General features: G+C 70.5%; 49 protein-coding genes (1 of these 49 running past the window's edge). 22 read left to right on the forward strand and 27 right to left on the reverse strand.

Features of this window, described 5'->3' with window-relative positions; genetic code table 11:
- Positions 1-171: 171 nt before the first annotated feature.
- The gene (gene dcd / locus IM770_RS12070; RefSeq protein WP_203581403.1) at positions 172-777 is read left to right on the forward strand and encodes a dCTP deaminase; all 606 of its coding nucleotides are present in this window, start codon (positions 172-174) and stop codon (positions 775-777) included.
- 48 nt (positions 778-825) lie between these two features.
- Here the strand turns inward: dcd and IM770_RS12075 are convergent, their stop codons facing one another.
- The 3 genes from IM770_RS12075 to IM770_RS12085 all read right to left on the reverse strand — a co-directional run bounded on the left by IM770_RS12075 (position 826) and on the right by IM770_RS12085 (position 4,138).
- A complete protein-coding gene (locus tag IM770_RS12075) occupies positions 826-1,725 on the reverse strand; it encodes a fructosamine kinase family protein (protein WP_203581404.1) in 900 nt (299 codons plus the stop codon).
- Between the two features lie 107 nt (positions 1,726-1,832).
- Positions 1,833-3,002 (reverse strand): M14 family zinc carboxypeptidase, encoded by a 1,170-nt coding sequence (locus tag IM770_RS12080; protein WP_203581405.1) that lies wholly within the window; start codon positions 3,000-3,002, stop codon positions 1,833-1,835.
- A gap of 170 nt (positions 3,003-3,172) precedes the next feature.
- Positions 3,173-4,138, reverse strand: a complete 966-nt coding sequence (locus tag IM770_RS12085; protein WP_203581406.1) for a hypothetical protein — start codon at positions 4,136-4,138, stop codon at positions 3,173-3,175.
- 273 nt (positions 4,139-4,411) lie between these two features.
- Here IM770_RS12085 and IM770_RS12090 point away from each other — a divergent pair, with 273 nt between their 5' ends.
- The gene (locus IM770_RS12090; protein ID WP_203581407.1) at positions 4,412-5,062 is read left to right on the forward strand and encodes a PadR family transcriptional regulator; all 651 of its coding nucleotides are present in this window, start codon (positions 4,412-4,414) and stop codon (positions 5,060-5,062) included.
- A gap of 42 nt (positions 5,063-5,104) precedes the next feature.
- On the opposite strand, the gene IM770_RS12095 is transcribed toward IM770_RS12090, so the two are convergent.
- From IM770_RS12095 to IM770_RS12155, 13 genes are all read right to left on the reverse strand, one after another.
- A complete protein-coding gene (locus tag IM770_RS12095) occupies positions 5,105-6,070 on the reverse strand; it encodes an NAD(P)/FAD-dependent oxidoreductase (RefSeq protein ID WP_203581408.1) in 966 nt (321 codons plus the stop codon).
- Positions 6,063-6,392: a ferredoxin gene (fdxA, locus tag IM770_RS12100; RefSeq protein ID WP_203581409.1), complete on the reverse strand. Its 330-nt coding sequence runs from the start codon at positions 6,390-6,392 to the stop codon at positions 6,063-6,065. The genes IM770_RS12095 and fdxA overlap by 8 nt, the downstream gene beginning before the upstream one ends.
- Complete coding sequence (locus IM770_RS12105; RefSeq protein WP_203581635.1) at positions 6,389-7,768, reverse strand: FAD-dependent oxidoreductase; 1,380 nt, start codon at positions 7,766-7,768, stop codon at positions 6,389-6,391. The genes fdxA and IM770_RS12105 overlap by 4 nt, the downstream gene beginning before the upstream one ends.
- 77 nt (positions 7,769-7,845) lie before the next feature.
- Positions 7,846-8,673, reverse strand: coding sequence for a uroporphyrinogen-III C-methyltransferase (gene cobA, locus IM770_RS12110; protein ID WP_203581410.1), 828 nt, complete (start codon positions 8,671-8,673; stop codon positions 7,846-7,848).
- The gene (locus tag IM770_RS12115) at positions 8,670-9,653 is read right to left on the reverse strand and encodes an ABC transporter permease (protein WP_203581411.1); all 984 of its coding nucleotides are present in this window, start codon (positions 9,651-9,653) and stop codon (positions 8,670-8,672) included. The genes cobA and IM770_RS12115 overlap by 4 nt, the downstream gene beginning before the upstream one ends.
- Positions 9,643-10,542, reverse strand: coding sequence for an ABC transporter ATP-binding protein (locus tag IM770_RS12120; RefSeq protein WP_239066148.1), 900 nt, complete (start codon positions 10,540-10,542; stop codon positions 9,643-9,645). Before IM770_RS12120 ends, IM770_RS12115 begins: the two co-directional genes overlap by 11 nt.
- Before the next feature lies 1 nt (position 10,543).
- Positions 10,544-11,623 carry an ABC transporter substrate-binding protein gene (locus tag IM770_RS12125; protein ID WP_203581413.1) on the reverse strand — a complete coding sequence of 360 codons (1,080 nt, stop codon included), beginning with the start codon at positions 11,621-11,623 and terminating at the stop codon, positions 10,544-10,546.
- A gap of 56 nt (positions 11,624-11,679) precedes the next feature.
- Complete coding sequence (locus tag IM770_RS12130; RefSeq protein WP_203581414.1) at positions 11,680-12,990, reverse strand: sulfate adenylyltransferase subunit 1; 1,311 nt, start codon at positions 12,988-12,990, stop codon at positions 11,680-11,682.
- A complete protein-coding gene (gene cysD / locus IM770_RS12135; RefSeq protein ID WP_239066149.1) occupies positions 12,990-14,003 on the reverse strand; it encodes a sulfate adenylyltransferase subunit CysD in 1,014 nt (337 codons plus the stop codon). The genes IM770_RS12130 and cysD overlap by 1 nt, the downstream gene beginning before the upstream one ends.
- A complete protein-coding gene (locus IM770_RS12140; protein ID WP_203581415.1) occupies positions 14,000-14,743 on the reverse strand; it encodes a phosphoadenylyl-sulfate reductase in 744 nt (247 codons plus the stop codon). Before IM770_RS12140 ends, cysD begins: the two co-directional genes overlap by 4 nt.
- Positions 14,740-16,473 (reverse strand): nitrite/sulfite reductase, encoded by a 1,734-nt coding sequence (locus IM770_RS12145; RefSeq protein WP_203581416.1) that lies wholly within the window; start codon positions 16,471-16,473, stop codon positions 14,740-14,742. The genes IM770_RS12140 and IM770_RS12145 overlap by 4 nt, the downstream gene beginning before the upstream one ends.
- A 161-nt stretch (positions 16,474-16,634) precedes the next feature.
- The gene (locus IM770_RS12150) at positions 16,635-17,339 is read right to left on the reverse strand and encodes a sirohydrochlorin chelatase (protein WP_307785447.1); all 705 of its coding nucleotides are present in this window, start codon (positions 17,337-17,339) and stop codon (positions 16,635-16,637) included.
- A 227-nt stretch (positions 17,340-17,566) separates the two neighbouring features.
- On the reverse strand, positions 17,567-18,499 hold the full coding sequence (locus IM770_RS12155; RefSeq protein WP_203581418.1) for a winged helix DNA-binding protein: 933 nt from the start codon (positions 18,497-18,499) through the stop codon (positions 17,567-17,569).
- A gap of 114 nt (positions 18,500-18,613) precedes the next feature.
- Between IM770_RS12155 and IM770_RS17940 the strand changes: the two genes are divergently transcribed.
- Positions 18,614-19,264 (forward strand): MarR family winged helix-turn-helix transcriptional regulator, encoded by a 651-nt coding sequence (locus IM770_RS17940; protein ID WP_239066150.1) that lies wholly within the window; start codon positions 18,614-18,616, stop codon positions 19,262-19,264.
- 23 nt (positions 19,265-19,287) lie between these two features.
- Here IM770_RS17940 and IM770_RS12165 read toward each other — a convergent pair whose 3' ends face one another.
- The 3 genes from IM770_RS12165 to IM770_RS12175 form a co-directional block, all read right to left on the reverse strand.
- A complete protein-coding gene (locus IM770_RS12165; protein WP_203581419.1) occupies positions 19,288-21,399 on the reverse strand; it encodes a vWA domain-containing protein in 2,112 nt (703 codons plus the stop codon).
- 120 nt (positions 21,400-21,519) lie between these two features.
- Positions 21,520-22,101: a hypothetical protein gene (locus IM770_RS12170; protein WP_203581420.1), complete on the reverse strand. Its 582-nt coding sequence runs from the start codon at positions 22,099-22,101 to the stop codon at positions 21,520-21,522.
- A 167-nt stretch (positions 22,102-22,268) separates the two neighbouring features.
- Positions 22,269-23,639 carry an MFS transporter gene (locus IM770_RS12175; protein ID WP_372430673.1) on the reverse strand — a complete coding sequence of 457 codons (1,371 nt, stop codon included), beginning with the start codon at positions 23,637-23,639 and terminating at the stop codon, positions 22,269-22,271.
- Positions 23,640-23,723: 84 nt separating this feature from the next.
- On the opposite strand from IM770_RS12175, the gene IM770_RS12180 reads away from it, so the two are divergent.
- Together IM770_RS12180 and IM770_RS12185 are read left to right on the forward strand one after the other, a co-directional pair.
- Entirely contained in the window at positions 23,724-25,307 is a 1,584-nt protein-coding gene (locus IM770_RS12180) for an MFS transporter (protein ID WP_203581422.1), read from the forward strand.
- Complete coding sequence (locus IM770_RS12185; RefSeq protein ID WP_203581423.1) at positions 25,304-25,843, forward strand: hypothetical protein; 540 nt, start codon at positions 25,304-25,306, stop codon at positions 25,841-25,843. The genes IM770_RS12180 and IM770_RS12185 overlap by 4 nt, the downstream gene beginning before the upstream one ends.
- An 87-nt stretch (positions 25,844-25,930) precedes the next feature.
- On the opposite strand, the gene IM770_RS12190 is transcribed toward IM770_RS12185, so the two are convergent.
- Positions 25,931-26,353, reverse strand: coding sequence for a DUF1801 domain-containing protein (locus IM770_RS12190; RefSeq protein WP_203581424.1), 423 nt, complete (start codon positions 26,351-26,353; stop codon positions 25,931-25,933).
- 202 nt (positions 26,354-26,555) lie between these two features.
- On the opposite strand from IM770_RS12190, the gene dnaK reads away from it, so the two are divergent.
- From dnaK to IM770_RS12245, 11 genes are all read left to right on the forward strand, one after another.
- Entirely contained in the window at positions 26,556-28,424 is a 1,869-nt protein-coding gene (dnaK, locus tag IM770_RS12195; RefSeq protein WP_203581425.1) for a molecular chaperone DnaK, read from the forward strand.
- A 2-nt stretch (positions 28,425-28,426) separates the two neighbouring features.
- Complete coding sequence (locus tag IM770_RS12200; RefSeq protein WP_203581426.1) at positions 28,427-29,077, forward strand: nucleotide exchange factor GrpE; 651 nt, start codon at positions 28,427-28,429, stop codon at positions 29,075-29,077.
- Between the two features lie 13 nt (positions 29,078-29,090).
- Complete coding sequence (locus IM770_RS12205; protein WP_203581427.1) at positions 29,091-30,089, forward strand: DnaJ C-terminal domain-containing protein; 999 nt, start codon at positions 29,091-29,093, stop codon at positions 30,087-30,089.
- A gap of 127 nt (positions 30,090-30,216) precedes the next feature.
- Positions 30,217-30,693, forward strand: coding sequence for a heat shock protein transcriptional repressor HspR (locus tag IM770_RS12210; protein ID WP_203581428.1), 477 nt, complete (start codon positions 30,217-30,219; stop codon positions 30,691-30,693).
- 40 nt (positions 30,694-30,733) lie between these two features.
- Entirely contained in the window at positions 30,734-31,153 is a 420-nt protein-coding gene (locus IM770_RS12215) for an MmcQ/YjbR family DNA-binding protein (protein WP_203581429.1), read from the forward strand.
- Positions 31,154-31,333: 180 nt separating this feature from the next.
- Positions 31,334-32,491 carry a glycoside hydrolase family 183 protein gene (locus IM770_RS12220; RefSeq protein WP_203581430.1) on the forward strand — a complete coding sequence of 386 codons (1,158 nt, stop codon included), beginning with the start codon at positions 31,334-31,336 and terminating at the stop codon, positions 32,489-32,491.
- Between the two features lie 312 nt (positions 32,492-32,803).
- A complete protein-coding gene (locus IM770_RS12225; protein WP_203581431.1) occupies positions 32,804-34,141 on the forward strand; it encodes an ABC transporter substrate-binding protein in 1,338 nt (445 codons plus the stop codon).
- A gap of 80 nt (positions 34,142-34,221) precedes the next feature.
- A complete protein-coding gene (locus tag IM770_RS12230; protein ID WP_239066151.1) occupies positions 34,222-35,220 on the forward strand; it encodes a carbohydrate ABC transporter permease in 999 nt (332 codons plus the stop codon).
- Positions 35,221-35,238: 18 nt separating this feature from the next.
- Entirely contained in the window at positions 35,239-36,060 is an 822-nt protein-coding gene (locus IM770_RS12235) for a carbohydrate ABC transporter permease (protein ID WP_203581432.1), read from the forward strand.
- 135 nt (positions 36,061-36,195) lie between these two features.
- Positions 36,196-38,238, forward strand: a complete 2,043-nt coding sequence (locus IM770_RS12240; RefSeq protein WP_203581433.1) for a DUF5005 domain-containing protein — start codon at positions 36,196-36,198, stop codon at positions 38,236-38,238.
- A gap of 85 nt (positions 38,239-38,323) precedes the next feature.
- Positions 38,324-38,929 carry a DEAD/DEAH box helicase family protein gene (locus IM770_RS12245; protein WP_203581434.1) on the forward strand — a complete coding sequence of 202 codons (606 nt, stop codon included), beginning with the start codon at positions 38,324-38,326 and terminating at the stop codon, positions 38,927-38,929.
- A gap of 32 nt (positions 38,930-38,961) precedes the next feature.
- Here the strand turns inward: IM770_RS12245 and IM770_RS12250 are convergent, their stop codons facing one another.
- A complete protein-coding gene (locus IM770_RS12250; RefSeq protein WP_203581435.1) occupies positions 38,962-40,086 on the reverse strand; it encodes a Gfo/Idh/MocA family protein in 1,125 nt (374 codons plus the stop codon).
- Positions 40,087-40,150: 64 nt separating this feature from the next.
- Positions 40,151-41,344 (reverse strand): glycoside hydrolase family 183 protein, encoded by a 1,194-nt coding sequence (locus IM770_RS12255; protein ID WP_203581436.1) that lies wholly within the window; start codon positions 41,342-41,344, stop codon positions 40,151-40,153.
- Between the two features lie 106 nt (positions 41,345-41,450).
- Here IM770_RS12255 and IM770_RS12260 point away from each other — a divergent pair, with 106 nt between their 5' ends.
- Positions 41,451-42,353: an SMP-30/gluconolactonase/LRE family protein gene (locus IM770_RS12260; RefSeq protein WP_203581437.1), complete on the forward strand. Its 903-nt coding sequence runs from the start codon at positions 41,451-41,453 to the stop codon at positions 42,351-42,353.
- Here IM770_RS12260 and IM770_RS12265 read toward each other — a convergent pair.
- The gene (locus tag IM770_RS12265) at positions 42,350-43,534 is read right to left on the reverse strand and encodes a fumarylacetoacetate hydrolase family protein (protein WP_307785448.1); all 1,185 of its coding nucleotides are present in this window, start codon (positions 43,532-43,534) and stop codon (positions 42,350-42,352) included. The two genes, IM770_RS12260 and IM770_RS12265, sit on opposite strands and share 4 nt — an antisense overlap.
- A gap of 10 nt (positions 43,535-43,544) precedes the next feature.
- Positions 43,545-44,696, reverse strand: a complete 1,152-nt coding sequence (locus tag IM770_RS12270) for a glycoside hydrolase family 172 protein (protein ID WP_203581439.1) — start codon at positions 44,694-44,696, stop codon at positions 43,545-43,547.
- 126 nt (positions 44,697-44,822) lie between these two features.
- On the opposite strand from IM770_RS12270, the gene IM770_RS12275 reads away from it, so the two are divergent.
- From IM770_RS12275 to IM770_RS12285, 3 genes are all read left to right on the forward strand, one after another.
- Positions 44,823-45,812, forward strand: a complete 990-nt coding sequence (locus IM770_RS12275; protein WP_203581440.1) for a LacI family DNA-binding transcriptional regulator — start codon at positions 44,823-44,825, stop codon at positions 45,810-45,812.
- Positions 45,813-46,038: 226 nt separating this feature from the next.
- Complete coding sequence (locus IM770_RS12280; RefSeq protein WP_203581441.1) at positions 46,039-48,636, forward strand: GH116 family glycosyl-hydrolase; 2,598 nt, start codon at positions 46,039-46,041, stop codon at positions 48,634-48,636.
- Positions 48,633-50,270: a fucose isomerase gene (locus IM770_RS12285; protein WP_203581442.1), complete on the forward strand. Its 1,638-nt coding sequence runs from the start codon at positions 48,633-48,635 to the stop codon at positions 50,268-50,270. Before IM770_RS12280 ends, IM770_RS12285 begins: the two co-directional genes overlap by 4 nt.
- Positions 50,271-50,367: 97 nt before the next feature.
- Here the strand turns inward: IM770_RS12285 and IM770_RS12290 are convergent, their stop codons facing one another.
- Both IM770_RS12290 and IM770_RS12295 read right to left on the reverse strand, forming a co-directional pair.
- Positions 50,368-53,718, reverse strand: a complete 3,351-nt coding sequence (locus tag IM770_RS12290) for a DUF5979 domain-containing protein (protein WP_203581443.1) — start codon at positions 53,716-53,718, stop codon at positions 50,368-50,370.
- A gap of 198 nt (positions 53,719-53,916) precedes the next feature.
- Positions 53,917-55,314: a DUF2252 domain-containing protein gene (locus IM770_RS12295; RefSeq protein ID WP_203581444.1), complete on the reverse strand. Its 1,398-nt coding sequence runs from the start codon at positions 55,312-55,314 to the stop codon at positions 53,917-53,919.
- A 54-nt stretch (positions 55,315-55,368) separates the two neighbouring features.
- Here IM770_RS12295 and IM770_RS12300 point away from each other — a divergent pair, with 54 nt between their 5' ends.
- Both IM770_RS12300 and IM770_RS12305 read left to right on the forward strand, forming a co-directional pair.
- Entirely contained in the window at positions 55,369-56,463 is a 1,095-nt protein-coding gene (locus IM770_RS12300; RefSeq protein WP_307785449.1) for an AI-2E family transporter, read from the forward strand.
- A 43-nt stretch (positions 56,464-56,506) separates the two neighbouring features.
- On the forward strand, positions 56,507-57,631 hold the full coding sequence (locus IM770_RS12305; protein WP_203581446.1) for a DUF998 domain-containing protein: 1,125 nt from the start codon (positions 56,507-56,509) through the stop codon (positions 57,629-57,631).
- On the opposite strand, the gene IM770_RS12310 is transcribed toward IM770_RS12305, so the two are convergent.
- Positions 57,620-57,671 carry the 3' portion of an ion channel protein gene (locus tag IM770_RS12310; RefSeq protein ID WP_203581447.1) on the reverse strand. The gene runs 1,292 nt beyond the window's last position, so the window shows 52 of its 1,344 coding nt (coding positions 1,293-1,344); its start codon lies beyond the right edge, outside the window; it ends in the stop codon at positions 57,620-57,622. The two genes, IM770_RS12305 and IM770_RS12310, sit on opposite strands and share 12 nt — an antisense overlap.

The raw sequence follows: 57,671 nt of genomic DNA on the forward strand, positions 1-57,671 counted from the left end.
CCTCGCCACCGCCCGCCCCGAGCACCCCACCCCGAGAATCCATCCGAAGGACCAGACCACGGGCACGACCCAGCGTCTCGGCCTCCCGATGGATTCTCGCGAAAACCCCACCGGGGTCGACGCATGACGGCGCCGGCGGGCATCAGCCCACCGTCCGGATAGGCTGGCTCCGTGCTGCTGAGTGACCGCGACATCCGACTCGAGATCGACGCGGGGCGCATCGGGCTCGACCCGTGGGAGCCCGGCATGGTGCAGCCGTCGAGCGTCGACGTGCGGCTCGACCGCTACTTCCGGCTGTTCGACAACCACAAGTACCCCTTCATCGACCCCGCCGAAGATCAGCCCGAGCTCACCCGGCTCATCGAGGTCGACCCCGAGGAGCCGTTCATCCTCCACCCCGGCGAGTTCGCGCTGGGCTCGACGTTCGAGCAGATCACGCTGCCCGACGACATCGCCGCCCGCCTCGAGGGCAAGTCCTCGCTCGGCCGGCTGGGCCTGCTGACGCACTCCACCGCCGGCTTCATCGACCCGGGGTTCACGGGGCATGTCACGCTCGAGCTCTCGAACGTCGCGACGCTGCCCATCAAGCTGTGGCCGGGCATGAAGATCGGCCAGGTCTGCTACTTCCGCCTCACCTCGCCCGCCGAGAGCCCGTACGGCGCCGGTGCGTACGGCAACCGGTATCAGGGTCAGCGCGGGCCCACGGCATCCCGTTCGTTCCAGAACTTCCACCGCACCGATGTGGGGGCGACGGATGCCGGGAGCTGCGGCGCCTGACAGACCTCGGCCCTGAGGGGCGGACGTCAGGGTCGCCGCACTCTTCCGTCAGCGCGATCGTGCCGCCGGTCTTTCGGCGTGGCCCCCGGCTCCCGCGTACGTGTCGACGAGCTCGCGGATCGAGTCGACGATCGTGGGGATCGGGATGCCGGCGGCGAGCATGGCGAGGAGCTGGCGGAGGTTGAGGATGCGCGCGTGCCGCCGCCAATCCGGATGCAGCTCGCGAATCTCGCCGTACGCGGCGAAGAAGGAGTCGGGCACGCCGCCCGAGCACAGCATGTGCGCGAGGTCGACCTCGGCCCAGGTGAAGCTCACCGCGGGGTCGACGAACGCCGGTCCTCCGGCGTGATCCGCGATCACGTTGTTGCGCCAGAGGTCGCCGTGGGTGAGGCACGCACCCGTGTCGGGCACGAGGTCCGGCAGGCGGTGGCAGAGCCTCTCGATGCCGGCGCGGTCCCGCGCGCTGAGAGCGTCGTCGACGCGCGGTTCGTCGAGATAGCGGAGGAGCCGCTTCTCGGCGAAGAAGCGGTGTCCGTCGCGGTCCCAGCCGTTGCGCTGGGGGAGGAGGCCCAGCCAGCCGTCGCGGTCCCAGCCGAAGCGGTCGTGGGCGGTGCCGCTGTGCATGCGTGCGACGACGTGCCCCGCGGCCCGCCAGAACTCGTCTGTGTCGGGAAGCGTGGGGTCGAGTGCTTCCAGCACGATCGACCGCGCCCCGGCTGCCAGCACGCGGGGAGTGGTGAGGCCGCCGATGCCGGAGAGTGCGTCCAGCCCGCCCGCTTCGGCGGCGAACAGGTCGGCGCGGTCCTCATTCGACGCTTTGATGACGACGTTCTCGCCGCCGTCCAGTGTGCAATGCCAGACGGGGTGTGCGAACCCGCCCATCATTCGGCGGACCGTCTCTGCCCGGCGACCCGGGGGAAGGAGATCCGGAGACCAGTCGACCGTCATCCCGCCTCCATTTGTTGCCCCATCCTACAAACTCCCGTCGGCTCACACCAGACGCGAGACGGGTCGCCCGGGACCACCCCGGACGACCCGCCTCGTGGGGTGGTGCGTCAGTCGGCCGGCAGGTAGATCCGCTCCGGGATCTCCTCATAGGCCTCGGGGTCGAGCGCCTCGATCGAGCCGTCGGCCACCGCGGTGATCAGGCCCTTGAGTCCGATCTCCACCTGCTTCGACAGGAAGCCGTTGCGCTTCTGGCCGTCGGACTGCGTGTTGCTCGAGGTCTCGAACAGCACGGTGGCGCTGCCGCGCAGGGCGAACGACCCCAGCGCGGTGCCGGGGAGGTTGGTGTCCTGCGGGTAGAGGGTCAGGTCGCCGAACGCCGACTGGCCCTGGCCCTGGAGCGCGTCGTACACCGCGACGTTGGCGCGCCGCGACGCGTCGTAGTCGAAGTTCGGCCAGTCGCCGAACTCGCTCGGGTCGGCGATGAAGCGCGCCGAGATCGACAGCGGCGACATGTCGCCGGTGCCCTCCTGGGCGTAGCACGGCCACTGGTTGTGCAGGTCGACGAAGTAGTCGACGATGCCGAACTCGCCCTCCAGGCCCGCGTAGACGTCGCGCACGGTCTGCGCCTCCGGCGTGATGTACCAGCCGGTGTCGGCGCTGTTGCCCGGGAAGTCCGCGGGCTGAGGCACGTACGACAGGTCGGGGTTGAAGTCGCGGTTGACGTCGAAGCCCGGTACGCGGGTGTTGTAGTTCCACGCCGGCGCGACGCCCGCCAGCTGCGGGAAGTCCGCCACGACGTCGTCCCAGCTCATCTGGTTCTGGCGGGTGTCGGCCTCGCCGCCGTCGACGTTGAGACGCGGGATCGCGACGATCGTGACGTTCTCGCGGATCTCTTCGGCCTCGGCCGTGTTCCCGCCGAACTCCTTCAGCAGCGACAGCAGGGCCTCGGTGCCGTGGTTCTCATTGCCGTGGATCTGCGACTGCACCAGGATCACGGTGTCGCCGGTACCGACGCGGGCCTGGTAGATCTCGCGACCCTCGTTGCTGTACCCCGCGACCGAGACGTCGACGACGCCGCCCGTCGTGCGCTCGATCTGCTCCAGCTGCCTGGTGAGCTGGTCGTGGGTCACGAACGCCGAGCGGTTGCCCGCCGACTCCGTGCCGCAGTGGGATTCCACGGGGATGGCCTGGGCGGCGGGCGCGGCGACGATGCCCGCCGTTCCGACCAGGATGGCGCTCGTCAGCGCGGCGAGTGTGATTCTTCTTGTTTTTCGCATGTTGTCTCCGGTTGTGTATCAGCGATTCCCCCCTACATGCCGATGCATGGAGGTTGTTCACATGCCAGCGCATACGGGTCGATGAGGGAAGCGTTTACTCGCCGTTCTCACGAAAGGCTCATCTGAGTCGTGAGAAGACGGATGCCGGAGTCGCGGGCGCGTGAGGATCGTCAGGGCGTCGGCTGCACGATGCCGGGCTCGCGGGCGTACACGATCACCTGCTCGTCGTCGACCGCGAACTGCAGGGCTGTGCCCTCGGGGAAGCGCTCACGCAGCTCTTCGGGCGCCTGGTCGCCGACGATCATGTTCGCGACCGCGGGGAACGGTCCGGCGCCGCACGCTCCCGCGCCGAAGCCGTCGGTGTCGGTGAGAGCGTAGACGCAGGTCTGCGAGTCGTCCGGGCTCATCATCTGCCGAAAGACCAGCACCGTCAGGCCGTGGAACTTCTCGTAGATCCGGCCGTCGTCCGGACGCGGGCCGAAGATGTGGTCGGGCCAGGCTCCATCAGGATCCTGTTGCAGCACGGCGACCCGGCCGGCCTGGATGCTCTGCACCCCCAGGGTCGCGCCGACGCCGAGAGCGAGCGCCACCGCGACCGCGACCGCGGCCCAGAGCGCCGGGATTCTGCGGTGCCACCACCGCTTCGGCGCCGGCTCGGACGCCCCGGGCTCGACCGCCTCATCGCCCAGCCCCTCGGCCCCGGGCAGGCCGTCGCGGTCGACAGGCGGCGCCGGATCGGTATCTGCGCCGAGACTCCTCTGCGGGAACGCCGCCGGGCGCTCCGAGTCGCCGCCTGCCCGGAGATCTGCTGCGGCGGCGGACGCGGCATCCGTCGCCCGTCCATCGGCCGAGCCGAGCGGCGACGTCTCGGCGACGGACCGTCGCTGCGCGGGCGCTGCCCCGAGAACGGCCGACGGCCGTCGCGCCGTGTTCGGCGCAGCGACGCCCGACCCGGTCGGATCCTCGGCATCCTGCACCGTGGCCGTCGTGACGGCCTTCGAGGCGGCCGACAGCGCCTCGAGCTCGTTCAGCCGGGCGAGCGCCGCCGGGTCGTCGGAGATATCGGCGTCGCGCCCGTACGCGCGCTCGCGCAGCGCGCGGAGCTCATCGAGCGGAGATTCGGTCGGCGTTGACATCGATGCCATCCTGCCGCACAACGGGCCGTGCCGCCGCCCGAGTCGTCACGCGGCCGGCGCAGCGATCCGCAGAGCGCGGCGGGCGATCCCCGATCGCCCGCCGCGCGGGCGGATCCCCGTCCCCACGCGGGATCCACCACACGGTCGCGGATCGTACCCCCACAGTTCGACCCGCGCCGACGTTACTGCATTCTGCAGTATAGGGTCGGATGTACTCGGAGCGGGAGACCATTTCGTCGCGCCCGCCCTCGGCACTCAGGAGAGGAGCGCATCGTGCCCGACCGCGAACCGTCGATCACGGGATACCTCACCCTGGGCCTGCTCGCCGCCGGTGACCGGTCGGCCTACCAGCTCGCCGAGCAGCTGGGCCGGGGGGTCGGCGAACTGTGGCCGTCGGCCGACCGCGGACGCTACGCGGTGCTCGGCCGGCTGCACGAGGCGGGCTACGTGGCCACCCGTCAGGAGTACACGGGCAAGCGCGCGCGCACGATCTACTCCCTCACCGCGGCGGGGCGCGAGGCGCTCGCGGCCTGGCTCACCACGCCGGCGCGCACGCCGACCCTCGAATTCGAGGGTATGGTGCGCGTGCTCCTCTCGGACCAGGGATCGATCGACGACCTGCGCCGCACGCTCGCGCAGACCCGCGAGCAGGCGCTCGCCAACCGGGAGCTGTTCGCGCGGTACGCGGCGTACATCAGCACCACCGGCGGCACCTTCCCCGAGCGGCGCCATCTGTTCGCGCTGGCCAACACCTTCATGATCGGTCACTACGACCACATCGTCGCGTGGGCCGACTGGGCCGAACAGCAGGTCGAGTCGTGGCCCGACACCGTCACGCCGGCGACGACGCACGAGGAGCAGGTGCGCGAGATGCTCTCACCCGGCCGCGACGCGTGGCGGGCGTCGGGGCACACCGAGGACTGAGCCTGCCTGCGGCCGCTCGGCGAACGGTCGGCGGTGCCGCCGTCAGTGGGCGGTGCGCACGCCGACGAGGTCGTGGACGAGCACGGCCGCCGCGCGGGCACCTTGGCCGGCGGCGACGATCAGCTGCTGCGGACCGGGGGACGCGGCATCTCCCGCGGCGTACAGCCCCGGCGACGACGTGCGCCCCGAGCGGTCGGTGACCAGGTTGCCGAATCCGTCGCGTTCGAGATCGATCCCCGCGACGAAGTCGAGGGCGGGATGCCACTGCGGCCGCACGAATCCGCCGTCGATCTCGACGCGTGCGCCGTCCTGCAGGCGCACCGCCGACACGGTGCCGCGGTCGCCTTCGAGGTCGTCGATGACTCGCCGTTCGACGATGATCCCGGATGCCGCGAGCTCGGCCTCTTCGACCGTGTCGACGGCGTCCGAACCGTTGGTGAAGACGGTGAGGCGGTCGGTCCAGCGCGCGATCAGCCGCGCGCGGTCGGCGAGGTCGCGCGTCTCGCCGATGAGGGCGAGCGGGCGGTCCTGCAGCTCCCACGCGTCGCACGCCGCGCAGCTGAACACCGTCATGCCGTAGAAGGCGCGCAGGCTCGGGATCTCGGGGAGCGTCTCGCGCAGGCCGGTCGCGACGAGCACCGACCGCGCCGAGACCGCGGGGGGAATTCCGGCGCCGCGGCCGTTCAGCGCCGCGAGGAACCGCAGTCCCTCGCCGCAGTCGCGCTGCTGCAGGGCCGTGACGACCGTGCGGTCGAGGATGCGCACGTTCGGGTACGCCGCCAGCTCCGCCCGGGCGAGCTTGCGCAGCTCCAGCGGCGGCACGCCGTCACGCGTCAAGAAGCCGTGCGAGCGCAGCGTCGCGGCGTTGCGCGGGCGCCCCGCGTCGACCACGACGACCGACGCACGGGCGCGGCCGAGGTTGAGCGCCGCCGAGAGCCCGGCCGGGCCGCCGCCGATGATGACGACGTCGACCTCGGTCGACGGCGTGGCGGTGTCGACGTCAGTCATGGCCGTCTCCTTGGGGAGGGAGCTCCGCGACCACCGGGTGGTCCTTGTGGATGACGCCGACCTTGGCGGCGCCGCCCGGGGAGCCGATGTCGTCGAAGAACTCGACGTTGGCCTTGTAGTAGTCCTGCCACTCGTCGGGCAGGTCGTCCTCGTAGTAGATCGCCTCGACCGGGCACACCGGCTCGCAGGCGCCGCAGTCCACGCACTCGTCGGGGTGGATGTACAGCGACCGGTCACCCTCGTAGATGCAGTCCACCGGGCACTCGTCGATGCAGGCGCGGTCCTTCACATCGACGCACGGCAGGGCGATCACGTACGTCACTTGACGAGCGCTCCCCGCGAGATCGCGACCTGCTCGTCGCGGGGCACGACCTTGACGCGCTCGCGCGTGTGCAGGTGGTTCTCTCCCAGCTCGCGCTCGTGCGCGTCGAGGGCGAGCCACCCGTCCCACGTCGTGTACGCGACCTCGCGCTCGTCGAGGAGGTCGAGCACGTCGGCCTCGACGGCCGGTGCCGACAGGCGTCCGGCGCGGACGTCCGACACGAGGTGCGCGATGGTCTCCATCGCGTCGGACTTCGTGTGGCCGATGAGGCCGACGGGCCCGCGCTTGATCCAGCCCGTGGCGTAGAGCCCCGCGATCACCGGAGCGTCGACGTCGCCCGTGGTGACGGCATCCGTCACCCGTCCTTCGACGTTCGACACGACGCCGGCCCGCTCGTCGAAGGGCACGTCGATGACGGGCGTTCCGTAGTAGCCGACCGCGCGGTAGACCTGCTGCACGGCGATCTCGCGGAACTCGCCCGTGCCCTGCACGCGGCCGTCGCCGACCGGCTCGGTGCGCTCGAAGCGGATACCCTCGACGCGGTCGTCGCCGAGCACCTCGACGGGCGAGTGGTAGAAGTGCAGGTGCAGGCGGCGGCTCGCTCCCGTCGACTCGCGCGTGCGCCAGCTCTCGAGGATGCGCAGCATGACTTTGAGCTGGTTGTTGGCGGGCACGAGACCCTCGAGGTAGGCGAAGTCCTCGTCGTTCACGACGATGTCGACGTTCGGCACCTCGCCGAGCTCGCGCAGCTCGATGGGCGTGAACTTGATGTCGGCGGGACCGCGGCGGCCGAAGACGTGCACGTCGGTGACGGCCGAAGCCTCGAGGCCGGCGAGCACGTTGTCGGCGATCTCGGTCGTGCGGAGGTCGACGGCGTGCTTGGCGAGGATGCGGGCCACGTCCAGCGCGACGTTGCCGTTGCCGATGACGGCGACCTCGCGCTGGTCGAGCGTCCACTCGGTGGGCACGTCGGGGTGGCCGTCGAACCACGCCACGAAGTCGGCGGCGCCGTACGAGCCCGGCAGGTCGATGCCGGGGATGTCGAGCGCCGCGTCGCGGATCGCGCCCGTCGCGAGGATCACGGCGTCGTAGCGCTCCTGCAGCTCGTCGATGGAGATGTCGCGGCCGACCTCGACGTTGCCGACGAAGCGGGTGGTGCCGGCATCCAGCATCTCGTGCAGCGAGTTGACGATGCCCTTGATGCGCGGGTGGTCGGGCGCGACGCCGTAGCGGATCAGGCCGTAGGGGGCGGGGAGCGACTCGAACAGGTCGATGGCGACCGTGCCGCCCGCCTCGACCACCGAGTTGGTGAGGATGTTGCCCGCGTAGATGCCGGCGGGGCCGGCGCCGACGATCGCGACGCGGAGGTTGCCCAGTTCAGAGGTGGGCGCAGTGCTCGAAGAGGTCACAGTGGTGTCTTTCGGGTCAGGCGGAGGAGCGCGGAGGCCGCCGGTCAGGCGTGCGGGGCGCGCGGCGGGGAGAGGGGGTGGAAGTCGTCGAGATCGAGGGTCGCCAGGTCGGCGGGCGCGTACGGGCTGAGCCGCACCACGTCGCCGACGACCACGACGGCGGGGGAGCGGATGCCTCGTTCCGCGGCCTGGTGCGCGATGGTCGCGAGTGTGCCGACCGTGACCCGCTGGCGGGGTCCGTAGCCGTCCTCGACGACCGCGACGGGGCAGTCGGACCCGCGGTCGCCACGGGACAGCGTGATCGCGGAGTTCGCCAGGGTGCCGATGCCCATGAGCAGCACGACCGTGTGGTCGCGGCCGCCGCTGAGCGCTGCGATCTGATCGTGGGCGGTCGCGACGGTGAAGGCGGTCGCGACGCCGCGATGGGTCAGCGGGATGCCGGCGATGGCGGGCACCGAGATGGCGCTGGTGATGCCGGGCACCACCTCGACGACCACGCCCGCCTCCTGGCACGCGTGCAGCTCTTCGCCGCCGCGGCCGAAGACGTACGGGTCGCCGCCCTTGAGCCGGACGACGGTCTTGCCGTCGTGGGCGAGCTGCACGAGCAGGGCGTTGATCGCGTCCTGCGGCACGGCGTGGTGGCCGGGGAGCTTGCCGACGTCGACGACCTCGGCCCGCAGCTGCACGCCGTCGGCGGCGAGGCCGTCGAGCACCGCGCGGGCGCCGAGCCGGTCGGCGACGATGACGTCCGCCGCCTCCAGGGCGCGCAGGCCCTTGACGGTGAGGAGTCCCGCGTCGCCGGGGCCGGCCCCGACCAGCCACACCTTTCCGGTGGGCGTCGATTCCGGTCCCTGAGCCTGTCGAAGGGTCATCGGGCACCTCCTGTGATGAGCAGGCCGCGGCGCTTCAGCATCCGCCGCTCGAGCGGGCCGAAGAAGACGAGCTCGATGAGGATGCCGATCGCGAGGATGAGGATGATCGTGGCGAGCACGCCCGCGAGGTCGGCGAGCTCGCGGGACTGCTGCAGCATCGAGCCGAGCCCGAAGCCGATCGAGCCGCCGGTCGCGATGATCTCCGCCGCCATGAGCGAGCGCCACGAGAACGCCCAGCCCTGCTTGAGGCCGGCGAGGTAGCCGGGGAGCGCGGCGGGCAGGATGACCGCCGTGGCGAGCTGCCAGCGGGAGGCGCCGAGCACGGTTCCGACGCGGCGCAGCTGCGGCGGCACCTGGTCGATGCCGGCGATGAGGCCGTTGACGATCGACGGGATGGCGCCCATGAGGATCACGAAGTAGACGGTGGCGTCGGAAAGGCCGAACCAGATGATGGCGGCGGGCACCCACGCGACCGACGGCAGCACCTGCAGGCCGGAGATGATCGGGCCGACGGCGCGGCGGATGGGCCGCACCTCGGCTAGCAGCAGGCCGATGGGCGTGCCGACGACGATCGCGATGAGGAAGCCGACGATGCCGCGCTCGAGGCTCGTCGCCACGGCCTCCTGCAGGCGGCCGGTGTCCCACGCCAGGCCCAGCGCGTTCCACACGTCGACGGGGCTCGGCACCTTGTCGGGCCGAGGGTCCGCGATCACGACGTAGAGCTGCCACGCCACGATCAGGAGGATCAGGAAGACGATCGGCGGCACGACGCTCGCCGTGACGCGGCGCCATCGCCCGGCGCCGTGGCCGGCGTCGGTCTGGAGCTTGTCGAGGCCGGCCTCGAGTGAGCGGAGGTCGTCCCCCTCGGTCGTTGAGCGAGCGGCGCGAGACGAAACGTCGCCGGTCGGCTCGAGGCGTTTCGTCTCGTTCGTCCCTCGCTCGCTCAACGACCGGGTGGAGGCGTCGGTGTCATGCGGCATTGCGGCGGATCTCCTTCCGCAGCTCGTCGGTGATCTCCACCGAGAGGGCGGCGACCTCGGGCGACTCGATGCGACGGCCCGCAGTCTTGCCGATCTTCCACTCCTGCACGATGCGGCCGGGCCGGCTGCCCATCAGCACGACGCGCTGGCCGAGGCGCGCGGCCTCCCGCACGTTGTGGGTGACGAACACGATGGTGCGACCGGTCGCGCGCCAGACGCGCTCGAGCTCCTCATGGAGCAGGTCGCGGGTGATGGCGTCGAGCGCGGCGAACGGCTCGTCCATCAGCAGCACGGGCCGGTCCTGCGCGAGCGCGCGGGCGAGCGCGACGCGTTGCCGCATGCCGCCCGACAGCTCGTGCGGGCGCTTTTCGGCGGCATCCGCGAGGTTCACCGTGTCGAGCAGGGCGAGCGCCTTCTCACGGCGCTCGCCGCGGGGCACACCCCGCAGGCGCAGGGCCAGCTCGACGTTCTTGCGCGCCGTGAGCCAGGGCATGAGCGCCGACTCCTGGAACATGACTGCCGAACCCTCGTCGGGGGTGTCGATGCGGCCCGCCGTCGGCCGCTCGAGCCCCGCGATGAGGTTCAGCAGCGTGGACTTGCCGCATCCCGATGCGCCCAGCAGGCACACGAACTCGCCCGGCGCGATGTCGAGCGACACGTCGTCGAGCACGATCGGGCCCGAGCCGAACCGCTTGGAGACGCCGTCGATGCGGACGGCCGGTGCCGGCGCGGGGGCCGCAACGGGCACGGGCGTGACGCTGTCGAAGCTCGGACCGAGTGGGTTGGTCGTGCCCGTCGAAGCGGGCGCGCCCGCCTCCGGGGCGCTGTGCGCTGCCCCGGAGGCGGAAGCCGGCGTGGCAGCTGCCTGTGAGCCGGATGCGGTGCCCATGTCAGTCCTCGCCGAGTCCTGCCGCCGAGACGGGCTCAGCACCCGCGGCCTCGAGCTGATCGTTGAGCAGGCGCAGGTCGAACAGGCCCTCGATCGAGCCCTCCTTCTGCGTGCCTGCTTCGATGCCGTTCTCGACGAGCGTCTCGAACGTGTCGGCGTGCGGGTCGACCGAGAACGTGACGTGCTCGAGCGCGCGCTGGATGACGGCATCCGCCAGCGGCTTGCCGGTCTCCTTCTCGATCGCGCCGTTGATCACGGCCGGCGCCTGGTCGGCGTTGTCGGCGATCCACTGCACGGCGGCCTCGTGGCCCTTCAGCAGGTCGGCGACCACGTCGGGGTGCTCGTCGAGGAACTCCTTGCGCACCAGCAGGACGGTGGTGGGGAATTCGCCGTCCTCCCAGAGGTCCGCCTCGTCCTGCAGCACGTGCGCGCCGGCGTCCACGATCAGTCGCGACACCCACGGCTCGGGCAGCCACGCGCCGTCGAGCTGACCGTCCTGGAAGAGCGTCAGCGTCTGCGCGTTCTCGGTGGGCGTGATCTGCACGTCGCCGCCGCCCGAGGTGTCGGTCTCGAAGCCCTCGTCGGCGAGCCACACACGGGCCGCCACGTCCTGGGTGTTGCCCAGCTGCGGCGTCGCGATGGTCGTGCCCTCGAGGTCGGCCGGGTCGTCGATGCCCTCGCGCACGACGAGCGCCGCGCCACCGGTCGCCGCACCGGCGATGATGCGGGCCGATTCGCCGCCGGACTGGATGAACGTGTTGATCGACGGGTTCGGGCCGATGTAGGTCGCGTCGATCGCGCCGGCCGACAGCGCCTCGATGGCGGCGGGGCCGGCGTTGAAGACCTGCGTGGTCACCTCGACGTCGTCGAGGGCCTCGTCGAACAGTCCCTCTTCGAGCCCGACGAGCGCCGGTGCATGCGTGACGTTCGCGAAGTAGCCGAGTCGCAGCTCGCTCACCGACGGGCTGTCGCCCTCGGCCGCGGTGTCGCTCGTGCCCGCCGCCGCGGAGGCGCAGCCGGCCATCATGGCCGCCACGAGTCCCAGGGTTGTGAGTGCTGTCGCGGTGCGGATTTTGTTCACGGTGTCGCCTCCTTAGATTCGGTGTTGCTCGGTGGGATGGTGCGGTCCGGGACGGTTCAGTCGCGGACGATGCCGGCGGCGAGCGTCGCGCCGTCGGACGGGTGGATCACGAGGAACGAGCCCCCGTGGCGGCTGGTGGCGTATGCCTCCAGCGGCAGGTCGGCGGCCACCCGCAGGCGCACGCGGCCGATGTCGTTGGTCTCGAGCGTCTGCGCCGGCTCGTGGGTGAGCGCGTCGAGGTCGTAGCGCGACTCGATCTGCGCGACGATCGCCTGTACGGTCGCGGTGCCGTGCTTGACGAGGACGCGGATGCCGGGGGTCAGTGCCCGCACGTCGAGCTGGAACAGCTCGGCTGCGAACTCGCGACGTGCCGCCGGCAGCGAGCCCGCCGCGACCACGAGGGCGCCGCGCGCGGTGTCGATGTCGTCGGCGAACTCGAGCGAGACGGACTGCGGTGCCGTCGCCTCGTCGACCTCGGCGCCGGCCGAGCGGATGCCGGTGACCGTGGTGGCGCGGCCGGCCGGGAAGATCTCCACCCGGTCGCCGACGCGCACGACGCCGCTCGAGATGCGGCCGGCGACCGCGCGGTAGTCGCGCAGGCGCTCCGCCTCGGCGGGATCGATGCCGGGTGCGAGACCGCCCTGCGGGCGGAGCACGAGCTGCACCGGAAGCCGCAGCGGCTCGAGCTCGCGCTCGGTCTGATCGGCGGCCGGAAGGGTCTCGAGCAGTTCGAGCAGCGCAGGACCCTCGTACCAGGGCGTGCGCTCCGAGCGGTCGACGATGTTGTCACCCTCGAGGGCCGACACGGGGATGACGTGCAGGTCTTCGATGCCGAGCTCGGTCGCCACGGACTCGGCCTGTGCGGCGACCTCGGCGAACGTCTCCTGCGAGAAGCCGACCAGGTCGATCTTGTTGACCGCGACGATCACGTGGGGCACGCGCAGGAGGGCGACGACCGCCAGGTGGCGCTTGGTCTGCTCGAGCACGCCCTTGCGGCCGTCGACCAGCACCACGACCGCGTCGGCGGTGGTGGCGCCGGTGACCATGTTGCGCGTGTACTGCACGTGGCCGGGGCAGTCGGCGAGGATGAACGACCGCGACCCGGTAGAGAAGTAGCGGTACGCGACGTCGATCGTGATGCCCTGTTCGCGCTCGGCGCGCAGGCCGTCGGTGAGGAGCGCGAAGTCGAAGTCGCCGTGCGCGAAGCCGCGGTCGGCCGAGGTGCGCGCGACCTGCTCGAGCTGGTCGGCGAGGATCGCCTTCGAGTCGTGCAGCAGGCGGCCGACGAGCGTCGACTTGCCGTCGTCGACCGAGCCCGCCGTCGCGAACCGGAAGAGCGTCGGCTGAGCGGTGAGAGTCGCGGTCATCAGAAGTACCCGTCCTTCTTGCGGTCCTCCATGGCCGCCTCGCTGAGGCGGTCGTCGGCGCGGGTCGCCCCGCGCTCGGTGAGGGTGGAGACGGCGACCTCGGCGACGATCGCGGCCAGGTCCGCGGCATCCGATTCCACCGCTCCGGTGCAGCTCATGTCGCCCACCGTGCGGTAGCGCACCGTGCGGCGCTCGACAGTCTCGTTCTCGCGCGGCGGCGAGAAGGGGCCGACCGGACGCCACATGCCGTCGCGGACGTACACGTCGCGCTCGTGCGCGAAGTACAGCGGCGGCAGCGCGATGCCCTCGCGCTCGATGTAGCGCCAGACGTCGAGCTCGGTCCAGTTCGAGATCGGGAAGGCGCGCACGTGCTGGCCCGGCGTGTGCCGGCCGTTGTACAGGCTCCAGAGCTCGGGGCGCTGGTTGCGCGGGTCCCACTGGCCGAACTCGTCGCGCAGCGAGATGATGCGCTCCTTGGCGCGGGCCTTGTCCTCGTCGCGGCGCGCGCCGCCGAAGACGGCGTCGTGGCGGCCGGCGGCGATCGCGTCGAGCAACGGCAGCGTCTGCAGCGGGTTGCGGGTGCCGTCGGCGCGTTCCTGCAGGCGGCCGTCGTCGATGTAGTCCTGCACGCGGGCGACCTCGAGACGGATGCCGAGGCGCTCGACGGTCTCGTCGCGGAAGGCCAGCACTTCGGGGAAGTTGTGGCCGGTGTCGACGTGCAGCACCGGGAAGGGCACCTTGCCCGGCGCGAAGGCCTTGGTGGCGAGGTGGAGCACCACGACGGAGTCCTTGCCGCCGGAGAACAGCAGCACGGGCCGCTCGAACTCGGCGACGACCTCGCGGATGACGTGGATGGCCTCGGCCTCGAGCAGGTCGAGCGTCGAGAGGGCCGCGGACGCCACGCGAGAATCGGAGATCTGCCCGAATTCGGGCGTCTCGGCCGAATCCGTCCGATTCTCGGCGGATCTCCGAGTTTCAGGCGCGGCGGGGGCGGCGGTGTTCGAGAGGGTCATTCGTGGAGCCCGCATTCGATCTTGGCGGAACCGGCCCAGCGGCCGGATCGGGGGTCTTCGCCGGCGGCGACCGGCCTCGTGCACGGCTCGCAGCCGATCGAGGGGTAGCCGAAGCCGACCAGCAGGTTCACCGGCGCCTTGTGCGCGGCGGCGTACTCCAGCACGTCGTCGAAGCTCCAGGCGGCGACCGGGTTGACCTTGACGAGGCCGTTGCGGTCATCCCAGGTGACGAGCGGCGTGTTGGTGCGGGTGGGCGCCTCGTCGCGGCGCACTCCCGTGAACCACACCTCGTAGCCGCCGAGGGCGTCCTGCAGGGGAGCGACCTTGCGGCGCGCGCAGCACAGGCTCGCGTCGCGCTCGAAGAGCTTCGCGCCGAACTCGGCGTCCTGCTCCGCGACCGTCTGGTCGGGGGTGATGTCGACGATCCGCACGTCGAGGGCGCGCTGCACCTCGTCGCGCGTGGCGTACGTCTCGGTGAAGTGGTACCCGGTGTCGAGGAAGAGCACGTCGACGCCCGGCAGCTGCTCCGCCACCAGGTGGGGCAGCGCGGCATCGGCCATCGAGCAGGCGACGGCTGCGGCATCCGTCCCGAAATTGCGTGCGACCCACGCGACGACATCGCGGGCGGATGCCTCGTGGTCGGTGAGGCTGCCGAGCTCGAGGTTGCCCTGCTCGGCGAGGGCCTTCAGCTCTTCGCGTGTGCGCTTGACGGCGACGCGGGGTGCGAGCGAGACGGTCACTGGAGCGCCTCCTCTTCGGCACGGTGCGCCCACTGGGCGAACGTCTCGTCGGAAGCGGCGTCGCGGTCGGCGAGGAAGCGGGTCACGACGCGCTCGACGTAGTCGGCGATGCCGTCGGCGGCGACCTTCAGTCCGCGCACGGTGCGGCCGAGACCGGGCTCGTCGCGGTCCTGCGAGGCGAGACCGCCGCCCAGGTGCACCTGGTAGCCCGGCACCTGCTCGCCGTCGATCGTGACGAGCTGGCCCTTGAGGCCGATGTCGGCGGTCTGGATGCGCGCGCACGAGTTGGGGCATCCGTTGACGTGGAGCGAGATCGGATGCGGCAGCTCGAAGCCCTTGAGGCGCTCTTCGAGGTCGAGCACGGCCGCGGTCGCGTTGACCTTGGTCTCGACGATCGCGAGCTTGCAGAACTCGATGCCGGTGCACGCGATCGTGCCGCGGCGGATGAGGCTCGGACGCGCCTGCAGGCCGAGCGCGTCGAGCTCGCCGATCAGCGGCTCGACGTTGTCGGCGGGGACGTCGAGGATCACGAGCTTCTGGTGCGGGGTGGTGCGCAGGCGCGTCGAGCCGTGCGCCTCGATCACATCGGCGAGCTTCGCGAGGTTCGGGCCCGAGACGCGGCCGACGATCGGGGTGACGCCGATGTAGAAGCGGCCGTCCTTCTGCTCGTGCACGCCGACGTGGTCGCCGACGGTCTTGGGCTGTGCGGGCGCGGGGCCGTCGGGCAGCGCGTAGCCGAGGTACTCGTCCTGCAGCACCTGACGGAACTTCTCGGTGCCCCACTCGGCGAGGAGGAACTTCAGCCGCGCCTTGTTGCGCAGGCGCCGGTAGCCGTAGTCGCGGAAGATCTGGGTGACGCCGTGCCAGACGTCGGCCACCTCGTCGGGACGCACGAAGGTGCCGAGGCGCTCGCCGAGGCGGGGCGTGGTCGACAGTGCGCCGCCGACCCACAGGTCGTAGCCGATCCCCAGCTCGGGGTGCTCGACGGCGACGAACGCCACGTCGTTGATCTCGTGCACGACGTCCTGGCTCGGGTGGCCGGTGATCGCGGACTTGAACTTGCGCGGGAGGTTCGCGAGCGTCTCGTCGCGGAGGAACCGCGAGGTGATCTCCTGGATCTGCGGCGTCGGGTCGATGAGCTCGTCGGCCGCGATGCCCGCGACGGGCGAACCGAGGATCACGCGCGGCACGTCGCCGCACGCCTCGGTGGTCTGCAGGCCCACGGCCTCGAGCCGGCGCCAGATCTCGGGGATGTCCTCGACGCGGATCCAGTGCAGCTGGATGTTCTGGCGGTCGGTGATGTCGGCGGTGTCCCGCGCGAACTCGGTCGAGATGCCGGCGACGACGCGCAGCTGCTCGGTGGTGAGCTGGCCGCCGTCGATGCGGACGCGCAGCATGAAGTACTCGTCCTCGAGCTCTTCGGGCGTCAGCGTGGCGGTGCGGCCGCCGTCGATCCCGGGCTTGCGCTGGGTGTAGAGACCCCACACGCGGAACCGCCCGTGCAGATCGGTGGGGTCGATCGACGCGAAGCCGCCCTTCGAGTACGTGTTCTCGATGCGCTCGCGGACACTGAGGCCGTTGTCGACCTGCTTCCACTCCTCGTTGCCGTTGAGCGGGGTCGTGCCGTCGATCTTCCACTGTCCGTTGGGCTTCGACGACGCACGCGGCGGGCGCACGGCCGCGCGGGGACGGTCGCCGGCCGCGCGCGGTTCGGTGTCGCTGATGGTCACGGTGGCCTCCGGGTGAGATCCCGAGGCGTCCCTCGGGTGGGACCCTATCGAGTCCATTCCGCAAGGCTAAAAACGACTCGACCGCGCACCTATCCGAGCGTCAAGTGACGTTACCCGGCGTAACGGGGCGTCACACACTTGCGGGAGCGCCCCTTGTGGACTCAGTCCGGCGATCGCACCGCGGCCCGGTAGCGGTCCACGACGATCTGCACCAGCGCGGCCGGGGGCTCGTCGTCGCCGAGCAGCGGCGCGGCGACGGGCGCACCTGCCGCCAGCCTCACGGCGAGATCGTGGAAGTAGCCCGGCGCGAGGAGGTAGTCGGCGACGATCACGCGCTCGGCGTGGTCGGCGGCGGACGCGACGGCGACGTCGAGCCGGGGGTCGGCGGCCGCGAGGAAGCCGACCGTGACCTCGCGGGCGAGCCGGGCCCCCAGCATCCGTCCGATCTCTCGGCAGTCCTCGTTCGCGCGGTCGTCGCTCGACCCGGCGACCGCGAGCACGACGGCGTCGCCGGCGGCGGGGGCCAGCGGTGCGAGGCGCGACAGGAGGGCGTCGACGAGCCGCGGGTCGGGGCCCAGCGCCGGGGCGATCGTCACGCCGTCGTGGCCGGCGGTCTGCTCGATGAGGTCGACGCGCACGTGGTACCCCGCCGACAGCAGGAGCGGCACGATCACGACGGGCGCGCCGTCGGGGAGGGCGTCGAGGGATGCCGCGACATCCGGCTGCTGCACATCCACATGCCCGAGCCGCACCACGACGTCGGGCAGCGCGCGGGCGACGGCGTCGACCAGCGCCGCGACCGCCGCCTGCCCCGCGGGCGACGACGTGCCGTGCGAGATGGCGAGGAGTGCGGGGGCGGTGCTCACGGCCCCATTGTGCCCCGCCCGTGTGACGCGCGTGTGACGGGGCCCACCGGCCGGCTCCGCGTCCTCAGTTGTGAGCATCGCCGAGCTGAGGGAGCGTCGCGGCGTACGCGTCCGCATCTCGGCAACGCTCCTCGATCGAGGACGCAGACGCGAAGGGCGGTACCCGCGTACGCAGGTACCGCCCTTGTGCTCCGGGGGAGGCTTTCGCTCGACACGGATGCCGCGCCTCAGGCCGCGCCGGACTCCCGGCCGCGCGCGAACCCGGCGTCGAAGCCGCGCTCGTAGGCGTGCTGGGCCCGACGGCCGCCGTGGGCGCCGTGGCCGCCGTGGCCGCCGTGGTGGCCGTGGTCGCCGTGCCCGCGGTGCCCGCCGTGGTGGCCGTGGCCGTGCCCGCCGTGCGGGTGGCCGTGACCCTCATGGTCGTGGTGACCGTGGCCGGCGTGCGGATGGTGGCCGAAGCAGGCGTCGTCGCCGGAGCCGCGCATCGGCTCGTCGAAGCGCTCGGCGGGGTGGCCGGGGCGCCCGGGAGCGAAGCCGCGGTGGCGATTGCGGCCGTAGCCGTCGTGGATGTCGGGGTCGAACGGACGCGGACGCCCGCCGAAACCGGGGCCGAAGCCGCCGAAGCCCGGGCCGAAGCCCGGCCGGGGGCCGAAGCCGGGGCGCCCGAACCCGCCGAACCCGCCGAACCCGCGCTCGCGCCCGGTGGCGTTCTCGTCCCAGCCGAGTTCGCGTGCGATCGCCTCGAGCGAGCCGGTCAGCGCCGCGTAGGCCTCGTCGTCGCCGACCGCGGCGACCACCCGGGCACGGATGCCGTCGACGATCGCGCCGATGCGCTCCTTCTCGGAGCGGCCCAGGTCGGTGAGCGTCCAGGTTCCGTCGCCCTGCTCCTCGGCCCATCCGCGCTCCTCGAAGCCGCGCAGGCGCTTGCCCTTGCGGGCGAAGCGCTCGCGGAGCTCCGGCGCGTCGATGTCGCCCGCCAGCACGTTGAGGAGCATCCAGTCGCGTCGCGAGATGCCCTCGGCCTCGAGCGCCGTCGCGAACTCCCGCGTCAGCAGCCCGTCGACCGCGCGCAGCCAGTAGCCGAGCGGACGGCCGGTAGGAGCGGCGGTGCCGTTGTCTTCGTTGTCGTTGATGTCTTCGTTGTCGTTGATGTCGTTCATGGGAAGTCCTTTCGGGGGGCGACACGGGGCCGCCGCGATTACATGTCGTAGTGCATGTACATGCAGTGTGACATGCATCTCGGATACATGTCAAGTCGCATGTAAATTGGAGGCATGCCGTCCGCACCCGACGACCCGTCCGATGCCATCGCCGCCGCGCTCGCACGCTTGCGCGGTCGACGGATGCCGCGACCGCCGTGGGCGGAAGGCCCCGGCATGCACGGCGGTGGCCCGTTCGGCCACGGTCCGCGCGGGCACCGCCACGCGGGTCCGCACGGCCACGATTCCGACGCTTCTGAGCACGTCCACCCCGACGGGTCGGTGCATGGCTTCCCCGGCCGCGGTGGCCCCTGGGGCCGCGGGGGCCCGGGGTTCGGCCCGCCCCCGGGCGTCGGCGCTCCGCCGTGGGGCGCAGGCGGCCGCTTCGGGGGACCGGCGCGCATGCGGCTGCTCGAAGCACTGGCCGCGGCATCCCACCCCCTCTCGGTGGGCGAGATCGCCGACGCCGTCGGGGTCGATCAGCCCCGGGCGTCGCGACTCGTGCAGCAGGCGGTCGCGCTCGACCTGGTGCGTCGCGAGGCCGATCCCGACGACGCCCGTCGCACGCGCGTGGCGCTGACGGATGCCGGAACCCGCCTGGTGCGCGGCTTCCGGGGCGAGCGGCGCGAGGCGATCGACGCGGCGCTCACCGCGTTCACCGATGCGGAGCGCGCCGAGCTGGCACGGCTGCTCACGAAGCTCGCCGATTCCTGGCCGAGCGCCTGAGGGCGCCGCGCCGCGAGACCGAATCAGAAGCTGGTGACCAGGTCGCCGAGCACCGCCTCGAGCTTCGACGGGTCGGTCGCGTCGTAGTAGTGCGCGCCGGTCGCGCTCGAGATCGACTGCAGGGTGGCCACGTCGGCGTCCGCGCCGTACGCGAGCGTGAAGACGAGCACCGGCGTGGCGTGGTGCAGGTTCTTCAGGTTCGCGAGCATCTCCTCGGCGCCGATCGTCGGAGCGTTCGGCGCGTCGTTCTCGCCGTCGCTCAGCAGCACGATGGCGTTGATGTGGTCGGCCGACCATGACGAGGCCTGCTGTGCCGCGAAGGTGTCGACGGCCTGGTAGAGCGGCGTGTCGCCCATCGAGGTCAGGCCGCCGAGCGCCCCGAGGAAGCCGTCGCGCGACGAGCCGATATCTGCTGTCGGCGACACCAGACCCGGAACCATCGCCCCGTCGGGGGCCTGCGCGAAGGCCGCCAGGCCCACGTCGTCGCCGGTGGTGAAGTGGCCGAGCGCCGCCTCGATCGCCTTGCGCGCCTGGGTGAGCTTGGTGTCGGATGCCGAGATGGGCTCGTCCATCGACCCCGACACGTCCAGCAGGAACAGCACGTTCGCACGCTTGCGCACGTCGGGGAACGCCGTCTGCACCGCCGTCACGACGTCCGCACCGGGGAAGGCGAGGGTGCCGCGCTGCGCCGCCTCGAGCTGGCCGACCTTCGCGACGCCCTCGTCCAGCGCGCGGTTGAGGTCGCGGTAGCCTGCCGAACGCACCGCCGACTGACCCTGCGCGGTGTGGGTGAAGCGGATGAAGTCGGCGGCGGCTTCGGACTCCACCGGATCGATCCACGGTCCGGTCAGTCGCATCACGGGATTGTCGGCCGAGTAGTAGCCGTCGGTCGGGTAGATCGGCACGAGCTGCTCCGCCGGCGGCTCCGCCTGGGTGCGCGTGATGCCGTCGCGGCTGGTGATGCCGCGGTTGTAGTCCCACACCGACTTCTCGTCGACGATGACGGCCGACAGGAAGTCGGCGGCGGATCCGGATGCCTCGGCCTGGCGCGCGTGCCACAGGAAGTGCTCGGGCGTCGCCATGTAGTGGCTCGTGGCGGTCTCGTTCTCGTGCACCTGCGCCTGCACCGCGGGATCCTGCACATCAGTCACGGCGAGCTCGGACAGCGAGCCGGAGGCCGTGCCGAACGAGGCGAACATCGCGGCCTCCCCCGAGGTCGCCACGAGGGGGCTCGTCTTGCCGAGCTTGAAAGCGCCCCACTCGGGGTGGCCGAGACCGCTCCACAGCTCGGCGTCGCCGGCGGCTTCGAAGATCTCCGACCAGCTCGGCGACTCGGCATCCCACCCGATCGTCTCGGCGAGCCGCTCCGGCATCGCCAGCACGATGTCGGAGATCGCGACGCTCGCACCCTCCGCGCGGAGGTTCGTGGCGCCCTGCGCCTGGGCGACGTCGACCCATGTCGAGGAGTCGGGGAGCCACACCGTCGGCTTCTGGTCGTCGGCGAGGTTCGGGAAGCCCGTCGCCACTACGGCGGCGGCCACGCCGGACTTGTCCTTGGTCGTGGTGACGGTGACGCACGAGCCGGCGACGTTGCGAGGCTGGCCGTTGTAGGCGGCGGCGAGACTCTCGACCATCTCGGCGTTCTCGAAGGACGACAGCACGTGGACGCTCGCACAGGGCTCGGCGCCGGCCGTTGCGGCCGGCTCGTCCTGCGGGAACTCGATGAGCTCCACCTCGGCCGGGGCCTCGGGCGCCGGATCCGCGGCGGCGGGCTCGGCGTCGGAGAGGTTCGACACGATCGCGTACGAGACGGAGCCGATCGATCCGACCAGCACGACGATGCCGGCGACCGTGCCCCACAGCAGCAGCTGACGGCGGCGCTTGCGTCGGCGCTCGCGCCGCTGTTCGATGGCCGACGGCTTCTTCGGCGGGCCGGACGTGCCGGGGTTCGCGGGCTGTGCGGACGAGGCCGCCGACGGGGTGGCCGTGCGCGCGGCCGACGGCGCCGGCGCGGCAGGGAGGACAGGGGCGGGGGTCGACGGCGACGCCGAGGGAATCGGAGTGGTCACCGGATTCGAGGACTGGCCACGGCGAGGTCCGGGCGCGTCCTCTTCGCCGCGCGTGCGGTCGCGCATGGGAATCCTAGAGGTCGGTGCGGCCGTGAGGCCGGGCGGGGGGTCACCGGCCGGGTAGTCCGGTAAGGCCACAGCCTAACCTGAGCGCGGTTGCGAGGCGAGCGCGAGAATGCCGGGAGATCACCGAGAGGCGGTGTTCAGCATCCCGATCAGCACGGCCGTCCACCAGGCAGCCTGCGACACCAGCGCGCTCCACAGGCACCAGAGCCGCAGCGGGAAGGGCAGGGCGCCGAAGCGCACGCCGGCGGGAAGACGGGCGAGTTCGTCGGTCAGGCGCGTCATGGCCACGCCGTTCATCGCCGCCAGCAGCACCGCGCCCATCTTGAGCGCGGTGAGCGGCTCGCCGAGGTCGGGCTGCAGGAACGCTCCCGTCGCGAACAGGCCGGTGATGCCCAGCCAGGCCAGCCCGGTGACCGTCCGCTCGACGCGGCGCACGTCGTCGAGTGCCGCCCGTCCCAGCGTCCAGAGCAGTCCGCTCATCTCGAGCAGCACGGCCGAGCCGAGGCCCACGATGACGGCGGCGAGGTGGCCGAAGAGCGCTGGTGTGCGCAGCCACTCCGGGGGCACGATGCTGGTCCCGACCCACAGCGACACAGCGAGTGCCAGCAGCACGCCCCAGTACCCGAGCGCCCGCTGGTGACGCGCGGCGCGCAGGCGCTCAGCGCGAAGGCGCTGCAGGTGCGAGGTCGGGCGGATCGGCACGGCTGCTTTCGGGGTCGGCGAGGGGCGCAGGGCGAAGCGACGACCCCCCGTCGCATGATGCCCGAGAGCGAGGCTAGCCGATGGCCGCGTCCGTTGCGGCCGATGTGCTCAGCCTGCGCGGGGCGACGACCTCGGGCCTCGCGGAGCGAGGTGACGGCGAGCCGCGCTCAGCCCGAGATCTTCTGCGGTGTCGCGCGCACCGGCAGGAGCAGCAGGAGCCCGGCGAGAAGCACCAGGACGATGCCGAGGATGCCGTAGTACGCCTCGCCCGACAGCGCCACGAACAGCGCGAACATCGTCGGTGCGAGGAAGGAGACGGCACGACCGGTGGTGGCGTACAGGCCGAAGACCTCGCCTTCGCGGCCCGGCGGGATGATGCGGGCGAGGAAGGTGCGCGACGCCGACTGGGCCGGACCGACGAAGAGGCACAGCGCCAGCCCCGCGGTCCAGAAGACGATCTGCCCGCCGTCGTGGAGGAAGAAGACGAGCAGGCCCGACACGACCAGCCCGATGAGCGCCGCCACGATGACCGGCTTCGCCCCGAGCTTGTCGTCCAGCGCGCCGACGGCGATCGTCGACACGCCCGCGACGACGTTCGCGGCGATCGCGAAGATGATCACTTCGCCCGGCGAGAAGCCGAACACGGATGCCGCGAGCACGCCGCCGAAGGTGAACACCCCCGCGAGGCCGTCGCGGAAGACCGCGCTGGCGAGCAGGAACCACACGGTGTGGCGGCTCTCGCGCCACAGTCGCGCGATGTCACGCCCGAGGCGGGCGTAGGACGCGAAGAATCCGACCCGCTCCCGCGCGGCGCCCGCGCCGCGATACTCGGGCACCGTCAGCAAAACGGGCAGCGCGAACAGCCCGAACCACACCGCCGAGACGACCATCGCCAGCCGAACCGGCCAGCCGTCCTCTGCGGGCACGCCGAACAGGCCCTGGATGAAGCCGAAGTACACGATCAGCAGCAGCACGATGCCGCCGACGTAGCCCATGCCCCAGCCGAAGCCGCTCACGCGGCCGATCGAGCGGGGCGTGGAGACCTGCGAGAGCATCGCGTTGTAGTTGACGCCGGCGAACTCGAAGAAGATGTTGCCCGCCGCCACCAGGAGCAGGCCGAGCCACAGGTACGCGGGGTCGGGGGCGACGAAGACCATCGCCGCCGTCATGCCCACCACGATGTACGTGTTCACGGCGAGCCACAGCTTGCGCCGACCGGACGTGTCGGAGCGCTGACCGGTGACGGGTGCGAGCAGGGCGATGAGCAGGCCCGCCGCGGCGAGCGCCCAGCCCAGCTGCGCCTCGACGGTCCCGGAGGGGCCGAAGCTCTCGCTCGTGAGGTACACGGTGAAGACGAACGTGGTGACCACGGCGTTGAAGGCGGCCGAACCCCAGTCCCACAGTCCCCACGCGAGCACCGCCTTGCGGTCGGTGCGCGCCGGGCTCTCCGCGTCGATCGCGGCGGCCATCGCGTCGGTCGGCGTCGTGCCGCCGAAAGCGGGCAAGCCGGGAGCCGGGGGCGTGTCGGGAGAGTTCATGTCGGACACTTCAATCCCCTTCGATGAACGGCTGGTGCGGATTCACCGTAGCGCTCGGGAGTGCCCGGATGGTTTGCTTCGTTCATGACTGGGGATTCCGGCTCCGCAGCGCCTTTCAACGGGCGCCTCGCCATCCTGCTCGCGATGGCCATGTTCGTGCTCGTGGTCGACACGTCGATCATGAACGTCTCGATATCTGCGGTGGTGAAGGAACTCGGCACGACGGCGAGCGGCGTACAGGGGGCGATCGCCCTCGAAGCCCTGGTCTCGGCGGCGTTCATCCTCATCGGCGGCAAGACCGGCGACCTCATCGGGCGCAAGCTCGCCTACATCCTGGGTCTCTGCGGCTACGCAGTCGGCGCGGTGGCGATGGCGTTCGCGACGAGCCTGACCGCCGTCATCATCTTCTGGGCCGTGATCGGCGGGATCGGAGCATCCCTTCTGCTCCCCTCGATGCAGTCGCTCATCCACGGCAACTTCTCCGGGGGCCACCAGAAGCGCGTCTACGCGCTGGTGGGCGCGTCGGCCGCGATCGCGGCGGCGGTCGGCCCGCTCCTCGGCGGCTTCATCACCACCTTCTGGTCCTACCGGGTCGCCTTCGGTCTCGAGGCTCTGATCATCGCCGTCGTGCTGCTCGGCGTCGGCCTCGTGAAGGACGTGAAATACCACGGCGACCGGTCGATCGACCTGGTGGGTGCGGCGCTCTCGGTCATCGGCATGGGCGGCGTCGTGCTGGGCATCCTGGTGTGGCAGGAGGGCGGCGGCTATGTCGGCCTCATCATCGGCCTGGGGGCCGTCGCTCTCGGCGGCCTGGCGTGGTGGCTGAACTCCCGGAAGAAGAAGGGGAAGCCGGTCCTCCTCGACCCGGCGCTGTTCTCGTCGAAGCCGTTCCGCACCGGCGTGGGCGGGCAGCTGCTGCAGCAGATCGCTCTCGGCGGCACCATGATCGTGCTTCCGCTCTACCTCCAGATGGTGCTGGAGTACAACGCGCTGCAAGCGGGTCTGTCGATCGCGCCGCTGTCGCTCAGCATGTTCGCGATCGCGATCTGGGCGGGCCGCCGGGCGAAGGGCCGCCCCGCGAATCTCATCCTCCTCGGCTTCTCGCTCGCTGCGGCGGGTCTCATCGCCATCGTGCCGCTGGTGCCCGTCGCCGACACCGGGTGGTGGCTGACGGTCCCGCTCATCATCGCCGGCTCGGGCCTCGGCCTCCTGGTCTCGCAGCTGAACAACTACACGCTTTCGCCGATCTCGGACGAGCGGGTCAGCGAGGCCGCGGGCGTCAACTCCGCCGCCGGCTCGTTCGGCCTGTCCTTCGGGCTGGCGTTCGCCGGCGCGATCATGCTCGCGACCCTTGCGGCGTCGTTCACCTCGTTCGCGTACTCCAGCACGGTGCTGACCTCCGAGCAGCAGGAGCAGGTGGCCACGGTGCTCGAAGAGGACGCCGAGCTCATGTCGAACTCCGGCCTGGAGGAGCTGCTGGCGGACGAACCGCCGGACGCCGCCGAAGAGGTCGTGCGCATCAACACCGAGGCCCGCCACATCGCACTGCAGGTCGCCCTGCTCATCCCGATCCTCGCGGCGGTGCTCGGCGTGCTCAACGGCTTCCGCATGCGGCGCCTTCCCGACCCGAAGCCGAACGAGGCGGTCGAGGGGATGCTGGGCGGGTGAGCCGGCGCACGGATCGTGCGAGGGAGCACCTCGAGCGTGCCGAGGGCGGCGGCGAGCGGGCGGTCGTCGCCTACTTCAAGGAGCGCGTGTACGCGACCTTCACGGGTCTCGCGATCGTGCTGGTCGTCGCCTCGAGCGAGCACGCGGAGGCCGACCACGCGTTCTGGGCGCTGATCCTCGGCGTGGTGGGCATCACGGCAGCGGGCTTCGTGTCGGACGTCGTGTCGCACCTGGCAGTGCATCGGACCTTTCCGGGGCGGGCGGATCTCATCATCTCGACGCGCATCGCCGGGGGTGCGCTCGGGACCCTGCTGACGCCCGGGGTCCTCCTGCTCCTCGCGCTGCTCGATGTCCTGCCCCTGGACGCCGCCCTGCGGGCATCGTCGATCGTCTACATCGCCACGCTCGCCGTCATCGGCTGGTTCGCCGTGCGCCGGTCCGACTTGGCGTGGTGGAAGCAGGTGATCGCGCTGGCGATCCTGGTCGCCCTCGGGCTGCTGGTCGTCGGGCTGCAGACTCTCGCGCACTCGATCTGAGCGATGGCGGCGGGCGCCCGGGGATCGTCGGCTCCGACCGCCGGGCACTCCGTCTGATCACGAGGCGGCCGCAGGATCCGAGCAGGCTCAGGGCACCGGGTCGTCGCCGCGAGCCCACGCGATGGCGATGAGGCGCCGCAGTACATCGAGATCGATGTCGTCGAGCTTCTTCACGTAGACGCAGCCAGCGCCCTCGGTGTACGCGCCCAGCTGGGGGAGCAGCGCCGCGCCATCGGGGAGGTCCTTCAGCCCGTAGAGCGAGAGCTGCGCCTTGCGCGGCGAGAAGCCCGTCTTCGGCCAGTCGCCCTGCCGCTTCGGATCCGACGGCGAGACGTAGCGGTAGCTGCCGTAGCCGACCATCGACGGTCCCCACAGGACCGGCTCTGCTCCCGTCACCTCGTGGAAGAGCTCGGCCAGCGCGAGGCCGTCCTCCCGTCGGCGCGCGGGTGTCGCCGCCTCGAGGAACGCCGGCACGTCCGCGTCGGTCGGCTGGGTCTTGATCTCGCTCATGCCGTCAGTAGAGACCTGTGGGTCCGCCCAGACAAGTTGAGTCGAGTCATATCAAGTTTGATTTGACGGATGCCCCAGCCCGGGCGTATGGTTGAGCCATCGCGACTCAACCCGTTCTCCGGGGCGGTCCGTGAGCGCGAGAAGACTTTCAGATACCCCGGGTGGCGGCATCCGTCTCCACCCACACGAAGGAGAGAAACACATGGCACGTGCTGTTGGAATCGACCTCGGTACGACCAACTCGGTCGTGAGCGTCCTCGAGGGCGGCGAGCCCAAGGTCATCGCGAACGCCGAGGGCTTCCGCACGACCCCGTCGGTCGTCGCGTACACCAAGGACGGCGAGGTGCTGGTCGGCGAGACCGCCAAGCGCCAGGCCGTCACCAACGTCGACCGCACCGTCTCGTCGGTCAAGCGTCACATGGGCACCACGTGGGGCTTCGACGTCGACGGCAAGAAGTGGACGCCGCAGGAGATCTCCGCGCGCATCCTCCAGAAGCTCAAGCGCGACGCCGAGCAGTACCTCGGCGACACGGTGACGGATGCCGTCATCACCGTCCCCGCGTACTTCAACGACGCCGAGCGCCAGGCCACCAAGGAGGCCGGCGAGATCGCGGGCCTCAACGTCCTGCGCATCATCAACGAGCCCACCGCCGCGGCCCTGGCCTACGGCCTCGACAAGGGCAAGGAGGACGAGCTCATCCTCGTCTTCGACCTCGGTGGCGGAACCTTCGACGTCTCCCTCCTCGAGGTGGGCAAGGACGACGACTTCTCGACCATCCAGGTGCGCGCCACCGCCGGCGACAACCGCCTCGGCGGCGACGACTGGGACCAGCGTCTCGTCGACTACCTGATCAAGCAGTTCAAGGACACCACCGGGGTCGACGTCTCGGGTGACAAGATCGCGCTGCAGCGCCTCAAGGAGGCCGCGGAGCAGGCGAAGAAGGAGCTCTCGTCGTCGACCTCGACCTCGGTGAACCTCCCGTACCTGTCGCTGACCGACTCGGGCCCCGTCTCGCTCTCCGAGACCATCACGCGCGCGAAGTTCGAGGACCTGACCAAGGACCTCCTCGACCGCACCAAGAAGCCCTTCGAGGACGTCATCCGCGAGGCCGGCATCAAGGTGGCCGACATCGACCACGTCGTGCTCGTCGGCGGCTCGACCCGTATGCCCGCGGTGAGCGATCTCGTGCAGCGCGAGGCCGGCAAGGAGCCCAACAAGGGTGTGAACCCGGACGAGGTCGTCGCCGTCGGCGCCGCCCTGCAGGCCGGCGTCCTCAAGGGCGAGCGCAAGGACGTGCTCCTCATCGACGTGACCCCCCTGAGCCTCGGCATCGAGACCAAGGGCGGCATCATGACGAAGCTCATCGAGCGCAACACGGCCATCCCGACCAAGCGCAGCGAGACCTTCACGACCGCCGACGACAACCAGCCGTCGGTCGCGATCCAGGTCTTCCAGGGCGAGCGCGAGTTCACCCGCGACAACAAGCCGCTGGGCACGTTCGAGCTGACCGGCATCGCGCCCGCTCCGCGCGGCATCCCGCAGATCGAGGTCACCTTCGACATCGACGCGAACGGCATCGTCCACGTGTCGGCGAAGGACAAGGGCACCGGCAAGGAGCAGTCGATGACCATCACCGGCGGCTCGTCGCTGCCGAAGGACGACATCGAGCGCATGGTGCGCGAGGCCGAGGAGCACGCCGCCGACGACAAGAAGCGTCGCGAGGCCGCCGAGGTGCGCAACCAGGCCGAGACCCTGTCGTACTCGATCGAGAAGCTCATCAAGGAGAACGACGACAAGCTTCCCGAGGACGTGAAGACCGAGGTCCAGGCCGATGTCGACGCGCTCAAGACCGCGCTCGCGGGCGAGGACGACGACGCCGTGAAGACCGCGTTCGAGAAGCTCAACCAGAGCCAGGGCAAGCTGGGCGAGGCGATCTACGCCGCCGGCCAGGCTTCGCAGGGTGCTCCGGATGCCGGTGCCGACGCGCCGACGGCCGACCAGGGTGCGACGAACCCCGACGAGGACGTCGTCGACGCCGAGGTCGTGGACGACGAGGACGAGAAGAAGTAACCATGGCGAACAAGGACCACAACCCGGAGCCGGTCGAAGAACCGCGTGACGGCGACGAGGTCCGGCCTGACGGTGAGGGGTCGGAGGCGAACGCCTCCGGCCCCGCGCCGCAGGACGGGCAGCCTTCCGAGGGCGGGGCCGCGCCGCAGGGCGGGGACGACGCGCTCACGGTCGACGACATCCTCGGCGCCGCGCAGAACCCCGACGCCGCGGCCGAGGACGCCGTGCTCGCCGACCTCGAGTCGGCGCTGCTGAACGACCTCAAGCGCCTGCAGGCCGAGTACGCCAACTACCGCCGCCGCACCGAGGAGCAGCGCGAGGTCGAGATCCAGCGCGCGCAGGGCGCGGTCGCGAAGGGCCTGCTTCCGGTGCTCGACGACCTCGACCGTGCGGAGAAGCACGGCGATCTCGAAGAGGGCTCCGCCTTCGCCGCGATCGCCGAGAAGCTGCGGGGCGTCGCCGAGCGCATCGGCCTCACCACGTACGGCGCCTCGGGCGAGGTGTTCGACCCGCAGCAGCACGAGGCGATCTTCCAGGTGCCGACCCCGGGTGCGGACGAGCCGACGATCCTGGAGGTCGTCGAGATCGGCTACCGCCTGGGCTCGGTGGAGCTGCGTCCGGCGAAGGTCGTCGTCGCAGTGCCCGCCGAGTAGCGGAGGAGGACCCATGGCCAGTCAGGACTGGTTCGACAAGGACTTCTATGCGGTGCTCGGCGTCTCGAAGGACGTCGCCGATGCCGACCTGAAGAAGACCTACCGCAAGCTGGCGCGGAAGTACCACCCCGACTCCAACCAGGGCGACGCCGCCGCCGAGGCGAAGTTCAAAGAGGTCAGCGAGGCGTACTCGGTTCTCTCCGACGCCGAGCAGCGCAAGGAGTACGACCAGATCCGCGCGATGGGCTCGGGCGCCCGCTTCACGGCGGGCGGCCAGGGCGGCGCCGGCGGCTTCGAGGACGTCTTCTCGATGTTCAACCAGGGCCGCGGCGCGCGCTACCAGAACGCCGAGGACTTCGACGACATCTTCGCGATGTTCAACCAGCAGCAGGGCGGCACGGGCTTCGGCTCGGGGCGGTTCGGGCAGCCGAGCGGCGGCTTCCGCGGCTACGGCGGACCCACCCGGGGCGCGGACGTCACCGCGCGCACGACGATCGACTTCGTCACGGCGACCAAGGGCGAGACGATCACCCTGCAGGGCGAGGACGGCAACCCGTTCAAGGTGAAGATCCCGGCAGGCGTCGCGGACGGGCAGAAGATCCGGCTGCGCGGCCGCGGGCGTCGCTCGCCCGACGGTGGCGAGAACGGCGACATCGTCGTGCAGGTGACGGTGCGCCCGCACCCCGTGTTCACGCGGGACGGGCTGAACCTGCGCGTGACGGTGCCGGTGACCTTCACCGAGGCCGCGCTCGGCGCGACCATCGAGGTGCCGACGCTCGGGGGAGACCCGGTGCGACTGCGCGTCGCACCCGGCACGCCGTCGGGACGTGTGCTGCGCGTCAAGGGCCGCGGCGTCGAGACGAGCAAGGGCACGGGCGATCTTCTCGCCGAGGTGCAGGTCGCGGTGCCGTCGCACCTCGACGACGCCGCGCGCGAAGCGCTCGAGCGCTTCCGGAGCCTCGAGCCGAAGGAGAACCCGCGTGCCGACCTCATGACGAAGGCGCGCGGCTAGGAGAATCGGTCGTTGAGCGAGCGAAGCGAGTCGAAACGCCCCGAACCCGGCGCAGATGGTCGGCTCGGGGCGGTTCGTCTTGCTCGTTCGTCGCTCGTGCCAGGACCAGCGATGAGGAGGTGAGGAAGTGACCGAGGACGACATCGACGAGGACGCCCCCATCTTCGCGATCGCCGTCGCGGCCGAGCTGTCGGGCATGCACCCGCAGACGCTCCGGCAGTACGACCGGCTCGGACTCGTCGTGCCCGCCCGCACGCAGGGCGGCTCGCGGCGATATTCGCTGCGGCACGTCGAGCAGCTCCGCGAGGTCGCCCGCATGTCATCGGACGGCATCGGGCTTCCCGCCATCGTGCGGATCCTCGAGCTCGAGAACCGTGTGCAGGAGCTCCACGGCCGCGTCCGCGACCTCGAGGACCGCATGCGCGCCGAGCTCGAGAAGCGCCCGGGTGCCCGCGTCTTCGCCGCCGGCTCGACCGGTGCCGTCGTGACGCTGCGGTCGGGCACGCGCGTGCGCCGCGCGACCGAGGTGGTGGTGTGGCGACCGCGGGCGCCGCTCGAGCGGCCGTCCGGCGATCAAGACGCACCCGCTTCGCCCGACGCCTGAGGGGTGCCGTCGCGGTGCGGCGTCGCCCATCATGGGGGCTATGGCAACACTCGACGACGTCCGCGCCATCGCGCAGGAGCTTCCGGGCGTGAGCGAGAGCATCGACGGCCATCGCGGCGGCGCGAACTGGGTCGTCGGCCGCGCCGCCTTCGCCTGGGAGCGTGGACCGAGCGGGCGCGATCTCACCCAGCTCGCCGAACAGGGGCGCGAGTGGCCGCCGGGCGAGATCATCGGCATCCGCACGGACGGGGAGCAGGTGAAGCAGGCGCTCCTGGAGACATTCCCCGACGTCTTCTTCACCATCCCGCACTTCGACGGGTACCCGGCGGTGCTCGTGCGGCTCGACCGGATCGACCTCGACCAGCTTCGTGAGGTGATCACCGACGCGTGGCTGCTCAAGGCTCCGAAACGGGCCGCGGCCGCGTGGCTCGCGGACCATCCCTCAGAGCGGACGATCTAGCCGACGCGACCTGAGACCGGCCGAACCGGACATCCCGGCCTTCGCATGGGGCGGCGGGGGGCGGGGAGCTCGACGCATTTCCCCTCCTCCACGAACCCCGATGTCGTCGGTTGGGCGTGAAATCGATTTCGGATTCCTGCTCGTCCGTCGTATCGTGGCACGCGACGATCGAGGAGGATCATGTCCCTGGAATCACGCCGTGCCCGCCGGATCGTCGCGGTCGCGGCATCCGGCCCCCTCCTCGCCGTCCTCGCCGCGTGCGCCGGCCCCGCGATTCCGGCGGTCGACACGGAGCAGGACAAGCCGTTCGTGCTGAGCGGCGTGTCGAACCTCACCGAGATCGCGCAGCTGACCGGCCCTGACGGCATGAACGACACCGCCGCGGCCGCCGTCGCAGGCACCGACCTCGGCTCGATGACGAACATCGGCGATCGCACCTACTTCTTCTTCGGCGATACCTTCGGCGAGCGCGACCCCGAGTCGACCGGCGGTCAGGGCGGCATCTGGCGGTCGAACGTCTCGGCGTGGACGACCGACGGCGATCCTTCCGACGGCATCACCTTCGACGGCTGGATCCCGGCCGACGAGCTGGGCTGGGCGCAGGCGCTGGTAGAGGGTGAGCATGATGCCAACGACGGCACCGGGGAGGTCACCAAGATCCCGACGCACGGATTCGCGGTCGGCGAGACTCTCTACATCTCGTACATGTCGGTGTCTCGGTGGGGTGAGCCGGGAGCGTGGGACGCCAACTACGCGGGGATGGCGAAGTCCACGGATCGCGGCGAGACCTGGACGCCGCTCGAGGAGCCGCGCTGGCCGGGCGACTCGAACTTCATCCAGGTCGCGCCGGTGATCGTCTCCGACGGCGGCGAGGACTACGTCTACTTCTGGTCGATCCCGTCCGGCCGATTCGGCGGCGTCGCGCTCATGCGCGTGCCGGCGACGGAGGATGCGGTGGAGGATCCCGACGCGTACACCTATTTCGCGGGGACGGATGCTTCGGGCCGGCCCCGATGGGACGCCGACATGGACGCGGCCGAACTCGTCGTGGACGGCACGATCGGCGAACTCTCCGTCATGTGGTCCGAGTACCTCGAGCGCTGGATCATGACCTACTCCGACGGCGGGGATGCGTACATCCGGGAGGGGATCACGCCGTGGGGCCCGTGGGGAGAGCCGATGCTGCTCGTGTCGAGCGCCGACTATCCTGGTCTGTACTCGCCCTACATGAATCCCCGCTACATGGAAGGCGGAGGCGCTCGGTTCTACTTCACGCTCTCGCTGTGGGGGCCCTACAACGTCTTCTGGTTCTCGGCTGATCTCGAGCGATCGTCCTGAATCGCGCGTGCTCTGCACGCCGTTGTGAAATCGATACAGAACATCCGGCGCAACCGTGGACGTTTTCGCGCTCGGGACGCGCCGATTCTCCCCGTCTTTCCGCCGTCCCGCGGGGACGGAGCCCTGGCGACATGCCCTCGATCCCCACTTCGGGGGCATTGCACTTGAAATCGATTTCGCCTACTCTGGCGTCCAGACGAGATCAGTGACGATCCGCGGCCGCCACCGCGAAGCATCGATCGATGTCGGACCGGCTCCCTGACCGGCCACAGCGTCGACTCACCGAAGAGTCGAGTTCCTGAGGAGGGACGAATGCACAAGAGAAACAGCAGGCTCGTGCTCGCCGTCGTGGCGACCGCCTCGGCGGGCGCACTGCTCGCCGGATGCGCCGCCGGCGGTGGCGCGCCGACGACCGAGGACGGCAAGGCCAAGGTGATCTTCTGGCAGCAGAAGTTCGAGGACTACCAGCAGGCCTGGTTCAAGCAGCAGGTCGACGACTTCAACAAGTCGCAGGACGAGGTCGAGATCGAGTACACGGTCGTGCCCGCCGACACCTGGGACCAGAAGCTCAAGGCTGCGCAGGCCGCCGGCAAGGCGCCTGACGTGAAGACCACCAACTACGGCAACATCAAGCCGATGCAGGCGAACGGCCAGCTGGCCGACCTGTCGCAGCTCATGGATTCCTCGGCGATCTCGGACATCAAGTCGAACGTGGCCGACTTCGTGACCGTCGAGGAGGGCGTCTACGGCTACCCGATGCTCGTCGAGCCCTCGACCGTGCTGTTCTATCGCACCGACCTCTTCGCCGCGGCGGGAATCGACGCCCCGCCGACCACCTATGACGAGCTCATCGAAGACGCCCGTGCTCTCACCAAGGACGGCGTCTACGGCATGAACATCGCCCAGACCGCGCCCGACCTCGGCTGGTCGAGCTGGGGCGGCCAGTGGAACACGGCCGGCGCGCTGCCGCTGCGCGGCGACTGGTCGGAGGCGTACGCCACCGACCCGGCCTACGAGCAGCTGGCGACGATGTACCAGACGCTCTACATGGACAAGCTGATGCCGCAGGAGGCCACCTACGGGTACGCCGACTGCTCGTTCTTCGGTGAGGGAACCGTCGCGATGAGCGCGTGCGGCTCGTGGGCGCTGGGCCAGATCGCCGGCAACCCCGACTGGACCACGACGCAGGAGAACTTCGCCGTCGCGCCCTTCCCCTCTTCCGACGGCGACCCGACGAAGCCGACCGCGACGCTCGGCGGCTGGACGCTGACGGTCGACTCGAAGTCCAAGGTGCAGGAGCAGGCGGCCGACTTCGTGTCGTACGTGCTGGCCGACAACCCCGAGAACCTCGTGGAGTTCTTCGCCGCGAGCGGCTTCTCCAAGTACGCCGCGACCACGAGTGTCGACGAGGCGCTCGCCGCCGACCCCGAGGCGTCGTCGAACCCGTACATGCAGATCATCTCGGAGCAGATCGTGCAGTACGCCAAGGGCGAGCCCGCCTATCCGTGGGATGTGAGCCTGGCGTTCTCGACCGCGCTCGAGAAGGCGATGCGCGGCGGTGACATCGCCGCGTCCTTCGAGGAGGCGCAGGCCGAGATCACCGACATCATCGAGAAGCAGAAGCTGGCAGGCAAGGGCACCGGCGACTGAGCCACGGCGGGCGGGTGACGGGACGCGCTCCCGCCACCCGCCCGTCGCACGCCGCCCCGTCAGCGTTGAAGGAGACCACCATGACGATGTCGCCGCAGAACACGGCGCACCTCAGCCAGGCCGCGAGCCTGGCGCTGGAGAGCGAGCCCGAGTCCAAGAAGGGGCGCCGGGGCCGCAAAGAGCGTGTGCGCGTCGCGAAGCACCTGATGGACAATCGCACGGCGTATCTGATGATCGCGCCGATGGTGGTCCTGCTCGGGATCTTCGTCTTCTGGCCGCTGGTGTACTCCTTCTACCTGTCGACATTCGAGATCAGCTTCTATGCGGACCCGGTCTTCGTCGGGCTGCAGTTCTACCAGTACGTCCTCGAGGACCCGGACTTCTGGCACTCGATCTGGATCGGCGCCCAGTACGCCCTGTACGTCGTGCCGGCGATGATGATCCTCGCCTTCCTGATCGCGAGTCTCATCCGCACCTGCGGCATCAAGCTCGCCGGCCTGCTCAAGACCACGGTGTACGTCCCCACGGTCGTCTCCGCGGTCGTCGCCTCGATCATCTTCGTGTTCATGTACCGCTCCGACGGCGGCATCGTGAACTGGCTGCTGAGCTTCGTCGGCCTCGGGCCCTACGCCTTCCTGTCCGATCCGAGCCTCGCCCTCCCGGCCATCTCGATCCCCGGCATCTGGCTCGCCTTCGGCGTCACGACGCTCATCATGCTGGCCGGCATGTACGACATCCCGGAGAGCTATTACGAGGCGGCCCAGCTCGAAGGCGCCAACTACTTCCAGCGCACGTACTTCATCACGATCCCCCTCATGAAGAACGTCCTGGTCTACCTCCTGGTCACGGCCACCATCGGCGCGCTGCAGCAGTTCGAGCTCCCGCTGATCATGACCGGCGGCGGCCCGACGAACGCGACCATGACCCCCAACCTCTTCATCTTCAACACCTTCAAGGACCCGACGCCGTACGCGACCAGCTTCTCGCTCACGGCGGCGCTGATCCTCTTCTTCGTCCTCGGAACGGTGAGCGTGCTGATCTTCAGGCTCATCAACTCCGACAAGGCGATCGACGGCTAGAACCAGGAACACGGACACATGAGAGAGTCGCTCGGAAGCCGCATCGTCAAGTGGACGCTCGGCGTCCTGATCGTCGTCAGCACGATGCTCCCGCTGGCGTGGATGATCATCGCGGGCTTCAAGGGCAAGAACGAGGTGCTGCGCACCCCGTTCCAGTTCTTCCCCGACATCTGGATCTGGCAGAACTACGCGCAGATCCTGCAGGACCCCGCGTTCATGCAGGCCATGTTCATCACGTTCGTCGGCGCCGTCATCTTCACGGTGCTGAGCCTGGCGGTGAACTCCTTCGCCGCCTACGCCTTCGCGCGTCTGGACTTCCGGGGCAAGAAGCTGTGGTGGGCCTACTGCATCACCCCGATGTTCGTGCCCGGCATGGCGATCCTGCTCACCTCGTTCGTCGTGGTGTCGAACCTGGGGATGCTCAACACGCTCGCGGTGCTGATCATCCCGGGCGTCGCGTCGGCCGCCCAGATGTTCTTCATCCGGCAGTTCTACCTGAACACCCCGGTCGCCATCGAAGAGGCCGCCCTGATCGACGGCGCCAGCCGGTGGAAGATCTTCTGGACGATCTTCCTGCCGCAGTCGCAGGGTCCGTTCGTGGTCGTGGGCGTCGGGTCGTTCCTCGCGTACTGGAACGCCTACGTGTGGCCGATCCTCACGATCCAGGATCCGGCGCTGACCCAGATCATGCAGTACCTCGCGAACTTCCGGTCGGACCGCGGCAACGAGTGGGGCCTGCTCATGGCCGGATCGGCACTCGCGGCGCTGCCGACGATCCTGCTCGTGCTGATCTTCCAGCGCTACATCGTCAACGGCGTCCGTCTTGCCGGGATGAAGTAGGGCGGTGCGCCGTCGCGGGTTGCCCCCCCGACACCGTCCGGCGCGTGGAAGGAACCGGGCCGCACCGCGGCGCCGCGCAAGAGACCCTCGCACAGGACCTCCCCTGACCACGGGGACGACAGGAAAGGCGCAAGGATGCGACGACTACGAACCAACTCCGCGGCTGTGGCCGCGATAGGTGCCCTCGTTCTCGGGGCGATCCTGCCCGCGGGCGCGGCTACGGCCTCGACCGCCGGCACGGAGGCCACCGCGGCGGCGGCGTTCCCGCCCGACCACTCGCCGGCCGCAGTGGTCGCCAAGATGACCGGCCCCAAGTCCACGAGCGCGACCGGCACCCGGTGGCGCGTCACGGGCACCGATCTCGGCATCATGTGGGACAACGGCCAGGGCGAGATCCTCACCGCCTTCGGCGACACGTTCGGCGATTGGAGCGGGCCGGGCGGCGGCGGCGGCGACTGGCGCTCGAACGTGCTGCTGCGCAGCTCCGACACGGATCTCTCCGACGGCATGGCGTTCGACTCCGCCGTCGAGGACGCGCCGGGCCACGCGGGCGAGATCATCCCCTCGCTCAAGATCAACGGCCAGGAGATGACGACGATCCCCACCGCGGGCATCGCGGTGGGCTCACGTCAGTACCTGGCGTTCATGTCAGTGCGCCAGTGGGGCGAGCCCGGAAAGTGGGACACCAACTTCAGCCGCATCGCCTTCTCGGACGACAACGGCGAGACGTGGAACTCGACCGACGGCCCGCAGTGGACCAACACCGCCGACGGACAGCACCCGTTCCAGATGGTCGCCTTCGACCGGCACGACGGCTGGGTCTACATGTTCGGCACCCCCAACGGGCGGTTCGGTGCGGCGCACGTCGCCCGCGTCCCCGAGGCGCAGGTGCTCGACAAGGCGGCGTACACGTACTGGAACGGCTCGACCTGGGGTGCGGACGAGACGGCGGCGGCCCCGATCGTGCCGCCGAACGTCGCAGAGCTGTCGGTGCAATACAGCGACTACACCGGCGGGTGGCTGATGACCTACCTCGACGAGAACCTCGACCTCGTGCTGCGCACGGCGTCGTCTCCGGAGGGGCCGTGGAGCGACCGGCAGCGCCTGGCGAGCTTCGCCGACTTCCCGGGACTCTACGGCGGGTACATGCACCCCTGGTCGGAGGACGGCGAGCTCTACCTCGCACTGTCGCAGTGGGAGCCGTACAACGTGTACCTGCTGCGCGCGGAGATCGACGAGAGCGGCACGGTCGTCAATCCGAATCTCATCCAGGACCCCGGATTCGAACGGGCCGTGAGCGGCGCCATGCCCGCCCCCTGGGCGTGCACGGGCAACTGCGGGATCGACATCAACCACGCGTGGGCGCACGGCGGCACGAAGCAGGGATGGATGCGCAGCAACGTCGGCTGGATCGACGTCCACCAGGACGTCGCGGTCGAGCCGAACACCACCTACACCTTCACCGCGTTCGTGGTCACCGGCGGAACACCGGCCCCGGGGTCGATCGGCGTGCGCGAGCTCGGCGCCGGCGGAGCGACGATCGGCGAGACCGCGTTCGAGGAGGTGGGCGCCTACACGAGGTACTCGGTCACCTTCCACAGCGGCGACCGCACCCAGGTGCAGGCCTTCGTCGGGACGCATCTCAACGGCGACCGCTGGGTGCAGATCGACGACCTGTCGCTCGTCAAGGCGAAAGAGCAGCTGCCGGGTCTGTCAGTGGCGGTGACGTCCGACCCCGTCGCGGGCACGGAGGTCGTGCGCGACGACGCGGTGACGTACACCGTGCGCGCGTCCACCGACAGCGCGTCGGCCGAAGGCGCCGCGCTCGCCGTCGACCTCGCGGGACTCGTGGACGACGCGACGCTCGATCCCGCCTCGCTGCGCTCCTCGATCGGCGCACCCGTGCTGGACGGCACCACGCTGCGCTGGACGGGGGCGATCCCGGCGGGGGAGACCCTCGAGCTGTCGTTCGCGGCGACGGTGCGGCGCGATGCGTCGCGCACGGACTCCCAGCTGGTGGTGACCACGACCGCGTCGGCGGATCGCGCGATCCTCACGTCGTGCGAGGGATGCGTCCTCACGCTGACCGCGGTGCACTACGACCCGCGGCCACCTCGGCCGGAGTTCCCCGACAAGCCGGGAAAGCCTGAAAAGCCGGGCAAGCCCACCAAGCCGTAGGTCGCGGCGACCGGGCGCGCCGGCCGGTGCTGCGGCACCAGCCGGCGCGTCCGCCGTCCCGGCGCATGAGGAAGGAGCCCAGGCCGTGCTTCTGCTGGTGACCGGAGCCAGTGGGGCGGGGAAGTCCACCGTCCTCGCGAAACTCACCACCGTGGACTGGCGACAGCCCGTGGTCTGTGCGGAGTTCGACGCCATCGGCGTGCCCGAGGGCGCCGATACGGCATGGCGGCACGCCTCGGTCGAAGAGTGGGTCTCGCACGCCGCGGACCTGCAGGCTCAGGGTGTGCACCTCCTGCTCTTCGGTCAGGTGGCCCTGGGGGAACTGCTGGCCGCGCCGTCGACGGAGCGGATCGACGGGGTCGCGGTGTGCCTGCTGCACTGTTCGCCGGACGTTCGCAGCGCCCGTCTGCGTGAGCGGGGAGAGCCGGAGGAGACGCTCGTGCATCACGCCCGGTTCGGCGAGTGGCTCCTCGAGCACACCCGCGACCCGGCGCACCATCCCGAGGTCATCCGGGTGGTGGAGACGTCGGCCCGGATGCGCTGGGATCGCTGGGAATCCTGGTCGGCGGGGGATCCCCGCTGGGACGCGCGCATCATCGACACCGACGACGTCAGCGCGGTCGACGCAGCCGACCTGGTGGAGGCGTGGGCGCGGGCGCGCCTCGCGCGCCGGTGTCGAACCGCCGGATGATGGGAGCGCGGATCGGGCGGCCGGCACCCCCGTCAGTAGCGCGGGATCTCGAGCATCCGCCCACCCTGCAACGCCGACTCGTGCGCCACGATGCCGGGGGCGGTGACGGATGCCGCGCGCGCGGGCCCGAGCGCGGCCTCGCGGTCGTCGACCACGGCGCGGACGAACTCGTGCACGAGGTGCGGGTGCGAGCCCCCGTGCCACGCGTGGTACTCGAGCTCGGGCCGCCCTCCCGGAGGCGCGTACCGTCCGGCGCGCGTGAAGCGACGCAGCGCGTCGGGAAGGTGTTCGGCGCGGTCGGGAACCTCCACCTCATCGCGGGCGACGGGGCGCCCGCGATGGGCGCCGTCCTGCGGCCCGGCGGTGTAGACGACGGCCGGGCCCCCCTCGATCGACGGCCACTCGATCGCGCCGCGGTCGCCGTAGACGTTGAAGCCCTCGGTGTACGCCCGGGCGTTCTCGAAGAACGAGAGCGTCACCTGCGCGCTGAGGGGCGAGGGGGTGTCGAGGCGGAACAGCGCCGATTCGAGCGGGTACGGGTTGCCGCCCTCCCCGCGATGGGCGGGGAGCAGCTCGCCGGAGCCGAAGCACACCACCGCTTCCGCGCGGGCGTCCGCGAGGCCGAGCAGCGGTGCGACGATGTGCGTGGCGTACTGCATGGGCGCATAGCCCATCCAGTAGGGCGGGAAGCCGTCGAGATCCTGCATGTGGGCGCCGCTCAGATAGGTGAGCCTGCCGAGGGCGCCCGAGTCGCGCAGGTGCAGAGCGTGCAGATACTCCCGCTGATAGAGCGTGGTCTCCATCATCATGTAGCGGCCGGCTGCGGCGGCTGCGGCATCCGTCACCCGATCGATGCCGTCGAGAGTCGTCGCCATCGGAACAGCACTTGCGCAGGAGCGGCCAGATGTCAGCACGGCGAGCGTCTGATCGACGTGGAACCGCACCGGCGACAGCAGGTGCACCGCATCCCAGCGCCCGGTGGCCAGCGCGTCATCGAGCGACGCGTAGTCGGCGTCGGCGCCGAAGGCGTCGGCGATCGCGCGGCGGCGGGCGCCGTCGGGCTCCACGAGCCCGACGGCCGACACCTCGGGGTGCCGCTCGTACAGCGGGAGGAAGTCGCGGCCGAAGCCGGCGCCGACGACGAGCACCTCGATCACGACGACTCCCCTCCGCGGTGCAGCGATCGGCGGCGGAAGCAGATGCCGTGCGGTGAACGCGGCATCAGCCGGCCGGCTTCAGCTCGAGCAGGCGCAGTCCGAACCAGTACGACGACATGCCGGCGTCCGCGCACGGGCAGACGTTCGACTGCACCCACATCGTGAGGTCGTCGTCCGAGACGAACTTCGAGGGGATCGTCGTGGCGTAGCCTCCGAAGCGCTCGTCCGTCCACGGGTACGGTCCGAAGTCCTCCGAGGCGAAGAGCGTCCACGGTCCCCACGGCGTCGGCGACTCGTAGAACTCGAAGGTCAGCTCGGTCCACGACGTGTAGAGGTAGGTGTCGAGCTTCGGCAGGTAGGTGACGCCGCCCTGGGAGACGACGCTGAGGTTGTGCGCGCCGACGGTCTGCCCGTCCGCCCCCGATTCCTGGGAAGGGTAGAGCACGCGGTCGTCCACCAGCACCGGCCGTTTGCGGGCGATGTCGTCCGTCCAGGTCGGTTCGGCGTCGCCCGGGTCTCCGGCGTAGAACTCCCAGGTCGAGGCATCCTGAACCATCTCCAACGGCACGCGCGCGAGGAACAGCTCCGTCGGATCGGCGACCGAGTCGTCGAACGAATCCCGCCAGTTTCCGTCCAGGCCGTACGCGTAGGCGTAGCCCGGCTCGGGCGTGCGCTCGTTGTCCTTGCCGTAGTCCGCGAACCAGATCGTGGTGAAGACGCCGTCGTCGAACATCGGGGCCTCGGCGTCCCAGGTCCACGTCCGTCCGTGGTCGTCGCTGCGCGCGATGGTGGCGGCTGGCGCTTCATTGAAGTCGAGTCGCAGATCCTGCACCGCGAGGTAGAGCGCGCCGCCGGCGCACAGCATCCCGGTCGGCTTGCGGGTGAAGCCGTCTCCCGACCAGACCTGCCCGACCGCATCGCCCAGGGCGAGCGCCTCTCCCTCCAGCCCGTCGGGGTCTGACGGCGAACCGGTCACCCGGTTCACCACGATGTCGGAGAACTCGTTGCCGAAGCCGGAACCGTCGCCGTTGGCCGTGTACAGCGCGTCGTCGTCGGACCAGCAGCTGGGCCAGAGGTCGCCGTCCGAGACGCCGATCGCGGTCACGGCGTCGGCGGTGCGCGCCTGCAGGGTCGCACCCGCCAGCGCGTCGGGGAACTCGCCGTGCGGGGCTGAGGGGTCGCCGCCCGCGCAGCCGGCGAGGCCGACCGCGAGCACGAGGAGAAGCGCTGCGGCGGGGTGGGGCACAGAATGGCGCACGGGCTGGCTCTCCTTCGAGCGGCGGCTTGCAATCGATTTCAAGCCTATGATTCGAAGGAGCCCGACGTCAACGCGAGTCGGGCCGGCGGACATGGAGGTGCACGATATGGCAGGCGACCGATTGCCCGCGGTCTACGAGGCGCTCGACGAGAGGTTCGCCGACGTCGCAGGCGATCACTATGTGGAGTGCGCATTCGACGGCGGTCGCTGGCTCGAGGGTCCGGCGTACCATCCGGCTCACCGCTTCCTGCTCTTCAGCGACATCCCGAACGAGCGCGTGCTGCGCTACGACGAGCGGACCCGCAGGGTGGACGTGTTCGACGACGCCTCCGGCTATGCGAACGGGCGGACGGTCGACGCCCATGGCCGGTTCGTCTGGTGCGAGCACGGCGGGCGACGGGTCGCTCGGCTCGAGCACGACGGCACGACGCGGGTCGTCGCTGATGCGTTCGACGGGAGGCGGCTCAACAGCCCGAACGACGTCGCGGTGCATCCGGACGGGGCGGTGTGGTTCACCGATCCGACGTACGGCATCGTCAGCGACTACGAAGGCGACGAGGCGGAGCCTGAGCAGCCCGTGCGGGGCGTGTACCGGGTCGCGGGCGAAGGCGGTGGCATCTCGCTCGAGTTCGACGAGCTGGACCAGCCGAACGGCATCGCCTTCGGCGACGGCGGGCGCGCCGTGTACATCACCGACAGCGGCACGCCGGCGATCTGGCGGGCGCCGGTCGGAGAGGAGGGGGTGGCCGACCAGCCGGTGAAGATCGCGGAGGCCGACGTCGTGTACGACGGCATCCGCATCGACACGCAGGGCCGACTCTGGGTGGCGGCGGCCGACGGCGTGCGCTGCCACGCGCCGGATGGCACGCTCATCGGGCGGATCCCGTTGCCCGAAAAGGTGGCCAACCTCGAGTTCGGAGGCGCCAAGCGCAACGTGATGTACATCACGGCCACGACGAGCCTCTATGTCCTGCGGACGACCGTCCGCGGTGCGGCGCGGGCGGTCTAGCGACTGCGGGCGCCGTCGCGGTCTTGCAGCGAGCGGAACAGATCCGCGATGCCGAAGCTCCACGGCTCCACGAGGTGCGCGGGCCGCACCCGGTTGACGAGCGCGCCGAGGGTGGGCGTGGAGATCGTCACGACGTCGTCGGCGTGATGGGTGAAGCCCGACCCCGGCGCGTCGCGGTCGGCGGTGGGGGAGAACATCGTCCCGAGGTAGAGGACGAAGCCGTCGGGGTAGGCGTGGTGGCTGCCGATCGTCTGCGCGACGAGATCGCGCGGGTCCCGCGTCAGCTGCGCCATGTCGCTGCGGTCGTCGAGACGGAACCCGTCCACGCCCTCGATCGTGAGCGAGACCTCGGCGGCCGCCACGTCGTCGAGCGAGAACCCCTCGTCGAACAAGCGGATGAACGGACCGAGTGCGGCCGAAGCGTTGTTGTCCTTCGCGCGGCCGAGGAGGAGCGCGCTGCGGCCCTCGATGTCACGCAGATTGACGTCGTTGCCGATGGTGGCTCCGACGACGGTCCCTCGGGAGGAGACGGCCAGCACCACCTCCGGCTCGGGGTTGCTCCACTCGGACGAGCCGAGCACGCCCACGTCGACGAGTGGTCCGACCGTCGAGAGCACCGGCGCCTTCGTGAAGATCTCGGCGTCGGGACCGATTCCGACCTCGAGGTACTGGCTCCACCACCCTCGCAGGACGAAGTCGTCCTTGAGGCGCGCGGCCTCCTCGGAGCCCGGTCGGACTGCGCCGATCGTCGCTCCGACGACGTCTTCGACCTCGCCGCGGATCCGGACCGCTGCCGCGGGATCGCCGTGTGCGCGCTCTTCGATGATTCGCTCGAGGAGCGAGACGGCGAAGGTGACGCCCGCGGCCTTGACCACGTGGAGATCCACCGGCGACAGCAGCCAGGGGCGCTGGGGATCCCGGTCGTCGGGCGGCGTGTTCGCCGCGAGCTCCTCGACGGTGCCCAGCACCGCTCCTTCGGTGGCTGAGAGAAGGGCGACGGGATGCCGGTGCTCCGTGAGGTCGCGGACGGTCGCGATGGTGCCGCCCACGTCGACGACCGCGCCGTCCCGCACCGTCACGACGGTCGGGCCGCGGTCCGGCATCCACGCGCGGCCGACGAGTCGGGCCCCGGCGTGGGCGGGAAGCAGAGACAGGTCGTGCGGGGGCCAGGCGGCGGTCACGGGTGTCAGGCTATCCCGCGTCCTCATCACGAGGCGGGCGCGATGGCGAGGCGCCGATATCGGGCACCGGGGCGGTGCCTAGGTGCACCTCCATGTCGTCGGCAGTGGGGGTCTTCGGCCGGCGGGCAGTGGGCCGGTCGAGGTAGAACAGCGCCGTCGAGGCGATGTCGTCGCGGAGGGGCAGGTAGCGCCAGCCGCTGCGCCAGCCGAGCGCCTGGATGTCGACCTTCGGGATGCCCTTCGAGAAGTAGATCGGGTCGAGGAGGTGCCAGCGGTACATGCCGAAGCGCTGCTGCGAGACGTAGAGGCCGTCCGGTCGGATGACCTGGGGCATGCCGAGGTAGGGCGTGGAGAACTCGGTGTACCCGTTGCCGGGGACGTCGAAGTTCCACGCGCCGCCGAAGTAGTCCTCCGTGCCTGTGCCGCAGATCGTCGGGTAGTCGGTGTCGTCGTCGAGGTAGAACTTGATCTCGCCCTCGCCCCACCAGCCGTTGGAGTTCACCCCCCACGCGATGTAGGTGCCGACGTACTGACCATGGCCCTCGATGCCCTCGACGATGGTGTGAGGCACCAGCTCGTCCAGCGGGTTCGAGCGGCGCCACTGCGCGTGGAAGTAGCCGTCTTCCGAGTAGTCACCGCCGATCTCGTACGTCACCTGGAAGTACACCCGCACGTCGACCACTGAGGTGTTCTCGATCGTCAGGCGCGCGCCGTCGCGGAACGGCATCGGCCAGTACGAGTTGAACCCGCCGTGGGGATTGGCTGCGATCACCTGCGAGTTGACCTGGGCGAACACGCCCCACGCGTTGCAGAAGAAGTCACCGTACGGCACCTCGACCGCCGGCTCGTCGGCTCCGTCCCAGTAGGCGCGGAGGACCAGCGTGCGCCAGTTGTCGGTGTGGGTCGTGATCCAGATGTGCGTGATCTTTCCGGCGCCCTCGATGTTCGCGAGGTCGAACGTCTCACCCGCTTTGACGTCGACGCTGGGCGAGATCTTCCAGCCCGGGCCGAGGTCGCGGGCGCAGGCAGCTCCGGTCCCTTCCGTCGCGCGGCCTCCGCCGCCCACCGACCCGTCGAAGTTCTCCGGAGAGATCGAACGCGTCTGGAGTCGACGCAGTGCCGAGATCGACGACAGGTCGGGGTTCGTCAGCGGCGTGGTCATGGCAGCGGCACATCCTCGTGTCTGGAGACGCAGTATTGCGCCTCTCTGTTGCAATCGATTTCAACACTGTATGGTTGCTCCACCGGCAATGTCAACGCGGGCCGGCGCAGTGAGCCGGGAGACCGAATGGCGACAATCTACGAGGTCGCGAAGCTCGCCGGTGTATCGCCGGCGACGGTGTCGCGCGTGTTCAACGGCATGGGCGTGTCCATCGAGAAGGCCGCCGCCGTGCGCGATGCCGCACGCGAACTCAAGTTCACCCCCAACCGCACGGCGCGCACGCTCCGCCGTCAGGCCTCCGAGGTCATCGCCCTCGTGATCCCCGACATCGAGAACCCCTACTTCACGGAGATGGCCCGCGGCGTCGAAGACGTCGCCTCACAGGCCGGCTACTCGGTCGTGCTGTGCAACACGGATTCCCAGATCGACAAGGAGGCGACCTATCTCCAGATCGCGATCTCGGAGCACATGGCGGGCGTCATCCTGGCCGCGGCGTCGGACCATACCAACCTCGACGAGCTGCTCGCGACCGGGCGGCCCGTCGTCGCCGTCGACCGGGGGACGGGTTACGACATCGACGGCGTGGTGATGGCGAACCGCACCGCGGGTCAGGCAGCCACTGAGAACCTCGTGCAGGCCGGCTACCGCCGGATCGCGTGCATCACCGGCCCTCAGCACATCGAGACGGCATACGAGCGCGCACAGGGATGGCGTTCCGTCCTCGCGCGCCACTTCCCCGAGCGCGACCCCGAGGAGCTGCTGCGATACTCGACGTTCCGCGTCGACGGGGGCCGTGAAGTGATGGAGGAGCTGCTCGCCCTGCCCGAGCCCCCCGATGCGGTGGTGGCCGGCAACAACCTGCTCGGCGTCGGCGCGATCCAGGTGCTCACCGAGCACGGCCTCACACCCCCGAAGATCGGCGTGGCCGTCGTCGGCTCGCTTCCCTTCACCACGCTCACCCCGACCGCGGTCACCGTGGTCCGGCTCCCCGCACGGCACATGGGAGTGACCGCGGCGAAGATGCTTCTCGAGCGCATCAACGGCGACGACCAGCCGGCGCGCACGGTGGTGCTCCGCAATGAGGTCCAGCCCGCGCGGGCCCCCGGTCGCGGCTGACCCGCCGAGTCTGGTTTCACCCTGGAGTGGATATCGCTCGGTTGATGATGAAATCGATTTCGTCTACAGTGGTTGCGTTCGCACGGGCTGATCCGCGGCCCCGCGTACTCGTGATCGAGGAGGATCCGATGACCGTCCGCTGCGCGCTCGGTGCCGTCGCCGGCACGGCGGCTCAGGTCGCCCCGATGATCGATGGCTCCGCGGCCCGAGTCGGAAACCCGTTGTCATGACCGAACGATCCACGACCCGCCGCCGCGCGCGCGGCGTTCCGCACACGGCCGAGCGTGCGGCGTTTCCGCTGGGCGGGATCGGCACCGGCAACGTGTCGCTCGGAGCCCGCGGCGAGCTGCGGGACTGGGAGCTGGAGAACCTCCCCGACAAGGGCCGGGTGAACCCGTACTCGTTCTTCGCGATCCACGCGGCACCCGAGGGCCGCGAATCGGTCACGCGGGTGCTGGAGGCGGGGGTCACCGGCCGCCGCGACCTCGATGCCGGCTTCCCGTTCGAGCGTCAGGCGGGCCTGCCGCGGCTGCGGGCGGCGACGATGCACGGCGAGTACCCGGTCGTCGACATCGACTTCGACGACGACGTGCTCCCGGTCGACGTGTCACTGCGCGCGTTCACGCCGTTCGTGCCGCTCGACCCCGACGCGTCGGGGATCCCGGCTGCGGTCCTGCGGTATCGAGTGACGAACCCGGGCGATCGGCGCGTTCGCGTCACCGTGGTGGGCAGCGTCAGCCACACCGCCGGTCGCGGCGACGGGCCGTTCGGCATGCGCGCGCAGCAGACCGTGCGGTGGCGCGAGGAACTCGACGAGGCCCGCGCGGGCGTGCGAGGCCTGGACTTCGGCATCCGTCTTCCGGAAGACGATCTGGGATACGGCACGCTGAGCCTGACGACGACGGATGCCTCGACCACCGCGAAGCCGCAGTGGGTGACGGGCTTCTGGCCGGACGGCCCGCGCCTGTTCTGGAACGACCTCGCCGACGACGGACTCCTCGACGCCGAGCCCCGCCTCACGCTCGAGGACCGGCCGCGCGGCCTCTTCGCCGACTCGGCCGCCGACGGTCCGATGCGCGAGGACGAGCTGTTCGAGCGACTGCCGCGCCTGCGCACCGGTTCGCTCGGGATCGTGCGCGAGCTCGCCCCGGGCGAGAGCCGCGACTTCGAGTTCGTGCTGGCGTGGAGCTTCCCGAATCGCCACCGCTCGTGGCGCGGGCACATCGTGGCCGACGGCCGCGCCGACGAGGGCACGGTGCGCAATCGCTACGCCGCGCTGTGGCCGGATGCGTGGGCCGCGGCATCCCATCTCCATCGCGAGCTGCCGGCGCTCGAGGCGACCACGCTCGCCTTCGTCGAGGCGCTGTACGGCGGCACCCTCGACCCCGCCGTCGCTGACGCGGTCGGCGCGAACATCGCGGCCGTCCGGTCGACGACGGCGTTCGTCGTCGAGACGCCCAACCCCGAGCTGGGGGAGGGACCGGTGTTCGCTGCGTGGGAAGGGTCGTTCGACCACGGCGGGTCGTGCGAAGGCACGTGCACGCACGTGTGGTCGTACGCGCAGACCGTCGCATGGCTGTTCCCCTCGCTCGAGCGCAGCGCGCGCCGGGTGGAGTTCCTGCTCGAGACGGATGCCGACGGCGCGCAGAAGTTCCGCAGCAACCGCGTGTTCGGCGGCGAGGCGTGGTTCATGGGCCCGGCGGTCGACGGCCAGCTCGGCACGTTCCTGCGCCTGCACCGCGAGTGGCGGTTCTCGGGCGACGACGCATTCCTCCGCGAGCTGTGGCCGGCGGCCGTGCGAACGCTCGAGCACGCGATCCGCGAGTGGGATCGCGACGGCGACGGGCTGCTCGACGGCGAGCTGCACAACACCTACGACATCGAGTTCCACGGGATCGACCCGCTCGCCAACGGCATGTTCGTCGCGGCGCTCCGAGCGGGTGCGCGCATGGCGGCGCACCTCGGAGACACCGCCCGTGCCGCCGAGTGGCTCGATCGGGCCGACTCGGCGGCCGCCGGCATGGACGAGCGGCTGTGGAACGGCGAGTACTACCGGCAGGTGATCGACGATGTCGACGCGCACCGCTACCAGTACGGCGACGGCGTCCTGTCGGATCAGCTCCTCGGACAGTTCCACGCGTGGGTCAACGGCCTCGGCGACCTGCTGCCCCGCGATCGTCTTCGCAGTGCGCTCGGCGCCGTCGTCGCGCACAACCACCGGCCCCACCTCACGGCCCACGAGAGCACGCAGCGGGTCTACGCGCTGAACGACGAAGGCGGGCTCCTGCTGGCGTCGTGGCCGCGTGGTGGCAGGCCCGCGATCCCCTTCGTCTACTCCGACGAGGTCTGGACCGGCATCGAGCACCAGGTCGCGGCATCCCTCGTCTATGCCGGCCTCGTGCACGACGCGCTCACGATCGAACGCACGCTGCGGGCGCGATACGACGGTGAATTCCGCAGTCCCTGGAACGAGATCGAATGCGGCAACCACTACGCCCGCTCGCTCGCGTCGTGGAGCCTGCTTCTCGCCTTCAGCGGCGCGCAGTGGGACGCCCCGGCCCGAACGCTCTCGTTCGATCCCGCCGAGGATGCGCCCTTTCGCGGGCTGTTCACGGCCGGCGAGGCGTGGGGCCGCGTCGCGATCGACGGCGACGAGCTCACGCTCCACGTCGACGGCGGTCGGCTTCAGGTCGACCATCTGCGGCTGCGCGGCCGCGAGCTCGCCCTCCCGACACCCGAGACCCTCACCCTGATCGCCGGCGAGAGCGTGACCGCACGCCCGGACGCCGCAGTCGCCGACCACTCACCACAGGAGATCCCATGACCGGCTACACCCTTCCGCCCGTGCGCGACCGGCGCACCGCCCCGCCCAACACGGCGTACCTCATCGCGTCGGGCGACCTGCGCGAGTCGGCCAACGCGGCCGGCTGGCCGACCCAGGTCGAGCTCGAGGCGGGCGTCACCGGGGTGCTGAACGAGCTCGGCTGGCAGGTGATCCGCGCGAACGACGTCGACCCCGACACCGGGCACGGGTTCATCTCGAGCCAGCGCATGGGACTCGAGGTGTTCAAGACGATCCCGGCCGACGCGCCGCTGATCGTCGCCGAGGCCGTCTGGCAGTACTCGCACCATGTGCTCGCGGGCCTGCGCACGCACGAGGGGCCGATCCTCACCGTGGCGAACTTCGCCGGCGACTGGCCCGGTCTCGTGGGTCTCCTCGGCCTCAACGCGGGCATGACCAAGATGGGCAAGGAGTACTCCTCCATCTGGTCGGTCGACTTCACCGACGACTGGTTCCGGGACGGCCTCAAGGAATGGACCGAGACCGGTCGCATCACGCACGATGCCTCGCACGTGCGTCCGCTCCCGGAGCTGCACCAGACCCCGGAGGTCGAACTCGGGCGCGCGCTCGGCGACCAGCTGCGGACCGAGAAGGCCATCATCGGCGTCTTCGACGAGGGCTGCATGGGCATGTACAACGCCATCTTCGACGACGAGCTGCTGAACACGACAGGCATCTACAAGGAGCGCCTGTCGCAGTCCGCCCTGTATGCCGAGATGCTGACAGTGACGGATGCCGAGGCCGACGCCGCCCGCGACTGGCTGGTCGATCGCGGCATGACGTTCCGGTTCGGCACCGACGAGGCCACCGAGCTGACCGAGGCGCAGGTGCGCTGGCAGATGAAGATGTACATCGCCGCACTGCGCATCGCCGACGACTTCGGCCTGGACGCCGTGGGCATCCAGTACCAGCAGGGACTGAAGGATCTGGTGCCGGCATCCGATCTCGCCGAGGGTGTGCTGAACACGACCGAGCGGCCGCCCGTGCTCTCACGCGACGGGTCGCGGGAGCTGTTCGCCGGTCGCGCGTTCCCCCACTTCAACGAGGCCGACGAGGGCGTCGCGGTGGACGCGCTCGTCACGGACCGCGTCTGGACGGCGATGGGACTCGTGCCCGACAACACCCTCCACGACGTGCGGTGGGGCGAGGACTACGACGGGCAGTTCGTGTGGGTCTATGAGATCTCGGGCTCGGTGCCCGCGTCGCACCTCGGCGGCTGGGACAAGGCGGAGGGGTGGCGCCAGGGCCCGGTGTTCTTCCCCGCCGGCGGGTCGACGATCAACGGCGTCTCGAGGCCCGGCGAGGTCGTCATCTCGCGGGTGTTCATCGCCGAGGGCATCCTCCAGGCCGACATCTTCCGCGGCACGGTGATCGAGCTGCCCGCCGAGGAGACGCAGCGGCGCAAGGACGCGACCAACCCCGAGTGGCCCATCGCCCACGTCGTGCTGCACGAGGTCACACGCGACCAGTTCATGGCCCGCCACAAGGCCAACCACGCGCAGCTCGTCTACGCGCCGGATGCCGGGACGGCCGACAAGGCGCTCCTCGCCAAGGCCGCGATGCTCGACCGCATGGGGATCAAGGTCAACCTCGTCGGCCGCGTCGACGGCCTCTGAGCCGCTCGCGGAGCACGCCGGCTCACGTGACGTGAGATCAGAGAGGGAGGGGACGGAAGCCGCCCCTCCCTCTCGTGTCGTCCCGAGCGGCGGGTGGTCAGGCCCGGCGGGGTCGGCGCACCGCCAGCAGCGCGCCGAGCGCGATGAGCCCGACCGCGCCGAGCGGCACCAGCGGCGACATCGCTCCGCCACCGGTCGCCGGCAGCGGGTCGGCATCGAGGGTGTTCGTGAGGGTCAGCTGTGCGACCTGGGGGTCGCGAGAGACGGTCATGGGAAGGACGACCCGACCGTCGTCCTCGGGGGTGAGCGTCTCACCGTCGACGACCCACACCGGGTCCTCCCATGTCACGCCCGGGAGCGCGGGAAGCGGACCCTCCTGGACCTCGAGGATCGTCCCGACGGGGAAGTAGGGCGAGTAGACAGGCTGGCCGGGCACGAGCTCGACACGCGGCTGCGCTTCGCCGTCACGCCACCAGTCCAGCGGGAACGTGGTCGCCGCAGGCAGCGTGGAGGCACCGTCACCGTCGACGACCTTCGTCACCGCCCAGCGGGTCAGTGCGACCACCGAGTTGGTGACCTCCAGGACCGGGGTCTCACCCAGCCCGATCTCGACCGAGTTGCCCGGACTCCACGTCGTCTCGCTCCACTCGTAGCCCTCCGGCAACGCCGACGGGTCGGGCTCCTCCTCCAGCATGCTGACCACCGTGCCGATGGGGAACGACATCGGGAGGCCCTGTTGGTCCACGGGGCCCGCAGGCGTGCCGTCGGCGGGCAGCTCGAACTGACCGACCAGCACGTCGCGGCTCGGCAGGTGGGCGACGTAGGCGATCGTGAACGAGGCGCCCGGCGTCAGCTGCCCCGGATCGATGCCCGAGAGATCCTTGCGCACGAGGAAGGTGCCGCTGAGCAGTGACGCGTCGTTCGTCAGCGTCGCATGCACGACCGCCTGGTCGTCCTGGCCGATCGTCAGCTGCTCGAGGTCGAATGCGGCGCGCAGCCATGAGATGTGCGCCGGCGTCGGTGCGCTCTGCTCCTCGTAGACGATCACGGTGCCGTACGGGAAGAGCAGCGGCTCTCCGGCCGCGTCGACGGGGCCGACCGGATCGCCGTTGCCGGGGAGGCGGAGAACCCCTTCGGCGACCACGTCGTCGGGGGCGGTGGGGAAGTAGGCGGTCCACGACACGGTGAACTCGAGGCCCGGCGGCACGTCGCTCGAAGGGATGCCGTCGAACTCCTTCGAGATGGTGAAGGTGCCTTCCTTGAGGACGTTGACGACCTCGATCTCGATGTCGGCGGTGGTGTCCTCGGGAAGCGGGATGCTCACGATCTCGCCGAACGCGCCCGGCTCGTACGACGTGGTCTCGCCGTCGATCGTCACCTGGAACACCGGGGGCGTCCAGTCACCGGGGGCGGCGACGGGCTCCCCGTCGAGCGTCGGCGGGAGCTCCGCGAGCTCGAGCGTCTGCGCGCCGGTCTCGAGGTCGTCGATCACCTGGGGTTCGCCGACGGGCAGGGTGAGTTCCGGCCGGGCGCCCGGGGGGTTGCCGTTGTAGCTGACCGCGTATCCGAATCGCGGGTCGGCGGCGGCTCCGGCCGCCGACTTCACGATCGTGATGGTCCGCCCGTCATCGACCGGGGTGACGATGTTCGTGAGCTCCACGGCCACGGTCGCGTCAGCCTCCGTGATGAGGAAGGTGCGCCCCGGGTCCCACCCGATGCCGCTCCAGTCGTAGCCGGGCGGCGGAGCGATGCCGTCGAGGTTCTCGTCGAGGATGATGCGGGTGCCGACGGGGAACGAGAGAGGCTCGCCGGCGTCGTCGAGCGGAACGGCAGGGGTGCCGTCGAGCGGGACGTCCATCGTCCCGGCGCCGATCTGAGCGTCGCCCAGCCACGCCGTCCACGTCACCGGCACGGTGCCCTCCAGCACGGGCAGCTCCGTTCCCGGCGGGCCCTCCACGGACTTGGACACGCTGAACGTGCCGGTCAGCTCGGTGGCGGTGTTCGTCACGACGACCTGTGCGGTGCCGGTGCCCACGACGAGCGGATTCGGCGTGATCGAGGCCTCGCCCCACTCCCATCCGGGCACCGTCTCGGGCGTGATCTCCGCGAAGGTCACCTCGGTGCCGACCGGGAACCTCTCGCCCGCGGCGACGGGCGTGCCGTCTGCGGGAACTTCGAGCGTGCCGACGAAGACGTTTCCGTCGGGGTCGACCGCGCGGTAGTTGACCGTGAACGTGCTGCCGTCGGGCAGATCGCCCGCTTCGATGCCCGAGAGCTCCTTGCGGATCGTGAACGTGCCGCTGGCGTCGTTGCAGGAGATCTCACCTGCGAACAGGAACGAGTGCACCTCGCCGCCCTGGATGGTCACGTTCTGGCCGATCACCTGCCCGTCCAGCGGAGCGGCGTTCACGGTCACCGAGGCGTTCGGCGCGTAGATCGAGCCGTCGATGCGTGCTTGCCCGGCGACGACGCTGACGTCGCCGGTCAGCTGCGACAGGTCCCACACGATGTAGGGAGAGTGGACGCCCTGCGGATCCGCCCGTGCCCCGATCACCTCGGTCGTGCCGGCGGGCACCCGGATGACGAGCGGGTTGGACACGCCGGGGGTCGGCCCGGGTGAGAACTGGATGAGCGACGCGCCCGCGATGTCGGCGTAGTCGACGACATTCGGCTGATCCGGGCTGAGCGGGGCGAGCACGATGCGGTCGCCGGCATCCTCCGCGATCCCGACCGGGTAGCCGACGCCCGTCGTGGGGTCGGCGATGTCGTCGAAGCAGCTGCTCGCCTCGTCCCACGACGCCTGACGGTTGGCTTCGACGTAGTCGGCCACGGCGGTCGCAGACGTGTCGGCGGTGTAGATGCTGCCGTTGCCGACCGAGCCGGATGGGGGTGCGGCATTCGCAGGATACTGCTGGTGGGTCGCGTCGATGAGCGGGGTCTGATCCACGTCGGCAGGGTTCTGGTTCAGCCGCAGCCAGTCCGACCGCGCGAAGGCCTGCCATCCGCCGTCGCGCTGCACCATCTTGAGGTCGCCCCACAGGGCGGGATCCGTGGTGCCCGCGCTCGTGATGGCGAGGATCCCGGTGCTCTCGGTGCTGTACTGGCCGACGAGGAACCGCGTCGGGTCGCCGTCGACCGTCGGCAGATCGTAGTCGCCGGTGCCGGCCGACACATGGATGATCGTGTACTGCCCGCTGCTGCCCTGCACGGTCGCGGTGCCGCCGACGGCGATGCTGCCCTCGGTCTCCTGGTTCTGCAGGAGGGCGTTCTCCCGCGCGTACACCGTGAACCCGCCCGCGATCGCGAACGGGTTGACCGACTCGGGGTAGGCCGCCGCTGCCGGAGGCGGGGCGATGGCTCCGACGGCCACGGCACCCGTGGCGGCGAGCAGGGCCGCAGTGAGCGCGGCGGTCCATCGCCGCAGACGCGGGCGATCCGTTCCAGTCACGTTCTGAACTCCCCCTGCCGACGGGGAGGACGGCAGAAGCCGTGGTCGGCTCGTCCAGTACATCACACGCCTCGGAAACAGCCCAGAAACGTTTCGAGAGCGCTCCCACCGGCCGCCGGGCAGCGAATTGTCCGGTCGGAGCGCCCCGCGTCGTGCTGCGTCCCGCCGGCGTTGCGGGCCCAGGCGGGTGAGACGGCGTCAGGTTGCGGCATCCACTCCGCGGTGCGTGCGGAACAGCTCCCAGTCCGCGCGCGAGAGGTCGGCGTAGGCGTACGACCATTCCAGGATCGCCTCGCCGGCGACACGGCCTCCACCGAGATACCCCGACGCCGCCCCCGCCAGCGGCGACTGACCGTGCGCGCGGGCCAGCGTCGCCGCGCACGCGTCGGCGTACCAGAGGAAGGCCGAGTCGTCGAGGGCGTCCATGTCGAACCCGCCCTTCTTGTCGCGGAACTGCCGGACATAGAAGTCGCGCTGGGCGCCGTACGTCGTACGGCGCACGAAGCCGAGGAACGGGTCGGAAACCGCCTGCAGGATGCGCTGCATGCCGACGACCCGCCCACCGTCCCCGAACTCGTCGATGAAGCGCGCGACGGCTTCGGGCTGCTCCGCCTTGCCGTGCTCGATGAGCACGCTCCGGCCGGCCTCCTTGCCCTGCAGCAGCAGCACCCCGTCATCGCCGTCCTGCATCGAGATCACGAAGCAGCGCGTGCCGACGCTGCCCACGCCCACCACGCGCATCGCGATGTCGGAGAGCCGGTACTTCTGGAGCAGGGCTCGGATGTCGATGTTCGCCGACTGCAGGTACTGGTCGAAGACGCGCAGCACCCGCTCCTCGTACTCCGCGTCGATGTGCGTCATCGTCGGCGGAGCCTCGACGAAGACCACCCGGCCGTCGTCGTCGAGCTGCGTCATCTTCTTCGCGGCGCGGGCACCGGTGCGCTTCTCCGCCTCCTTGACGGCGGAGTCGATCGCGGCGCGGGTGTCGGCGTCGACCGCCCGTTCGGCCGCCAGCGCGTCGAAGCGGTCGTAATAGCGCTTGAGCGGGCTGCGCTTGGCCCCCGCGCCGAGCGCGCGAGCGTAGACGCGGACCGCGTCCAGCGACGCCTCGCGCACCACGGAATCGGCACGCCCTGTCGACTGCCCGGCGATGACGATGCTCGTGACGAGCCGCTTGACATCCCACTCCCACGGCGCCCACGCGGACTCGTCGAAGTCGTTGAGGTCGAACACGAGCGTGCGTTGGGGCGAGGCGTACAACCCGAAGTTCGACACGTGGGCGTCGCCGCACGACCCCACCGCAATGCCGCTGCTGGGCGAGCGCGACAGGTCTGCCGCCATCAGGGCGGCCGTCCCCCGGTAGAACGCGAAGGCGCTGGCGGCCATGCGCTCGGTGCGCAGGGGAACCAGCTCGGGTACCCGCTCGGCGTCCTGTGCGTCGAGGATGCCCATGGGATCACGATCGTTGGTGGGCAGCTCCGCCAGAGTCTCGCGAGGGTTGCGCGCACGAGCTTCGCGGCCCTCGGCGACGTGGTCGGCATGGGACGGGAGCGGTGTCCAGGTGCGCCCGATCGGCGAGTCGGCAGTCGTAGACATGGGCTCAGTGTGGCACTGCCTGGCTCCCGCCCGGAAGAGCGGTACCCTGACGCCGTGACCCGAGCCGCGCCACCCGCTCCGCCGCCTGCGCTTTCGCCGAGTCTGCGCATCCTGCTCGTGCTGGCGTCCTCGGTGATCGTCCTCGCGGGCGTCTATTTCGCGCGCGAGCTCGTCGGCCCGCTCGCTCTGGCGATCGTGCTCGTGGTGATCTGCGAGCCGGTCCGCCGGCCCTTCGAGCGCCGCGGCTGGCCGCGCTGGACGGGCACCACGGCGGTCATCCTGCTCGCGTACCTGGTGCTCCTCGTGATGGGCCTGCTGCTGTGGGTCGCCGGCGTCCAGTTCGCCCAGCTCGTCGCCGACTACCTCGACAAGCTGCGTGGCAGTCTCGACGATCTGCTCGCGTGGGCGCAGTCGGTCGGGCTCGATCAGGAGGCACGGGATGCCGCAGCCGAGGGTCTCGACCCGCAGACGATCCTCGGATTCGTCTCCCGACTGGGCGGCACGGCGGTCGCGATCCTGACGGCGCTGTTCTTCGTCGTCTCGTACATCATCTTCACGGCGGCCGACGCCGCCCGGTACCGCGATGCGGAGCGGGTCTTCGGCCGCGGGCGCCGACCGGTGCTGGCGCGGATCGGACGCCTGAACACCGGCATCCGTCGCTATTACGTCGTCAACGCCTCCTTCGGCGCGGTCGTGGCCATCATCGACGGCCTCGCGCTGTGGGCGCTCGGGGTGCCGGCGCCGATCGTGTGGGCGGTGCTCGCGTTCGTGACCAACTTCATCCCTAACATCGGCTTCGTGCTCGGCCTCATCCCGCCGGCGGTGCTCGCGTTCGTCGTGGGGGGCTGGCCGCTGCTCCTCGCCGTCATCGCGATCTACTGCGTGGTCAACGTCGTGCTGCAGGTGCTGGTGCAGCCCAAGTTCGTCAGCGACGCGGTCGATCTGAGCCTGACGCTGAGCTTCTTCTCGGTGATCTTCTGGACGTTCGTGATCGGCCCGCTCGGCGCGATCCTCTCCATTCCCCTCACGCTGTTCGTGCGGGCGCTCGTCCTCGAGGGCGACCCCGGCGCGCTGTGGCTGCGATGGCTGTCGGGCGACCGCACCGCGACGCCCGCCGCCGCCGCACGCGAATACCTCCCGCACCCCTGACGTCACCCTCACCACCCTCGCCGATGCCCTCCCGGAGGCAGACATGACCCAGACCTCGCTCGACCAGCCGGCGCCCGAGCCGCAGCCGGCACCTGTGCCGGACACTCGGACCGCGCCCGCCACACCGCCCATCCTCGACGCGTCGAGCGAGCGCTCCCTCGAGTCGCTCGCGCTCGGCGTCGGTGCGATCGCGTTCGTCGTCGTCGCGCTCGTGGCGTTGGTGGCCTTCGGGTTCCAGGCGGCGCCGATCTCGGGTCCCGGCTCAGTCGGCCAGTTCGCGGCCATCGCCTCCGGCGTCGTCGCCTTCGTCGCGGTCGTCGCGGGCCGCTGGGTGGTGCATCGCCACGGCGCGCATCGCCGACTCGGCGCGTTGGACTACATCGACATCGCGGCGCTGGCCTTCGCGCACGGCGTCATCGCGCTCCTCGGCTGGACGCTCCTCGCGGTGATCCTCGAGCAGGCGTTCATCGGCGCCGAGGTCTTCGCCGTGCCGGTGCTGGTGCTCTCGGGTGCCACCGCGGCGATGTCGGGGTATCTCGCGTTCTACTCGGCGACGCACATGGACCTGCAGCTGCTGGCCGTGGTGCTCGCCGTCTTCCTGGTCTTCGGCGTGGTCGCGAGCATGCTCACCGCGAGCGACCCGAACTGGTGGAAGGACAACCTGAGCGCCCTCGGCATGTCGTCGAACGTCTCGGCCTTCGCGTTCAACATCACGATCATCGTCGCCGGCTTCCTCGTGACCACGCTGGCGCGCTACTCGACCCGCGGCATCCCGACGGCCAACCCCAAGGGCGTCGGCCGGGTGCGCGTGACGCTCATCGTGGTCGGTGTGTTCCTCGCCCTCGTCGGGGTTTTCCCGGTCGACGACTTCTTCGCACTCCACACCGGCGTCGCGTCGGGCATGGTGGTCGCGTTCGGAGTGCTCGTGATCGCGCTGCCGAAGTGGATCACCGGCATCCCGCGCGCGTTCGTCGTCCTCGGCTGGCTGTTCCTCGCGGTCACGCTGCTGCTGACCGTGTTCTTCTTCCTGGAGTACTACACGCTGACGGCCGTCGAGCTGGTCGCCGGCATCCTCGTGTTCACCTGGATCGTGCTGTTCATCCGCAACGCGGCGGCGCTGCAGCTCGATGAGCGCGCTGCGCCCGCGGCCGCACCGTCAGCGCGCTGACTCCGCGCGGTCCCAGGGGAGGGCGGCCGGTGGCCGCTCG

The sequence above is a fragment of the Microbacterium hibisci genome, assembly GCF_015278255.1.
GTDB lineage: Bacteria > Actinomycetota > Actinomycetes > Actinomycetales > Microbacteriaceae > Microbacterium > Microbacterium hibisci.

What these genes read in the sequence shown, in the direction of transcription:
- IM770_RS12235 (WP_203581432.1), top strand. Translation starts at nt 35,239, where the DNA reads ATGAGAGAGTCGCTCGGAAGCCGCATCGTCAAGTGGACGCTCGGCGTC.
- IM770_RS12295 (WP_203581444.1), bottom strand. Translation starts at nt 55,314, where the DNA reads ATGTCTACGACTGCCGACTCGCCGATCGGGCGCACCTGGACACCGCTC.
- IM770_RS12260 (WP_203581437.1), top strand. Translation starts at nt 41,451, where the DNA reads ATGGCAGGCGACCGATTGCCCGCGGTCTACGAGGCGCTCGACGAGAGG.
- IM770_RS12095 (WP_203581408.1), bottom strand. Translation starts at nt 6,070, where the DNA reads ATGACTGACGTCGACACCGCCACGCCGTCGACCGAGGTCGACGTCGTC.
- IM770_RS12130 (WP_203581414.1), bottom strand. Translation starts at nt 12,990, where the DNA reads ATGACCGCGACTCTCACCGCTCAGCCGACGCTCTTCCGGTTCGCGACG.
- IM770_RS12230 (WP_239066151.1), top strand. Translation starts at nt 34,222, where the DNA reads ATGACGATGTCGCCGCAGAACACGGCGCACCTCAGCCAGGCCGCGAGC.
- IM770_RS12075 (WP_203581404.1), bottom strand. Translation starts at nt 1,725, where the DNA reads ATGACGGTCGACTGGTCTCCGGATCTCCTTCCCCCGGGTCGCCGGGCA.
- IM770_RS12200 (WP_203581426.1), top strand. Translation starts at nt 28,427, where the DNA reads ATGGCGAACAAGGACCACAACCCGGAGCCGGTCGAAGAACCGCGTGAC.
- IM770_RS12180 (WP_203581422.1), top strand. Translation starts at nt 23,724, where the DNA reads ATGACTGGGGATTCCGGCTCCGCAGCGCCTTTCAACGGGCGCCTCGCC.
- cobA (WP_203581410.1), bottom strand. Translation starts at nt 8,673, where the DNA reads ATGACCCTTCGACAGGCTCAGGGACCGGAATCGACGCCCACCGGAAAG.
- IM770_RS12270 (WP_203581439.1), bottom strand. Translation starts at nt 44,696, where the DNA reads ATGACCACGCCGCTGACGAACCCCGACCTGTCGTCGATCTCGGCACTG.
- IM770_RS12215 (WP_203581429.1), top strand. Translation starts at nt 30,734, where the DNA reads ATGGCAACACTCGACGACGTCCGCGCCATCGCGCAGGAGCTTCCGGGC.
- IM770_RS12275 (WP_203581440.1), top strand. Translation starts at nt 44,823, where the DNA reads ATGGCGACAATCTACGAGGTCGCGAAGCTCGCCGGTGTATCGCCGGCG.
- IM770_RS12165 (WP_203581419.1), bottom strand. Translation starts at nt 21,399, where the DNA reads ATGCGCGACCGCACGCGCGGCGAAGAGGACGCGCCCGGACCTCGCCGT.
- IM770_RS12280 (WP_203581441.1), top strand. Translation starts at nt 46,039, where the DNA reads ATGACCGAACGATCCACGACCCGCCGCCGCGCGCGCGGCGTTCCGCAC.
- IM770_RS12285 (WP_203581442.1), top strand. Translation starts at nt 48,633, where the DNA reads ATGACCGGCTACACCCTTCCGCCCGTGCGCGACCGGCGCACCGCCCCG.
- IM770_RS12120 (WP_239066148.1), bottom strand. Translation starts at nt 10,542, where the DNA reads ATGGGCACCGCATCCGGCTCACAGGCAGCTGCCACGCCGGCTTCCGCC.
- IM770_RS12240 (WP_203581433.1), top strand. Translation starts at nt 36,196, where the DNA reads ATGCGACGACTACGAACCAACTCCGCGGCTGTGGCCGCGATAGGTGCC.
- IM770_RS12175 (WP_372430673.1), bottom strand. Translation starts at nt 23,639, where the DNA reads ATGAACTCTCCCGACACGCCCCCGGCTCCCGGCTTGCCCGCTTTCGGC.
- IM770_RS12220 (WP_203581430.1), top strand. Translation starts at nt 31,334, where the DNA reads ATGTCCCTGGAATCACGCCGTGCCCGCCGGATCGTCGCGGTCGCGGCA.
- IM770_RS12085 (WP_203581406.1), bottom strand. Translation starts at nt 4,138, where the DNA reads ATGTCAACGCCGACCGAATCTCCGCTCGATGAGCTCCGCGCGCTGCGC.
- IM770_RS12305 (WP_203581446.1), top strand. Translation starts at nt 56,507, where the DNA reads ATGACCCAGACCTCGCTCGACCAGCCGGCGCCCGAGCCGCAGCCGGCA.
- IM770_RS12190 (WP_203581424.1), bottom strand. Translation starts at nt 26,353, where the DNA reads ATGAGCGAGATCAAGACCCAGCCGACCGACGCGGACGTGCCGGCGTTC.
- cysD (WP_239066149.1), bottom strand. Translation starts at nt 14,003, where the DNA reads ATGACCCTCTCGAACACCGCCGCCCCCGCCGCGCCTGAAACTCGGAGA.
- IM770_RS12225 (WP_203581431.1), top strand. Translation starts at nt 32,804, where the DNA reads ATGCACAAGAGAAACAGCAGGCTCGTGCTCGCCGTCGTGGCGACCGCC.
- IM770_RS12205 (WP_203581427.1), top strand. Translation starts at nt 29,091, where the DNA reads ATGGCCAGTCAGGACTGGTTCGACAAGGACTTCTATGCGGTGCTCGGC.
- IM770_RS12080 (WP_203581405.1), bottom strand. Translation starts at nt 3,002, where the DNA reads ATGCGAAAAACAAGAAGAATCACACTCGCCGCGCTGACGAGCGCCATC.
- IM770_RS12155 (WP_203581418.1), bottom strand. Translation starts at nt 18,499, where the DNA reads ATGAACGACATCAACGACAACGAAGACATCAACGACAACGAAGACAAC.
- dnaK (WP_203581425.1), top strand. Translation starts at nt 26,556, where the DNA reads ATGGCACGTGCTGTTGGAATCGACCTCGGTACGACCAACTCGGTCGTG.
- IM770_RS12115 (WP_203581411.1), bottom strand. Translation starts at nt 9,653, where the DNA reads ATGCCGCATGACACCGACGCCTCCACCCGGTCGTTGAGCGAGCGAGGG.
- IM770_RS17940 (WP_239066150.1), top strand. Translation starts at nt 18,614, where the DNA reads ATGCCGTCCGCACCCGACGACCCGTCCGATGCCATCGCCGCCGCGCTC.